We start from the raw sequence: 47,938 nt of genomic DNA, 5'->3' as shown, positions 1-47,938 counted from the left end.
AGGCCAGAGAGCCCAGCAGATCACCGACCAGGCGCAGGACCTTCTCGTCCTGCCCGGTCAGCCCCTTGAGACTGCCACGGATGGCCACCCCGGACAGGCCAGGCACCACGAACGGCGCAGCCACCTCGCGCATCCCGCCCACACCGCTACTCCCTGCCCGGCTCGAAAACCCCTCACCGCACCCAACGCGCACACCCCGTAAAAGGTCACGCATACGATGCGAGAACTCCCGTTCCCTTCCACGGCTCGACGCGCGGTCCTCGATACTCACCCGCGCGCACCACAACGCACCCAAACGCGTTCAACCGACAGCAGTTCCCAACCCCCTCCAAAGATCATGGAAGGAGTGCGGGTGCACCAGCCGACCTCGCGCCGCACCCTGCTCGCCGCGGCGACCGCCGCCGTCGCCACCGCCTGCAGCCCTCGGACGCTCAGCTCGCCCGAGACGTCCGCGACCACGTCGACATCCGCGTCGGCGTCCGCCTCCGCCACGACCACATCGGCGGCTCCGCGCCGCCCCGCCACCCCGACCCGGCGCAGCGATCGGGACCGCGCCTCTGCCCTCCTCGGCCGTATGACGCTCGACCAGAAGATCGGCCAGCTCTTCGTCCTGTCGGTGTACGGGCACTCGGCCACCGCGCCCGACCCCGCCGACGCCTCGGCCAACCGCAAGAAGTACGGCGTCGGCAGCGCCGCCGAGCTGGTGGCCAAGTACCACCTCGGCGGGGTCATGTACACCGAGTGGGCGCACAACATCCGCGACCCCCGGCAGGTCGCCGCCCTCTCCAACGGCCTGCAGAAGGCCGCCTTGGAGGGCCCAGCGGGCGTGCCGCTGCTCATCTCCACCGATCAGGAGCACGGCATGGTGGCCCGGATCGGGGCCCCCGCCACGCTGCTCCCCGGCGCGATGGCGCTCGGCGCGGGCGGCAGCGTGGCGGACGTACGGGCGGCGGCCAGGACCGCCGGGGCGGAGCTGGCCGCGCTCGGCGTACGGCAGGACTACGCGCCGGACGCGGACGTCAACGTCGACCCGGCCAACCCGGTGATCGGCATCCGCTCCTTCGGCGCCGACCCCAAGGCGGTCGCCCGGCTGGTCGCGGCGCAGGTCGAGGGGTATCAGCGCGCCGGGGTCGCGGCCACCGCCAAGCACTTCCCGGGGCACGGCGACACCTCCGTGGACAGCCATGTCGGGCTGCCGACCATCACCCACTCCCGCAAGGAGTGGGAGCGGCTGGACGCCCCGCCGTTCCGCGCCGCGATCGCCGCCGGGATCGACTCCGTCATGACCGCGCATCTGCTGTTCCCCGCGCTCGACCCGGCCGACGACCCGGCCACGCTCTCCCGCCCCATCATCACCGGCGTCCTGCGCGACGAACTCGGCTACGACGGCGTCGTGATCACCGACTCCCTCGGCATGCAGGGCGTGCGCGAGAAGTACGGGGACGCCCGGGTGCCGGTGCTCGCGCTGAAGGCGGGCGTGGACCAGCTGCTGACCCCGCCCGATCTACCCGCCGCCTGGAACAGCGTGCACACGGCGGTACGGAAGGGCGAGATCAGCGAGGACCGGCTCGACGCGTCGGTGCTGCGCGTGTTGGAACTCAAGGCGCGCCGTGGGCTGTTGGACGATCCGTACACCAGCGGCCGCGCGGTGGACCGTACGGTGGGCACTCGCGCGCACGCCACCACCGCGGCCCGGATCGCGGACCGCACCACGACGCTGATCACCAACCGGGGCGGGCTGCTACCGCTGTCCCGGCGCCGCCACCGCGCGCTGCTCGTGGTCGGGGTGGACCCCGCCGCCCCGACCGGCACCGGCGGCCCGCCGACGGCCGTCCTCGCCCGCGCCCTCGGCGCCCTCGGCTTCACGGCGAAGGCCCTGTCCACGGGCACCGGCAGCGCGCCGGATCCGTCCCCGGGGCGGATCGACGAGGCGGTCGCGGCGGCGCGCGAGCGGGACGCGGTGATCGTCCTGACCCGCGACGTCGACGCCGGGTCCGGCCAGCGGCGGCTGGTCTCGGAGCTGTCCGCGACGGGGGTGCCGGTGGTCCACGTCGCACTCAAGGACCCGTACGACATCGCCCAGTTGGGCAACGACCCCGGCGCGTCGCTGGCCACCTACGGCTGGACGGACGTCGAGGTGCGGGCCGCTGCCCGGGTCATCGCCGGTCAGCGGAACCCGCGCGGGCGCCTGCCGGTGGCGGTCCGTCGCGCGGACGCGCCGTCCCGAGCCCTCTACCCCCTCGGCCACGGCCTCTCGTACTGAGGCGGATGGGGCGGGGTGGCATTCCCCCACCCCGCCCCTTCCCGAAACCGGGGGAGACCCCCGGACCCCCGGACCCCCGGGCTGAGCCCAGGCCCGACGCATGGGCCCACGCGGACTTCGACAGCGAGCCGGGCGACAGCCTCCGCCCCGGCAGGGGCCGGGGCGGAGGCCCCCAGCCCGCCTGGCCCGGGCAGACAACAGCCCGGGGAACGCCCAAGCCCCGGCGGCCAAGGGCTCGCGCCGGGGCGGCCCATGCGGGCTCCAGCGGCAAGGCGGGGACGGCCCGCTGCCCGCCCGCCCCGGCACGGGCCGAGGCTGAGGCCCAGGCCCCACCACTGCGCTGAAGCGCCCGCCCGGCCGAGCCTGGGATGCCCCAACCCACCTTTGCCCCGGGCCGGACCACACCCCAGGGGCGCCCCGGCTCGCCCCTGCGCGGGCCCGGTCTGAGGCCCAAGCCCCGTCGCGCGACGCTGACGCGCCCGAACGAGCCTGGGCCCCACCCCGCCTGGCCCCGGGCGGACGACGGCCCGGGGCGCGCCCAGGCCTCGGTGGACATACCGTCTCCGGCATCCGCCAAGGGCTGGCGCCGGGGCAGCCGGGGCGGCCGCTGCGGGCTCCGGCGACGGAGGCGGGGACGGCCCGCTGCCCGCCCCGGTGGCACGGGAGCCGGGGGCGGGCAGCGGGCCGGGGCTGTGCCCAAGCCGGGGCCCTCGCCCCCGGCACGTATCCGGAGGCCCGGCACGGGACCGGAACCCTCGACACACGGCCAGGACCCACGAGGCAGCGCCCTCGGCACCGAAACCCGGACCCTCGACACCGGACCGGGAACCTCGGCACGGGGCCGGGGGCCTCGGCACGCCGAGCGCAGGTGCCCGGGCGGGCCGGGCGCAGGCGTCGGGCCCGCCGGGAGCAGGCGTCCCGGCGGGCCGGGGCGAGAGGCGGGGCGGGGGGCGACCCTCGCGGGGGTTACGGCCTCAGGGTCGGGTCGCGGTCTGCCTCGCGGCGGTCCAGCTTGGCGTCGTGGGGGGCCAGGGGCTTGGACTTGGCCGGGACGTCGGCCCACTTCTGGACCGCGGCCGTCGCCTTCGCCTTCTCGGCGGGCGTCAGCTGGGCGATGTTGGCGCCGTGGTTGCCGCCGGGGGCCGTGTAGACGTAGGAGTCGCGCGCGCCCTTGCCGGGGCGGAACGGCTCGGCGCCCCACGGGTCGTTCTCGCCGTAGACGAACAGCATCCGCTTCGCGTCATGGCGGACCCAGCGGTCCACGTCCCGCATCGCGCCCGCCTTGAAGCGCATCGGGATGTCGCGCGGGACGTAGTTGCGCGGGTTATAGATGCCGGGGTAGCGGAGCAGACCGTCCAGGTGGGGGGTCTTGAAGGTGGGGGCGCCCAGTTCGGTGCCCGCCTGGTAGTAGTACGGGGTGTAGGTCTCCAGGCCCTGGTCGGTGTAGGCGGAGAATCCGGAGATCTCGTCGATGAAGGTGTACAGCTCATCGGTGGAGGCCGTGGCCGCCGGGACGTCCGCGCAGTCCTTCAGCAGGTGGTACTGCCAGAAGGCCCACACCAGGTCGAGGACGACGTTCTCGTACGCCTTGTCGGCGCTGCCGACGACCCTGAAGGTCTGCTTCTCCTCGTCGGCCCACTTCTGGTAGCGCGCCACGATCTCGTCGCGCCGCACGAGCGCCTCGCGCTGGACCGCGTTCAGCTTGGTGCGGCATTCGGCGGTGCCGACGCCCGCGAAGAAGCGGTCGTACGCCGAATCCTCCTTGTTGACCACGTCGTTGGGGGCGACGTAGGCGATGGTGCCCGCCATGTCGTCCGGGTAGAAGCGGCGGTAGTACGTGGCGGTCATGCCGCCCTTGCTGCCGCCGGTGGCGAGCCACTTCTTGCCGTAGACGCGGTGCAGCGCCCGGTACAGCCGGTGCTGGTCGCTGGCGGCCTGCCAGATGTCGAGCTTCGACCAGTCGGCGGGCTGCGGCCGCGACGGCGTGAAGAACCGATACTCCATGGACACCTGGTTGCCGTCCACGATCTGCGTGGGCTCACTGCGGCGCGGCGTGGTGTTGACGTTGTAGCCGGAGGTGAAGAACACCGTCGGCCGGTCGGTCGCCTTGTGCAGCAGGGTGAACCGCTGCTTGAAGGTGCCCTTGGACGGATGCCGGTGGTCGACCGGCTGCTGGTACGTGAAGACCAGGAAGCGGTAGCCGTCGTACGGCTGTTCCTCGACGAAGCTCATCCCGCGTATCGCCAGGACGCGTTCCTTGATGTCCGGCTCGGCCGTGCCGGTCGCGGGGGCGGCCGCTGCGGCCGGTGCGCCACCCGCACCCGCGCCGACCGCCCCCACGATTATCACGAGCGACAACAGCCATCTGAGCGCCTTGCCCATTCGCCCTCCCCTTGTATGCACATGATTCACACAGGTCGCCGGAAACCTATCGGGGCACAGACGGAGTGGCTAGAGGCGTCCGATCACGCCAACCTGCCGCCGAATACGGAGAGTTGTTACCGTCACCCTCTTTCGTAGCGGGCTGTGATGGCGCATCCTGCTGACATGGACCGAGACGAACGGCACGACCGGAGCGAACGGGCCGAGCGGCTGACGCAGTATCTGACCGAATTGCAGGAACGAATCGATCCGCGCTCGCTGGAGCTGCTCATGCGGCTGCTGCGCGAGCTGAGCACCTCACCGGCCGTCCGCGGGGGGACGTACGAACTCGGCATGGGGCCCGAGGAGAAAGAGCTGTTCACCCCCGCACTCCAGGCCGAGTTGCTGGTGCTGTTCGGCCTGCTCACCTCCCAGGACGAGCGGGTGGTCGTCGACCTCGGCGACAGCCCGCACGCCAAGGGCATGAAGGTGCTGGTGCCCCAGGAGCGGGCCCAGGACCCGGACTTCCTGCACCGCCACAAGCAGCGGGTGGCGGCCGAGGCGGAGCAGCGGGAGGCGGACCGGCGCGAGGTGGAGGGCATCGCGAGGGCGAGCGGCATGGAACCGTGACGTCACCGTACGTGATATGCGGCGAACGCCGAGAGTTACCGGCCGTATACCGTTATCGTCACGGCCGGGCGGCGCCACCTTCCCTGGCCACCGGACACCATCCGGCGACCAGGTCTACGCCCCCACCGGGGCCGTCTCTCCCGTAAAGGTGCGCCACAGCTCGGCATACCGGCCACCCGGCCGCGCCACCAGCTCCTCGTGCGTACCGTCCTCGACCACCCGTCCGTGATCCAGGACCACCACCCGGTCCGCGCGGGCCGCGGTGGTCAGCCGGTGCGCGACGACCAGCGTGGTGCGACGGCCCGCCAGCCGGTCCGTGGCCTGGTTGACCAGGGCCTCGGTGGCCAGGTCGAGCGCGGCCGTGGCCTCGTCGAGCAGCAGGATGTCCGGGCCCACCAGCTCGGCGCGCGCGAGCGCGATCAGCTGGCGCTGCCCGGCCGACAGATTGCGCCCGCGCTCGGAGACCGCGTGGAGGTAACCGCCGTCGAGCGAGGCCACCATGGCGTGGGCGCCGACCGCCCGCGCGGCCGCCTCCACCTCGGCGTCGCTCGCGCCGGGACGCCCGTAGGCGATGGCGTCGCGCACGGTCCCGGGGAAGAGATACGGCTCCTGCGGGACGACGCCCAGCCGGTTGCGGTACGCGGTGAGGTCCAGCTCGCGCAGATCCGTGCCGTCGATCCGCACGGCGCCACCGGTGGGGTCGTAGAAGCGGGCGACCAGCTTGACGAGCGTGGACTTGCCCGCGCCCGTCTCCCCCACGAACGCGACGGTCTGCCCGGCCGGGATCGTGATGCCGATGCCCGACAGGGCCTCCTCGCCATCCCCGTAACGGAAGTGCACGTCGTCGAAGGCGACCTCGCCACGCACCGTCCGCACCGCGCGCGGGCTCTCCGGCGCCGGGGTGGTGGTCGGCTCCCGCAGCAGCTCCTGGATGCGGCCGAGTGACACCGTGGCCTGCTGATAGCCGTCGAACACCTGGGAGAGCTGCTGCACGGGCGCGAAGAACAGGTCTATGTAGAGGAGATAGGCGACCAGCGCGCCCGCCGTCAGCGTCCCCTCGCTGACCCGCCCGGAGCCGACGATCAGCACCAGCGCGGCGGCGGTGGACGACAGCAGCTGCACGAACGGGAAGTACACCGAGATCAGCCACTGCCCCCGTACCCGCGCCTGCCGGTACGCGTCGCTGCGCCCGGCGAACCGCTCGCGGCCGACGCGCTCGCGCCGGAAGGCCTGCACGATGCGCAGCCCGGCCACGCTCTCCTGGAGGTCGGCGTTGACGGTGCCCACGCGCTCACGGGCGAGTTCGTACGCCCTGACGCTCTTACGGCGGAACACGAACGTGCCGACGATCAGCGGCGGCAGGGTGGCGAACACCACCAGCGCCAGCTGAACATCGATCACCAGCAGCGCGACCAGGATGCCGAAGAAGGTCAGCAGGCTGACCACGGCGGTGACCAGACCGGTTTGGAGGAACGTCGACAACGCGTCCACATCGGTGGTCATCCGCGTCATGATCTTGCCGGTCAGCTCGCGCTCGTAGTAGTCGAGTCCGAGCCGCTGCAACTGCGCGAAGATCTTGACCCGCAGGGAGTAGAGCATGCGCTCGCCGGTGCGCCCGGTCAGCCTCGTCTCCCCCCACTGCGCCGCCCACTGCGCCAGGACGACGACCAGCGCCAGCCCGGACGCGGCCCACACCGCGCCCAGCGCGAGGCGCTGGACGCCCTGGTCGATGCCGTGCCGGATGAGCACGGGCAGCAGCAGCCCTGACCCCGCGTCGATGGTCACCAGCAGCAGACAGAACAGCAGCGGCGCCCCGAACCCGCGCAGCAACCGCCGCAGGCCGTACGCCTCTTCGGGTTGCGCGGCCCGCGCCTCGTCCACATCGGGCGTGTCGGTGGCGGGCGGCAGGGCCTCGACCTTGGCCAGCAGTTCGGGCGTGGCGGGCATCCCGTCGGTGGGCGCGGTTCGCGTTTCTGTGCGGCCGTCCCCGTCGCGCCGCACCCACAGCTCCGGGGTGACGCCGCCTTCGGCGGTGCCCGGTGCCGCGTGCGCGGGGTCGTCGCCGCCGCGCGACGGCGGTCGGTCGCCGTTCGTATGGGCGGCGCGATCGAGACACGGCTCGGCGAGCCCCGTGGCGGAGGCCTCACCGCCGAAGGACCCTGCGAGCCCGACGGCGTTCGCGTGCTCCGGATCGTCGCCGCCGCGCGGCCGTACGGCGAGGTGCCCGGCCGGGTCGCGGGTGATGCCGCTCAGCTCATCCGGGTCGGTCAGCAGGCGGCGGTACAGCTCGCAGCGCTTGCGCAGTTCGTCGTCCGTGCCGACGTCCACCAGACGGCCGCCGTCCAGGACAGCGATGCGGTCGGCGAGGGCGAGGGTGGAGAGGCGGTGGGCGATGAGAAGGGTTGTACGCCCAGCCATCACACCCCGCAGCGCCTCGTGGATCTCGTGCTCGACGCGCGCGTCGACCGCCGACGTGGCGTCGTCGAGGACGAGCAGCCGGGGATCGGTGAGGATCGCGCGGGCCAGGGCCATGCGCTGGCGCTGGCCACCGGAGAGCGTGAGGCCCTGCTCGCCGACCTCGGTGTCGTAGCCGTCCGGGAGGGCGGAGATGAAGCCGTCGGCCTGGGCGGCCCGGGCGGCGGCCCGGATCTGCTCGTCGTCGGCGTCCGGCAGCCCGTAGGCGAGGTTGGCGCGCACGGTGTCGGAGAAGAGGAAGCTGTCTTCGGGAACGAGCCCGATGGCATCGCGCAGCGACGCGTACGTCAGCTCGCGCACATCGTGGCCGCCGACCCGCACCGCGCCGTCCGTCACGTCGTAGAAGCGGGGCAGCAGCAGCGACAGGGTGGACTTGCCGCTGCCCGAGGCGCCGACCACGGCGACCGTCTCGCCCGGTTCGATGCGCAGCGACACATCGGAGAGCACGGGCCGGTCGGGGTCGTAGCCGAAGGTGACGTGATCGAATTCGACCGTCGCGGGCGCGTCCGTGGGCAGTTCGCGCGCGTCCGGGCGCTCCTGGATGACCGGTTCGGTGTCGATGAGTTCGAAGACCCGCTCGACTCCGGCCCGGGCCTGCTGGCCGACGGTCAGCATCATGGTGAGCATCCGCACCGGGCCGACGAGCTGCGCGAGATACGTCGAGAAGGCGACGAACGTGCCGAGGGTGATCTGCCCGCGCGTGGCCATCCAGCCGCCGAGGGCCAGCATCGCGACCTGGCCGAGGGCGGGGACGGCCTGGAGGGCGGGGGTGTAGCGGGCGTTGAGGCGGACCGTGCGCAGCCGGGCGGCGAAGAGGCGGCGGCCGACCTCGCGGAGCTTGCCGGTCTCCTGGCCCTCCTGGCCGAAGCCCTTGACGACGCGGACGCCGGTGACCGCCCCGTCCACGACCCCGGCGACGGCGGCGGCCTGCCCCTGGGCGTACCAGGTGGCCGGGAAGAGCCGGACGCGGCTGCGCGAGGCGAGCACCCACAGGGCGGGAGCGACGGCGAGGGCGACGACGGTGAGCAGCGGGGAGAGCACCGCCATCACGACGATCGAGACCAGGAAGAGCAGCACGTTGCCGATCATCATCGGCACCATGAAGAGCAGGCTCTGGATCAGCTGGAGGTCGCTGGTGGCGCGGCCGATGATCTGGCCGGTGGACAGCTCGTCCTGGCGGCGGCCGTCGAGGCGGACCAGCGACTCGTACATGTCGGTCCGCAGATCGTGCTGGACGTCGAGCGCGAGCCGTCCGCCGTAGAAGCGGCGGACGTAGGTGAGGGCGTAGACGACGAGGGCGGCCACGATCAGCAGGACGGCCCAGGGCGCGAGCGCCCGGTCGTGCTGGACGATCACCTCGTCGATGATCAGCTTGGTGACGAGCGGGACCAGCGCCATGACGCCCATCCCGGCGAGCGAGGATCCGAGCGCGAGCAGCACGTTGCGGCGGTACCGCAGGCTGAGGCGGGTCAGCCGCCGCGCCCAGCCCTGGTCCGCGTCCGCGCCCACATCCGCATGGCCGCTTTTGCCGCGCTTGTTCTCTTCGTCGCGTTTGTCGCCCTTGCCGTCCGCCACTCGTGACCTCCCGGTTTTCCACTGCTACCGGAAGACCCAACGCACAGGCGTGCGGATTTCATCCTTCCGCAACAAACCGGCCGGGGCGCGGGGGTTCACGCGGGGTCGCTACGCCGCCTCGTCGCGCGCCCCCTCCTCCGGGGCGACGGCCGCGGCACAGCGCGCGGCGATGTCGTCCAGCCGCAGACCGAGGGTCGCGGCGAGGGCGGCGATGGTGAAGAAGGCGGGGGTCGGGGCCCGGCCGGTCTCGATCTTGCGGAGGGTCTCCGCCGAGATCCCGGCCCCGGCGGCGACGTCCGCCATGGAGCGTTCGCCACGGGCCTGCCGGAGCAGGACGCCGAGGAAGCGGCCGCGTTCACGTTCCAGCGGAGTGAGAGGAGTGCGCACCATGACCGTGATACTAATACCGGTATAAGAATTGGGTAGCACGCAGGGAGGCCACACCGTGGTAGAGATCAAGACGGACGCGTCGCTGGACGCCATGCGGGAGGCGGGCCGGGTCGCCGCGGGCATCCTCACGGCGACGCGCGAGGCCGCCGCCATCGGCGTGCGCCTGCGCGAACTGGACGAGGTGGCCCGGGAGGTGCTGCGGGACGCCGGGGCCACTTCCCCGTTCCTCGGCTACCGGCCGCACTTCGCCTCGACCCCCTTCCCCGCGGCCCTCTGCGCCTCGGTCAACGACGCGATCGTGCACGGCATCCCGGACGGCTACCGGCTGCGCGACGGCGATCTGGTGTCCATCGACTGCGGCGCGGTCGTCGACGGCTGGGCCAGCGACTGCGCGATCAGCTTCATCGTCGGCACCGCGCGCCCCGAGGACCAGCGGCTGGTGGAGACCGGCCGAAAGGCCCTGGAGGCGGGCATCGCGGCGGCCGTCGTCGGCGCCCGGATCGGCGACATCGCGCATGCCATCGGCACGGTCGGCCGGGCGGCGGGCTACGGCATCCCCGCGGACTTCGGCGGCCATGGCGTGGGCCGGGAGATGCACGAGGACCCGCCGGTGCCCAACGAGGGTCGGCCGGGGCGCGGTTACCGGCTGCGGCACGGGCTGGTGCTGGCCATCGAGCCGATGCTCATGGCGGGCGGCCAGGACGCGTACCGGGAGGACGACGACGGCTGGACGCTCCGTACGGTCGACGGCAGCCGGGCGACGCACAACGAACACACCGTGGCGATCACGGACGACGGCCCGCGCGTGCTCACCGCGCCCTGAGGGGCACACAGATCCCGTACCCATACGGACGGTTGACTACCGGATCGTTCAGCGAACACTTATGGAGGCCGACTAGGGTCGTACCAGGCGATCGCCGCACAGCAGAAGGGTGATGATCGATATGGACCTCCAGATCGACGACATCCCGCCCTCGGAACGGTTCGCGGCCTGGCGTGCCCTGTGCGAGGGGCCGATGGTCCCGATGGAACTGCGCAGCGCCCACGAGGACGACTTCCGGGCGACCATGTGGGGCATGGACCTGGGCCGGGTCACGGTGGCCGGGTCGTCCTTCCCCTCGCTGTGGACCCAGCGGACCAAGACCCATATCCGGCGGTCGGATCCGGAGCTGTACCACCTCCAGCTGAACCTGCGCGGCGAGGCCGACATGGTGCATGGGGGCGTGACGACGACGCTGGGCGACCGGCAGTTCATGCTCACGTGCACCTCCCTGCCGTACGAGGGGGCCATCGCGCGCGGCAGGACGGACGAGCTGACGATCGGCATCCCGCCGTCCCTGCTGCCGTTCCCGGTGGCCGATCTCAACCAGCTGCTCGGACGGCAGCTGTCGGGGCGGACCGGGATCGGCGCCCTCCTCGCCGACGTCCTCATCCGGCTGGGCGCGGAGCACGCCGCGTACCGCCCGGCCGACGCACAGCGCCTGGGCACCGTCGTGGCCGATCTGCTCACCGCGCTGCTCGCGCACGAGCTGGACGGCAGCGACGCGGAGACCGGGCCCGCCACCCTCCGGATGGCCCCCGAGAGCCACCGGAACGCCCTCGTCCTGCGGATCCAGGACTTCGCGCGACGGAACCTGCACACATCCGATCTCACCCCCGCCTCGATCGCCGCGGCCCACCACATCTCGGTGCGCTACCTCCACCGGCTCTTCGAGCGGCAGGGGCACACCGTCGCCGCCTGGATCCGCGCCCAGCGGCTGGAGCGCTGCTGCCAGGACCTGGCCGACCCCGCGCTGGGCGGCACCCCCATCCACGCCATCGCCGCGCGCTGGGGCTTCAGCCACGCGGCCGATTTCAGCCGTGCGTTCCGCGGCACGTACGGCATGCCGCCCCGGGAATTCCGCCGGACGGCCCTGTCGCAGGGAGGCCTCGAACTACAGGGCACGCCCGGGGGGAAATAAGCAGGGCCTCCCCCCGTCGAAGCCCTGCTCACCTTCCCTGTTCAGGATGGACCGTCGGCGGCCGGATGTCGTTGGCGTGCAGTGCACAGTCCTTGATGTTCCGTGCACTGCACGCGTGCCTTATTTGGTGACCTTCAGCTCCTCGATGCCCGCGCGCTTCTTGTCGTCCGCCGAGCGCAGCGTGACGCGGACGTAGCGGGCCGGGCCCGTCGCACCGTCGCGCCAGTGCCTGCCGTCCAGCGACGTCTGGGTGCGGTGCGCGGCGGGCCGGGTGGAGGTCCACTCCGGGGTCACCTCTCCGATCCGTACGGTCCGGCCCAGGTCGGCGGTGAGCGTCCCCCGGGCGGCGTCGGGCACCCAGGCGGTGGCCGCGTTGCCGTCGAGGGCGGCGCCCGGCTCCATGCCCGGCTCCCGCGAACTCGCCGTCGCCTCCTGGCAGCGGGCGAGGTTGGTGGTCGGAGTGAGGTCCGGGCGGCGGGTCTTGAGGACGGCGGGGGTGCCCTCGCTCACGACCTGCTTCCCGCCCTGCGGCGTCTCGATGTCGAACGGCGCCCCGGCGGTCAGCCGCACCGTCGTCTCGTGCGGGCCGATCGCCACGTCGTACGTACGGCCCTGCCAGCGCAGGCCGCGCAGCGTGACGCCGTCGCGGAGCTGCGGCGGCAGCATCGGGTCGAGGCGCACCGCGTCCTCGCGCATCCGCATCCCGGTCAGGCCGTGGGTGAAGACCTGGAGGAAGCCGCCCTTGCCGGTGAGGAAGTCCTGCGCGGGGGACCCGGCCAGCGGGTCGTTGGCGCCCGCCTTCTCGCCGCGCGCCTCCGAGAACTGGTCGAACGGGCCGCGCACGAACGGCTTGATGGAGCGCATCAGATACGTGTACGAGGAGCAGCCGGGCTCCCCGATGGACGCGGCGTCGATCGCGTGCACCGAGTCGGTCATGGCCGGGCCGTCGGGGTCGGTGCGCGCCGCGTAGTAGTCGAGCGTCTTCGCGGCGGACTCCCCGGACATCGGCCATTCCAGCGGATACATGAGCAGCACGGTGTCCGCCTGCTTGATCAGCGAGCCCTTGTAGCCGTCGTACTGCTGGAAGACCTGCTTCTTCTTGTCGTACGGGATGCGCAGCTTGTCCGCGATCCGGGCCCAGGCGGCGGGCGGCTTCTCGCCGAGGACGCGGGCGGCGCGGGCGGCGTCGCGCAGGGCGGTGGCGGCTCCGGCGTTGGTGAACACCGCGTCGTCCACGCCGTTGCTGTACTCGTCGGGGCCCGCGACGTCTCTGATGGAGTAGCTGCCGTCGTCGTTGCGGGTGGCGCGCCCGGCCCAGAACTCGGCGATCCCCTTGAGCACCGGCCAGCCGCGCTCGCGCAACCAGGCGGCGTCCCCGGTGGCCTGGAAGTACTGCCAGGCGGCGAGCGCGATATCGCTCTGGAGGTGGTTCTGGGTGCGGCAGTGCGGCGGGTCCCAGCTGTGGCACTCGCTCCACAGCCCGCCCTTGCTCGCGCTGGTCCAGGGGTAGAAGAGGCCGGGGTAGCCGAGCTTGCGCGCGTTCGTACGGGCCCCGGCGCGGGTCTTGTAGCGGTACTCGACCACGGACTTGGCCAGTTCGGGATGGCTCGCCAGCAGCCCGGGGTACATCCAGGTCTCGGCGTCCCAGAAGACCAGGCCGCCGTAGTTGTCGCTGGTCAGCCCGGTTGGGGAGATGCTATTGCGGGAACCGGCGCGGGTGGCGGACAGCAGCCCGTACTGCGCGGAGCGCACCCAGCCCTGGAGGTCGCGCTGCCTGCGGCCGCCGATCTCGATGTCGGAGCGCCAGAGCTTCCGCCAGGCGGCGGTGTGCTCGGTGAACAGCGCGGGCCAGCCACGGTCGGCGGCCCGGCGGGAGGCGGCGACGGCGTCGGCGCGCGGGGCGTGGGAGGTCAGCGCGGTGTCGACGCCGACGTACTTGGTGAACTCGTAAGCCCGGCCCTGGCGCACCGGGAAGCGGACGCCCTGCCGGGCGCTCAACGTGCCGTCCCCCTCGGGCCGTTGCTCGTTCGCCTTCTGTACGTTACGGCCGGGCCGCAGGGTGGAGGCGACGGCGCCGTCGGTCTTGGTGCCGTCCGTACGGAACGCCACATCGACCGTACGGTCGCCATGCGTCCCGCCGCCGGTCTGCGTCATGCGGCGCGCGCCGCGTCCGTCGATGCGGTCGGTGACGGTGGCGTCGCCGCTCCAGTGCGGCGTCATGCGCAGCCGCACGGCGCCCACATGGGCGTCGTTGCGGTCGGCGAGCACGTCGTAGGTGAGGTCGGTGGCGCGGCCGTCGGACGCCGTCCAGGTGAGGGACGTACGGACGAAGCCGCAGCGCAGGAAGACGGTCTGCCGGTAGTGCGAGATGCGACCGGCGGACGTGTCGGAGCCGAAGGTCTCCGAGCCCTTGCCCCCGGTGGCCACGTTGAGCGTGGACCAGGTGGGGATGGCGGCAGCGACCTGCCGGTTCTCGGTGGTCTTCTTGTTGTGCCCGTACAGGCCGGAGACGAACGAGCCGTCGTACCGGGGTGTGAAAAGCGGCCAGCCGGTCTTGTCGCCGCCGCCCGTGTAGCCGGTGCCGTTCGGCGGCACGCGCTGCCCGAGATAGCCGTTGCCCACGTACGCGTGGTAGCTGTCCTTCGGATCGATGCGGTCGGAGGTCTGCGCCCAGCCGTCGGACGGCCCACGCGCACATCCCCCGCCGCCGGCACGGGCCGCCGCTGAGGAGTCGGATTCGGGAGCGGCGGACGCCGGGGGCACGGCGGCGATCAGCCCGCAGACGAGCAGCGGAGCGATCAGCCGGGCGGCGCGCGGCAGCCGGGGGTTGGAGTACGTCATTGTTCTCCGTCGTGGTTCGCCGGTGACGGTCGCAGTGACGATAAAGAGGTGAACACAACAGGTCAATGGATGGAGCAACGCCTTCACTAACTGAACACGCGTTCACAGGTCGGACCACGGCGGTCGGAACGCGGGCTGTCAGAACGCCGTCGGGCGCACGAGACCGGTCTCGTAGGCGTAGACCGCGGCCTGAGTGCGGTCGCGCAGGCCCAGCTTGAGGAGGATCCGGCCGACATGGGTCTTCACGGTCTGCTCCGCCACCACCAGCCGGGTGGCGATTTCCCCGTTCGACAGACCCTGCGCGATCAGGGCCAGCACCTCGGTCTCGCGCTCCGTCAGATCGCCGACGCGGTCCTTGAGCGGGGCGCGCGGGGCGGCGGCGGACACCCGGGAGAACTCGGTGATCAGGCGCTTGGTGATGTTCGGGGCGAGCAGCGCGTCCCCGGCCGCCACCACCCGTACCGCATGGGCCAGTTCCTCGGCCGACGCGTCCTTCAGCAGAAACCCGGACGCGCCCGCGCGCAGCGCCTCGTACACATACTCGTCGAGGTCGAAGGTGGTGAGGACGAGGACCTTGACGGTGGCACCGGCCGGTTCGGTGAGCCGACGGGTGGCCTCGATGCCGCCGAGCCCGGGCATGCGGATGTCCATCAGGACGACATCGGGGGCGAGTTCGGCGACCTGGGCGATGGCCTCCTCCCCGTCCACGGCCTGGCCGACGACCTCGATGCCGGATTCGGCGTTCAGCAGCACCGTGAAGCCCTGGCGGACCATGCTCTGGTCGTCGGCGATCAGGACGCGAATGCTCATGGTCATACGGGATCCTCGACGGTCTCGGTGGCCGTGGCGGCTTCGGTGGCCGGGGCGGCTTCGGTGGCGTGGCGCATGGGCAGCACGGCGGCCACCTCGTAACCCCCGTCCGGGGTGGGGCCGGTGGCCAGCTCACCCCGCAGCATCGCGACCCGCTCCCGCATCCCGAGCAGCCCGTGCCCGGCGCCCGGCGAGGGCGGGGTGGGCCGGTCCGGGGCGGTGTTGACGACCCAGACGGTGAGCCCGTCCGGGTGGTACCCGATCTCCACCCGCACCTCCGCGCCCGGTGCGTGCCGCATCACATTGCTCAGCGCCTCCTGCACGATGCGGAACGCCGACAGCTCGATGCCCGGCGGCAGCGACCGCCGCTCCCCGCAGATCTCGGTGGTGATCGCGACCCCGGTCCCCCGCACCGTGTCCACCAGCTCGTCCAACCGGTCCAGGGTGGGCTGCGGGGCGTGCCGGACGCCATCGGCGAGAGCGTCCTCGGAGCGCAACACGCCCAGCACCCGGCGCAGCTCGGTCAGCGCCTCGACCGCGCTGCGGCGGATGCCCGCCAGGTTCTCCTTCAACTCGTCGGACGGGTTCTCCGCCAGATGCGGGGCGACCTGCGCCTGGATGGAGATCACCGACATGTGGTGGGCGACGACGTCGTGCAGCTCCCGGGCTATGCGGTTGCGCTCCTCCAGCAGGGTGCGCCGCGCCCGCTCCTCGGCGGTGATCTCCTCCTGCTCGACCAGCCGCGCCCGGGCCACCCGTCGTCCGCGCAGCGCGGTGCCGACCACCACGGCGGTCGTCAGGACCGAGATGACCAAGCCGGGGTCGGAGTCGGGGACGGGCGCCGGGGCGGTGAAGGCGCGGCAGGCCAGGCACACCAGCAGGCTGATCGCCAGCACCTCGGCCGCGATCCGGGGGCGGGTGCGCAGGGCCAGCAGGAACAGCACCAGCGCCTGCACGGTCAGCCCCTCGCCGGACCAGGGGAACGTGGCCTCGGGGACGGCCCCGGACCTGAACCACGCGATCACCACCGTCACGGCCGTGATCGCCCACCACGCCGGGACCGGCCGGAACAGCGCCGCCGCGAGCGCCACGGACTGGACGGCGGCGAGCAGGGTGCCGACGCCCTGGCCGAACCCGTACAACTCCCCGTACTTGTCGACGCACGCGATGAACAGCACCACCGCGCCCAGCACGACCGGGAGTGCGAACGCGGGCAGCCAGTCCAGCCAGCTCGGTCCGCCCCGGCGCGGCAGCGGATCGGCCGCCGTCGTCCACAGGTCCTCGCGCAGGATGCCCGGAACCGCTCGCAGCCCCCGCGTCACCTTCACCACCCGCCCCCGCCCCCTCATGGACGCGACCTTATCCACGCCGCACCACTCCCGCTCCCCCTCCGTGTCTCCCTCACGGCCGCCCCCGGGCGGCCCTCGCGCACCACCCGGCCTCCCGGGCGCGGTCTGCTCTGCTCGTACGCGCCGAACGCCGCCCGGCACACCAGCAGCGCCGCCGCGAACACCGGCAGCCATATCAGCCGGGCCGCCAGCCAGCCCGGCCCGTCGGGCACGGTGTGCAGACCGGGCAGCGGGCCGGTGAGCCGCAGCATGGTCGAGGTGACGGCCATCATCGCGGTCTGGTGCCACAGGAAGATGGTCATCGCGGAGACGTTCAGCAGCGCCACCACCGCCCATACGGCGGGCCGTGCCAGCACCCGCCGCAGCGGGGCGAGCAGCAGCAGCGCCGCCCCGCACTGGGCCAGGCCGAAGGTGACGGCGGCCAGGGTCGGCGGGTTGAGGTTGGATATCGGGGCGCCGGGCACCCCGACCATGGCCGCCGGATAGCCGCCGAACAGGACCAGACCAGCCGTGGCCACCCCGCCCCCGAGCAGCAGCACCCATCCGGTCATGCGCCCCCGCAGCCCTCCGCGCGCCCATGCCGCGCCCAGGCAGTACGGGACCAGCCAGCCCGCCGCCAGGTTGATCCAGCCGAGCCAGGCGGGCCCGCCGAAGCCGAAGCGGTACAGGTCGACATAGAGGACGACGGCGAGCGGCCACAGCGGATGCAGCCGCGCGACCAGGGGGGTCGCCGCCGTGAGCGCCGCGAAGACCAGCAGGAACCACAGCGGTGACAGCACCAGCTTGAGCAGGGTGTGCAGGGTCGTCAGACCCACCCCCGAGGCCAGCATCGCCCCCGCCGCCAGGGCCCACACCACCAGCACCGCCGCGACCGGCCGGAACAGCCGGGCCATCCGGGCGCCCAGCCACTGCCGGTATGTGACTCCCCTGGCCTGCGCGCACGCCTGACTGCGCGCACCCATCTGCCCTCCCACCAGGAAGAACACCGCGAGGGTCTGCAACACCCAGGAGATCGGGACGAGATGGGGCTGGTACAGCAGCGGACTGGCCGCCCGCACCGTGCCGCTGTCGGCGACGAGAGCGGTCACCAGCCAGTGGCCGAGCACTACGCCGAGGATGGCGAAGGCGCGCAGCGCGTCCACGGCGCGGTCGCGGTCGGGCGGGGTGGCGGCGTCGATGCGCCGGATCAGCTCACGCACGGCCGTCCCCCACGATCCGGGCCAGGCTCCGCAGGCTGGTGGAACCGGGCCTCAGGTAGTCGCTGTGGCCGCCGCCGCCCGCGTCGAATATCCGGGCGCCGAACCCCTTCGAGACGGGATCGGTGCCCAGCCCGACGGTGGTGAACAGCAGCGGAATCCGCACATGCGGGACGCCACCGATCCAGTCGTGCGCGCCCCGGCCCGCCCAGACGGCGGCCCGGGTGTGCAACTGGCCGACGCTGTCGGTGCCGACACCGGGGCTGCCGTAGAGGACGATGGCCGCGACCGCCACCCCGGACGCGGCCCGGGCGCAGACCAGCGAACCGTAGGAGTGGCAGAGCAGCGATATCCGGGCCCGGGGCACGGCCGTGGCCAACTCCCCGACGAAGGAGGAGAGCCCGGGTGCCGCACGGTCGGCCCGCCCCGCCGTCAGCACCTCGGGGCTCACCGTGCCCGGCGTCCCGTACCCGAGCCACGCGACGACGGCACCCCGCTCTCCCAGTTGGTGCCGCAGCGCGACGGCCCCGGCGCGCAGGCGCCCGTACCGGTCGAGGCTGGTGTCCGAGCCCGGCACCAGGACCGCGACCCGCGTGGCGCGCGACAGATCCCCGAAGACCTCGACGGAACGGCCCCCGTCCCGCCCGTCGAAGGACAGGAACTGCCGCGCGCCGCCCGCCATCCCCCGCAGCGCGGCCGCCCGCCGCCGGTCGCCGTGCTCGGCGGCCATTCGCTCCGCGGCCCGTATGTCCGCGCGGTGGGCCGCATAGCGCGCGTCGAGGGCGGCGGGCGTCGCGGCGGTCAGCGGAGGCAGCGCCGACGGTGCGGGCGCCGGGACCGTCGAGGGCCGCGCGGCCCCCGCCACCGGCACGGCCACCGAGGCGGCGACGAGCACACCTAGCAGAGTGCGACGCAGGCGGCCGCGCACACGGAATGCCATCGCTTTCCCCCTTCCGTACCGGATGTCGTATGTAAGGAAGGTAGGGAGCAGGGCGGGTAGTTGGCGTCACTCCAGGGGGTGCACTCGCCAACTAGCTCTCAGGTATTACGGGTACGACGCGGGGGCGCATCGCGCGGGGGCACCACCCACACCTGCGACGATCACCCCATGTCTGAAATCACCTTGATGTCCGACCCGAGGGTCGCGGCCATCCCGGTCAGGGAGTGCGGGGAGCCACTGGCGGACGTACGCCGTGAGCCACGGCTGCTGGTCGACGGGCGGGCGGCGGACCCTGCCGGGGCGTACGCCCATCTGCGGCGCGGCCTGCTGGAGCGGCTACTGACGGCCCAGTCGGCGCTGCCGCCGGGGACACGGCTGCTGTTCATCGAGGGCTACCGGCCACCCGAGCTGCAGCGGCACTACTTCGAGCGCTACTCGGCCCGGCTGCGCGCCGCGCACCCCGCCTGGTCCGGCGGGGAGATCCGGGCAGCGGCGAGCCGCTACGTATCACCGCCCGAACTCGCCCCGCACAGCGCGGGCGCCGCCGTCGACCTCACCCTCGCCGACGCGGACGGGCGCGAGCTGGACATGGGCACGCCCTGGGACGCGACCCCGGAGGAGAGCGCCCGCGCCTGCTACACGCAGGCGGCGAACATCCCCACCGACGCCCGCGCCCACCGGGACGCCCTGGGCGCGGCGCTGACCTCCGCCGGGCTGGTCAACTACCCCACCGAGTGGTGGCACTGGTCCTACGGCGACCGCTACTGGGCCCTCCACACCGGCGCCCCGGCGGCGCTGTACGGCCCACGGGACCTCCCGGAGACGCCCTGATCCCCTGCCCCCCTGGCCACACGGGCGGGACCGGCACATGACGACACCGCCCCGGCGGCCGTCGGGGGAGGAGACGGCGACCGGGGCGGCACGGTGAGTGCGACTACCGCGAGGGATCAGCTGGGGTCAGCACCTCCGTTTCCCCCGATTCCCTTGATCGGGGAGGCCATTGGAGCGGCAGCCGCTAGAGGCCCCGTGGAGGACGGCACCAGTACCCCCGTACCTGCTCAGGCGGTGCGCGAGGCGGCGATCTGGCGGGCCATGATCGTCGTCAGTTCGTACGCCGTGTGGGACGCCGCCACCGCGGTGATCTCCGCGTGGTCGTACGCCGGGGCGACCTCGACCAGGTCGGCGGAGACCAGGTGGCAGCCGGCCAGGCCGCGCAGGATCTCCAGCAGCTCGCGGGAGGTGAGGCCGCCCGCCTCGGGGGTGCCGGTGCCGGGGGCGTGGGCCGGGTCCAGGACGTCGATGTCGATGGAGATGTAGAGCGGACGGTCCCCGATGCGCTGCCGCAGCTGGTCGGCCACCTCGTCCACGCCGCGCCGCATGACGTCGGCGGAGGTGACGATGCCGAAGCCCATCTTCTCGTCGTCGTCCAGGTCCTGCTTGCCGTACAGCGGACCCCGGGTGCCGACGTGCGAGAGGGCGGCGGTGTCGAGGATGCCCTCTTCGACGGCGCGGCGGAACGGCGTGCCGTGGGTGTACTCGGCGCCGAAGTAGGTGTCCCAGGTGTCCAGGTGCGCGTCGAAGTGGAGCAGGGCGACCGGGCCGTGCTTACGGGCGACGGACCGCAGCAGCGGGAGGGCGATGGTGTGGTCGCCGCCGAGGGTCATGAGCCGGGCGCCGCTGTCGAGGATGTCGTCGGCGGCGGCCTGGACGGTCTCCACCGCCTCGTCGATGTTGAACGGGTTCGCGGCGATGTCCCCGGCGTCGGCGACCTGGGCGAGTGCGAAGGGGGACGCGTCCTGCGCCGGGTTGTACGGGCGCAGCAGCCGGGACGCCTCGCGGATGGCGTTGCCGCCGAAGCGGGCGCCGGGGCGGTAGGAGACGCCGGTGTCGAAGGGCACCCCGACCACGGCGACGTCCGCGGTACCGCCGACCTCGTCGACACGCGGCAGCCGGGCGAACGTGGCGGGGCCCGCGTAGCGCGGGATGCGGGATGAGTCGACGGGGCCTACGGGGGCTGCGGTGGGCTCACGGTCTGCTGCGGTCATGCATGCGAGCGTAGGCAGGGCCGCCGCTCCACCACATGTACGTTCCCCAGCACCACGCCCGGGCGTTTTGGACACCGCGTCCATTGCCGCGCGACTGCCGCGCGACCGGCTGCCGAGTGACCGGCGTCTCCCCCCGTCCGCCCCCATCCGTACCTCCCCGTGCGGCCCCGCCCGTGTTAGAGTCGTGGTAGTTGCAGTTTTGGTACCCATGAACGTTATGTGCGCCTGACGGGATGTAGCCTCAGGCGCATTTTTGTTTTAACCGGTCATTTCCGGATGGGAGTCAATGCGGCGACGCGGGTTCCGCGCAGTGTGGAATCCGGATCGACCCCCATTGAAGGAGAAATGACATGGCTACCGGCACCGTGAAGTGGTTCAACTCGGAAAAGGGTTACGGCTTCATCGAGCAGGACGGCGGCGGCGCCGACGTCTTCGCCCACTACTCGAACATCGCCACCCAGGGCTTCCGTGAGCTGCAGGAAGGCCAGAAGGTGTCGTTCGACGTCACGCAGGGCCAGAAGGGCCCGCAGGCCGAGAACATCGTTCCCGCCTGACGCAGCGCATACCGCGAGCCGGGGCCCGCACCTGAAGAGGTGCGGGCCCCGGCTCGTGCCCGCTTTCCGCGGGCCGATCCCCGCCCGTTCCAGGAAGGCGCCGCATGAGCCGTTACGCCCGCTCGCCCCGTAAGCCCCGGTCACACTCCCGCTCCCCCGTTCGTACCAGCCGTCCCTCCGACGGCGGCAACGAATTCGCCCTGCCGCCCGGCACCACCCCGGTGCTGCCCGCCGTCGCCACGTTCGCGGAGCTGGACCTTCCGGACGGTCTCGCCGCAGAGCTGACGCAGCAGGGCGTCACCGTGCCGTTCCCGATCCAGGCGGCCACCCTCCCCAGCGCTCTCGCGGGCCGCGACGTCCTCGGGCGCGCGCAGACCGGCTCCGGCAAGACCCTGGCGTTCGGCCTGGCGCTGCTGGCCCGCACCGCCGGACAGCGCGCGGAGCCCCGGCGTCCGCTCGCCCTGGTCCTGGTGCCGACGCGGGAGCTGGCCCAGCAGGTCTCCGACGCGCTCACGCCCTACGCCCGGCGGCTGCGGCTGCGGCCGACCACCGTGGTGGGCGGCATGTCGATCAACCGGCAGGCCAACGATCTGCGCAACGGCGCCGAGGTGGTCATCGCGACCCCGGGCCGCCTCCACGACCTGATCGACCGCGGCGACTGCCGCCTGGACCAGGTGCGCATCACCGTCCTCGACGAGGCCGACCAGATGGCCGACATGGGGTTCCTCCCCCAGGTGACCAAGCTGCTGCGGCAGGTGCCGACCGATGGCCAGCGCCTGCTGTTCTCCGCGACCCTCGACGGCGCCATCAGCCGCCTGGTGCGCGAGTTCCTGACCGACCCGGCGCTGCACTCGGTCGACGCCTCGGCGGGCGCGGTCACCACGATGGAGCACCATGTGCTGCACATCGCGGACACCGACAAGCGCTCCGTGGCGACCCGGGTCGCCGCGCGGGACGGCCGCGTGATCATGTTCCTGGACACCAAGCACGCCGTCGACCGGCTGACCCGCCACCTGCTGGCCAACGGCGTACGGGCGGCGGCGCTGCACGGCGGCAAGTCCCAGCCGCAGCGCACCAAGACCCTGGAGCGCTTCAAGACCGGCGACGTCACCGCGCTGGTGGCCACGAACGTCGCGGCCCGCGGCATCCATGTCGACGACCTCGACCTGGTCGTCAACGTGGATCCGCCCGCTGACCACAAGGACTATCTGCACCGCGGCGGGCGCACCGCGCGCGCGGGCGGCTCCGGCAGCGTCGTCACGCTCGTCCTGCCCGACCAGCGCCGCGAGATGACCCGGCTGATGTCCGCCGCGGGCATCACCCCGAACACGGCCCGGGTGCACTCGACCGACGAAGAGCTGACCCGGATCACCGGCGCCCAGGAGCCGTCGGGCGTCCCGGTGACGATCAGCGCCCCGCCCGCCCAGCGGCAGGCGTCCGGCCCCCGGCAGACGCGCCGCGGCGGCGGAGGCGGGCGCGGATCCGGCGGCGGCGGTGGGCGCGGCTCAGGCGGCGGCGCCGGACGCGGTTCCGGTGGCGGATCGGGCCGGGGTTCCGGCGGCGGTGCCGGGCGCGGATCCGGTGGCGCTACGGGCCGTGGCTCCGGCGGCGCGTCGGGCCGTGGCTCCGGCGGCGGGGCCGGTCGTAGCCGCCGTCCCTGACGGTAGTCACCGTCCCTGACGGTAGGGGCGGCCCGGCGCGCCCCTACCGGGGGCTCCCGGGGCGCCCCGGCTCGCCATGACCGCGTCACGTCCACACGGCGAGCAATGCGCCCCATTTCCCTGACACAGGGGCGACAATGGGCCACATGCCGATACCCAGTACCGTGCCCAGCCGTGCCGAACTGATCGACCATCTCGTCCGTACGCGCATCGCGGGTGACGTCGCCACCCCGCGCGAGAACAACCTCTCCCACTACCGCAAGCTCGCGAACGGCGACCGCCACTACTGGCTGGGGCTGGAGCTGGGCGACCGCTGGGTGGACGAGCAGGACGTGCTGGCCGTCATGGCGGAGCGGTGCGGAGTGATCGACGCCCCGGAGCACCGCACCGGGCAGGACACGATCGACCCGGAGCTGACCGTCGGCGCGCTGGACCGGATGGCGTCGGTGCTGCGGAAGGCGGCCGAGGCGCGGGAGCGGGTGCTGTTCGCCACCGGCCACCCGGGCGGGCTGCTGGAGGTGCACAGCGCCACCGCGTCGGCGCTGCACGCGGCGGGGTGCGAGATCGTGGAGATTCCGGGCGGGCTGCACGCGGACGAGGGGTACGTCTTCCAGTTCTGTGACGTGGCCATGCTGGAGCGCGGCGCCACGCTGTGGCACACCCACTCCCCCGCCCCCATGGCGGCCATCCTGGACGGGCTGGCCCGGGAGGGGCGGCCGCTGCCGGACCTGGTGGTCGCCGACCACGGCTGGGCGGGGTGCGCGGGGCAGCGCGGCATCGACGCGGTGGGGTACGCGGACTGCAACGACCCGGCGCTGTTCCTCGGCGAGGCGGAGGGGACGCTCCAGGCGGTGGTCCCGCTGGACGACCACGTCACCGATCCGAAGTTCTACGCGCCGATGACGGCCTACCTGCTGGACGCGGCGGGGCTGACGGCCCAGTTCTGACGCGCCGCCCCCGGGACGCGCGTCAGACCGGCCGTACGCCGGTGTCGACGCGCGTCACCTCACCCCTCCCGGGGATCACTTCTTCGGGCGCGGGACCCGCATGACCCCTTCCTGGATCACCGAGACGGCCAGCCGCCCGTCGGCGGTGAAGATACGGCCCTTGGCGAGGCCGCGGCCGCCGGACGAGGACGGGCTCTCCTGGTCGTACAGCAGCCAGTCGTCCACCCGGAACGGCCGGTGGAACCACATGGCGTGGTCGAGGCTGGCGCCGACGATGTCCCCGACCGCCCAGCCGCCTCGGCCGTGGGCGAGGAGCACCGAGTCCAGCAGTGTCATGTCGGACACATAGGTGGCCAGGCAGACGTGCAGGAGCGGATCGTCGGCGACGCCGTCCAGTTTGCCGTCGGTCCGGAACCACACCTGCGACTTCGGCTGACGGGGCTGGCCGACGCTGCCGTACGGCGGAGCGTCCACGTACCGCAGGTCGACGGCGGCCCGGGCCTGCAGCATCCGGTCGACCACCCCCGGCCCGGCGAGCAGGTGCTCGTACCGGGGCAGCAGTTCCTCGGCGGTGGGCAGCGAGAGCGGATCCGGTACCTCCGGCATCGGCTCCTGGTGCTCCAGCCCCTCCTCGTACAGCTGGAAGGAGGCGGACAGATGGAAGATCGGCTGCCCGTGCTGGACGGCGACCACGCGGCGGGTCGTGAAGGAGAAGCCGTCGCGGATCCGGTCGACCGTGTAGACGATCGGCGCCCCGGGGTCGCCGGGCCGCAGGAAGTAGGCGTGCAGCGAGTGCGGCGGACGGTCCTCCGGGACCGTGCGGCCCGCGGCGACCAGGGCCTGTGCGGCCACCTGGCCGCCGAAGACCCGCGGCACGAGAGGTGCGGCATCGCTGGTGCCGCGGAAGATGTCCTCTTCGATCTGTTCGAGGTCGAGCAGGTCGAGCAGGCTCTGTAGTGCGTCATTCATGGTTCAAGCAGTCTTGCAGACCCGTGTTGCGACACCGTTGCCGATGGGCGTGCACATGACGACCGTCACAGCCCCATCGACTTGGCGACGATGGACCGCATGACCTCGCTGGTCCCGCCGTAGATGCGGGTGACGCGGGTGTCCGCGTACAGCCGGGCGATGGGGTACTCCATCATGTAGCCGTAACCGCCGTGCAGCTGCAGGCACTTGTCGATGACGACGGCCGCGCGCTCGGTGGTGAACAGCTTCGCCGAGGCGGCGTCGGCGGCGGTCAGCTCCTCGGCGTCGTGCGCGTCCAGGGCCCGGTCCACGACCGCCTGCATCGCGTCCACCTCGGCCTTGCAGTCGGCCAGCGTGAACTTGGTGTTCTGGAAGGTCGCCACGCTCTTGCCGAAGACCTCGCGGTCCTGGACGTAGGCCTTGGCGAACTCGACCGCCGCGGCGGCCTGCGCGTACGCGCCGACGGCGATGCCCAGGCGCTCCTGCGGCAGGTTGTGCGCGAGGTAGCCGAAGGCCTTGCCCTCCTCGCCCAGCAGGTCCTCCACCGGCACCTTGACGTCGGTGAACGACAGCTCGGCGGTGTCGGACGTCTTCAGCCCCAGCTTCTCCAGCTTGCGGCCGACCGCGTAGCCCTCGCTCCTGGTGTCCACGACCAGGATCGATATGCCCGCGCGGCGGTCCTCGGGGGTGGCGGGGGCGGTCCGGGCGCAGACCAGGACGCGGTCGGCGAGCACGCCGCCGGTGATGAAGGTCTTGGCGCCGTTGAGCACGTAGTGGGTGCCGTCCTCGGACAGCTTGGCGGTGGTCTTCATGCCCGCCAGGTCCGACCCGGTGCCCGGCTCGGTCATGGCGATGGCGGTCATCAGGTCGCCGGAGACGAAGGAGGGCAGCCAGCGCCGCTTCTGCTCCTCGTTGGCGTACTTGAGGATGTACGGGAGACAGAGCGCGGTGTGGACGCTGCTGCCGCCGAAGCTCACCCCGGCGCGGGCGCACTCCTCGGTGATGACCGCGTTGAACTTGAAGCTGGTCTCGCCCGCGCCGCCGTACTCCTCGGGGACCTCGATGCCGAAGATGCCCAGCTCGCCGAGCTTCTTGTAGAAGTCGCGCGGGGCCTGACCGGCCTCCCGCCACTCGTCGTAGTACGGCACGACCTCGGCGGCGATGAAGTCGCGGATGGTCTCCCGGAATGCTTCGTGGTCCTCGTTGAACACGGTGCGACGCATCTCTGCGGCCTCCCTCTGGCTAAGCGCTTGCTCAGCCGAAGTTACCGCCCGGTCACTGGGGCTGTCCAGAGCCGTCCGCATCATGGGCCGCACCGAACGCGCCCAGGGCCATGCGGTGCAGCAGGGCGGCAGTGGCCTCGCGGCCGGGGAGGGCGCCGGGGCGGCCCAGATGCGGGGTGGAGTTGAGCAGCCCGAACACGACGTGGACACACGCCCGGGCGTCGGCCTCGGCGAGCCCCGGATAGACCTGCCGGACGACCTCGACCCACAGTTCCACGTACTGCCGCTGGAGCGAGCGCACCAGCTTGCGGTCGGTGTCCCGGAGCCGGTCCAGCTCGCGGTCGTGGAGGATGATCAGCGGGCGGTCGTCCAGGGCGAAGTCGATGTGGCCCTCGATGAGCGAGTCCAGCACCACCGCCGGCGCGTCCCCGGCCTCCGCCGCCTCCGCGCTGCGCCGCTTGCCGCCCGTCAGCAGCCGGCCGCTGATGCCGACCAGCAGCTCGGCCAGCATCGCGTCCTTCCCGGCGAAGTGACGGTAGAGGCCGGGGCCGCTGATGCCGACCGCCGCGCCTATCTCGTCGACGCCGACGCCGTGGAAGCCGCGCTCGGCGAAGAGCCGGGCGGCCTCCTTGAGGATCTGTTCGCGGCGGGTCGGTGCAGGGGCTTGCGTGCTCATGGAAGCAATTCTAGACAGCGCGGTTAGTGGTCGTTAACCTGATGGGTGAGTTAACGACCACTAACCGCGAGGGGGGCCGTAGCGATGGAGCAGGCACCGGTGCTGCGAAGCGGCGCCGACCCGGGGTCCGACGCCTGGCAGGCCAATGAGGCCGCGCACCGCGAGCTGGCCGCGCGGCTGCGCGAGAAGCTCGCCGCGGCCCGGCTGGGCGGCGGCGAGAAGGCGCGGGCCCGGCACACCGCGCGCGGCAAGCTGCTGCCGCGCGACCGGGTGGACACCCTGCTGGACCCGGGCTCGCCGTTCCTGGAGCTGGCGCCGCTCGCCGCCGACGGGCTGTACGAGGGCCAGGCCCCGGCGGCGGGGGTGATCGCCGGGATCGGGCGGATCGCGGGCCGTGAGGTGGTCGTCATCGCCAATGACGCCACCGTCAAGGGCGGCACGTACTACCCGATGACGGTGAAGAAGCATCTGCGCGCCCAGGAGGTCGCGCTGGAGAACCGGCTCCCGTGCGTCTATCTGGTCGATTCCGGCGGCGCCTTCCTCCCCATGCAGGACGAGGTCTTCCCGGACCGCGACCACTTCGGGCGCATCTTCTACAACCAGGCGCGGATGTCCGGCGCCGGAATCCCACAGGTCGCGGCGGTGCTCGGGTCCTGCACGGCGGGCGGGGCCTATGTCCCGGCCATGAGCGACGAGGCCGTCATCGTGCGCGGCCAGGGCACGATCTTCCTGGGCGGGCCGCCGCTGGTGAAGGCGGCCACCGGTGAGGTCGTCACCGCGGAGGAGCTGGGCGGCGGCGAGGTGCACTCCCGGGTCTCGGGCGTCACCGACCACCTCGCGGAGGACGACGCCCACGCGCTGCGCATCGTCCGCACGATCGTCGCCACCCTGCCGCCCTCCCCCACCCAGCAGGGCGCGCCGCCCTGGCCGCTCACGCCCTCCCAGGAGCCCGCGGTCGACCCCGCGGGGATGTACGGGGCGGTCCCGGTCGACTCCCGCACTCCGTACGACGTGCGCGAGGTGATCGCGCGCGTGGTGGACGGCTCGCGGTTCGCCGAGTTCAAGGCCGAGTTCGGGACGACGCTGGTCACCGGCTTCGCCCGGATCATGGGCCATCCGGTGGGCATCGTCGCCAACAACGGCATCCTGTTCTCCGAATCGGCCCAGAAGGGCGCCCACTTCATCGAGCTGTGCGATCAGCGCGGCATCCCGCTGGTCTTCCTGCAGAACATCTCGGGCTTCATGGTCGGCCGCAGCTATGAGGCGGGCGGCATCGCCAAGCACGGCGCCAAGATGGTCACCGCCGTAGCCTGCACCCGCGTCCCCAAGCTGACGGTCGTCATCGGCGGCTCCTACGGCGCGGGCAACTACTCGATGTGCGGCCGCGCCTATTCACCGCGCTTCCTGTGGATGTGGCCCAACGCCAAGATCTCCGTGATGGGCGGCGAGCAGGCCGCCTCCGTCCTCGCGACCGTCAAGCGCGACCAGTTGGAGGCGCGCGGCGAGAAGTGGAGCGAGGAGGACGAGGAGGCGTTCCGGGCGCCGGTCCGCGAGCAGTACGAGACGCAGGGCAGCGCCTATTACGCCACGGCCCGGCTGTGGGACGACGGGGTGATCGACCCGCTGGAGACCCGTACGGTGCTCGGCCTCGCCCTCACCGCGTGCGCGGGCGCCCCGCTGCCCGACCGCACGGCCAAGGAACCCGCGGCGCCCGGCTACGGCGTCTTCCGGATGTGAGGGGATGCACCCGATGAGTGCGGCGCATGCGATGTTCGACACGGTCCTGGTGGCCAACCGCGGGGAGATCGCGGTGCGCGTCATCCGCACCCTGCGGCGGCTCGGCGTCCGTTCGGTCGCCGTGTACAGCGACGCCGACGCGGACGCCCGGCACGTCCGGGAGGCGGACACGGCCGTGCGGATCGGCCCGGCGGCCGCCGCGGAGAGCTATCTGTCGATCGGGCGGCTGCTGGAGGCGGCGGCCCGCACCGGCGCCCAGGCCGTCCACCCCGGCTACGGCTTCCTCGCGGAGAACGCGGCGTTCGCCCGCGCCTGCGCCGACGCCGGGCTCGTCTTCATCGGCCCCCCGGCCGGGGCCATCGAGCTGATGGGCGACAAGATCCGCGCCAAGGAGACCGTGCGCGCGGCCGGGGTGCCCGTGGTGCCGGGCTCCTCCGGCAGTGGGCTGACGGACGCCCAGCTCATCGACGCCGCCCGGGAGATCGGCACCCCCGTGCTGCTCAAGCCGTCCGCGGGCGGCGGCGGCAAGGGCATGCGGCTGGTACGGGACGAGGCGCTGCTCGCCGACGAGATCGCGGCCGCCCGGCGCGAGGCGCGCGGCGCGTTCGGCGATGACACGCTGCTCGTCGAGCGCTGGATCGACCGGCCGCGCCATATCGAGATCCAGGTCCTGGCGGACGGCCACGGCCAGGTGATCCACCTCGGCGAGCGCGAATGCTCACTGCAGCGCCGCCATCAGAAGATCATCGAGGAGGCGCCCAGCCCGCTGCTGGACGAGACCACCCGGGCGCTGATGGGCGAGGCCGCGGTGCAGGCGGCGCGCTCGTGCGGCTATGTGGGCGCGGGCACGGTGGAGTTCATCGTGCCGGGCGCCGACCCGTCCGCGTACTGCTTCATGGAGATGAACACCCGCCTCCAGGTCGAGCACCCCGTCACCGAGCTGATCACTGGGCTGGACCTGGTGGAGTGGCAGCTGCGGGTCGCCGCGGGCGAACCGCTGCCGTACGGGCAGGACGACATCGCCTTCGGCGGCCATGCGGTGGAGGCCCGTATCTGCGCCGAGACCGCCCGGGTGGCGGGCGACGGCCGGGTGGACTTCCTCCCCTCGGCCGGTCCGGTGCTCGCCCTGGACGAACCGGCGGGCGAGGGGGTGCGCGTCGACTCCGGGCTGAGCACCGGCACGGAGGTCGGCACGGTGTACGACCCGATGCTCGCCAAGGTCATCGCCCACGGCCCGGACCGCCCCACGGCGCTGCGGCGGCTGCGCGCCGCCCTCGGGTCGCTGACCGTCCTCGGTGTGGACACCAACACCGGCTTTCTGCGGCGCCTGGCCGCCCACCCGGACGTCGTCTCGGGCGAGCTGGACACCGGTCTGGTCGACCGCGCGGCGGCCTCGCTCGTCCCGTCCACGATCCCCGACGAGGTCTACGCGGCGGCGGCGCTGCTGCGCCAGGCGGCGCTGGAGCCGTCTGCCCTGCGGGGCGATGGCGGGTCCGGTGCGGGCGTCTGGGTCGATCCGTTCGCCGTGCCCACCGGGTGGCGCCTGGGCGCCGCCCCCGCCTGGACGGTCCACCGGCTGCGGATCCCCGGCCACAACCCGGTGACGGTCCGCGTGCGCGGCCGGGCCCACGAGGCGCGGGTGCGCATCGAGCGCCCGGATGCGGCGGAGGCGGACGACGCGCGGCGCCCCGCGGGCGGCCACGCGTCCGGGACCGGCGGCGGCACCGCGGCGGTCGCGGGCGCCAGCACCGTGACAGCAGCCGGTGCGGGCAACCGACCCGGCGGCCCGGCCGACCCCGTGGGCGCGGCGGCCGCAGGCGGCGGCAGCGGGGCCGCCGAGGCCGACGGCTCGGCCTCGGGTGTCGCGGCGCGGCTCGTGGGGATGGATGACGGCTCGGTGCTGCTGGACCTCGGCGGGGTCACCCATCGCTTCCGGCATGTCGCCGACGGCGTCAGCCACTGGCTGGGGCGGGGCGGGGATGCCTGGCGGGTGGCGGGGCATGACCCCATTGAGGAGGCGTTGCGCGGCGGGGCCACCGCAGCGCACGCCGGGGAGCTGACGGCTCCCATGCCCGGCACCGTCACCGTCGTGAAGGCGGCCGTGGGGGACGAGGTCACCACGGGCCAGGGCCTGCTGGTGGTCGAGGCGATGAAGATGGAGCACCTGATCTCCGCCCCGCACGACGGGACCGTCACCGAGCTGGAGGTGACCCCCGGCAGCACCGTCGCCATGGACCAGCTGCTGGCGGTCGTCACCCCGCGCGTAACCGAGGAGCGTGAGTGATGACCCTCCCCATGACCATCCCGGCCCCGGGGCTGCCCACCCGGGTGCGTATCCACGAGGTGGGGCCGAGGGACGGGCTGCAGAACGAGAAGACGCTCGTGCCGGTCGCCGTGAAGGCCGAGTTCATCCGGCGGCTGGCCGACGCGGGGCTGAGCACCATCGAGGCCACCAGCTTCGTCCGCCCGGAGTGGGTACCGCAGCTGGCCGACGCCGAGCAGCTGATGCCGCTGATCGACGATGTGCGCGCCCGACTGCCGGTGCTGGTGCCCAATCAGCGCGGTCTGGAGCGCGCGCTCGCGCTCGGCGCCCGCGAGATCGCCGTCTTCGGCAGCGCGACCGAGTCGTTCGCCAAGGCCAACCTCAACCGGACGGTGGACGACGCGCTCGCCATGTTCGAGCCGGTGGTCACCACGGCGCGCGAGGCGGGCGTCACCGTGCGCGGCTATCTGTCGATGTGCTTCGGCGACCCCTGGGAGGGCCCGGTCCCGGTCTCGCAGACCGTCTCGGTCAGCCGCCGCCTGATCGACATGGGGTGCGACGAGGTGAGCCTCGGCGACACCATCGGCGTGGCCACCCCCGGCCATGTGCGGGAGCTGCTGGCCACGCTGGGCGAGGCGGGCATCCCCGCCGACCGGCTGGCCGTCCACTTCCACGACACCTACGGCCAGGCCCTCGCCAACACCCTCGCCGCGCTCCAGTACGGCGTGACCACCGTCGACGCCTCCGCGGGCGGCCTGGGCGGCTGCCCGTACGCGAAGAGCGCCACCGGCAATCTCGCCACCGAGGACCTGGTGTGGATGCTCGACGGCCTCGGTATCGAGACCGGGGTCGACATCCGCCGTCTCACCGCCACCAGCGTGTGGATGGCCCGGCACCTGGGCCGACCCAGCCCGTCCCGCACCGTCCGCGCCCTCTCCCAGAACTCCCAGACCTCCCAGAAGGAGATGTGAGTCATGGCGATCGACCATCGTCTCTCCCCCGAGCACGAGGAACTGCGCCGCACCGTCGAGGCGTTCGCGCACGATGTGGTCGCCCCGAAGATCGGGGAGTACTGGGAGCAGCATGAGTTCCCGTACGAGATCATCCGCGAGATGGGCCGGATGGGGCTGTTCGGGCTGCCCTTCCCGGAGGAGTACGGCGGGATGGGCGGCGACTACTTCGCGCTGTGCCTGGCCCTTGAGGAGCTGGCCCGGGTGGACTCGTCCGTCGCGATCACCCTGGAGGCCGGGGTCTCGCTCGGCGCGATGCCGATCTTCCTCTACGGGACGGAGGAGCAGAAGCGCCGGTGGCTGCCGGGGCTGTGCTCCGGCGAGAGCCTGGGCGCCTTCGGCCTGACCGAGCCGGGCGGCGGCTCCGACGCGGGCGCCACCCGCACCACGGCCCGGCTGGACGAGGCCACCGGCGAGTGGGTGATCAACGGCACCAAGTGCTTCATCACCAACTCGGGTACGGACATCACCGCCCTGATCACCGTCACCGCCGTCACCGACCGCACCGAGGACGGCCGCCCCAAGATCTCCTCCTTCATCGTGCCGTCCGGCACCCCCGGTCTCACCGTCGCCGCCCCCTACTCCAAGGTCGGCTGGAACGCCTCGGACACCCGCGAGCTGTCCTTCGCCGACTGCCGTGTCCCGGCCGCCAACCTGCTGGGCGACCTGGGCCGGGGCTACGCCCAGTTCCTCCGCATCCTCGACGAGGGCCGCATCGCCATCTCCGCCCTGGCCACCGGGCTCGCCCAGGGCTGCGTGGACGAGTCGGTGTCGTACGCCAGGACCCGCGAGGCCTTCGGCCGCCCGATCGGCGCCAACCAGTCCATCCAGTTCAAGATCGCCGACATGGAGACCCGCGCCCATATGGCCCGCGTCGCCTGGCGTGACGCGGCCTCCCGCCTGGTGCTCGGCGAGTCGTTCAAGAAAGAGGCGTCGATCGCCAAGCTGTACTCCTCGGAGGTCGCGGTCACCAACGCGCGCGAGGCGACCCAGATCCACGGCGGATATGGCTTCATGAACGAATATCCGGTGGCCCGGATGTGGCGCGATTCCAAGATCCTGGAAATCGGTGAAGGGACGAGCGAGGTGCAGCGGATGCTGATCGCACGGGAGTTGGGGTTCGCGAGCTGAGCGCGTGGTTGACGGGGCAACCTTTGTGGCGTGAAAGGGCGTTGTTACCCGAGCAGCGCACCGTCACCATGTCGGAGCATGGGGAGCCAGGGGGAATCGGGGCCGCGCTCTGCGCGCAATTCCGCTGAATTCGTCGCGCTGCTGCGGGAGCTGAAAGAAAGATCGGGACTGACCTATCGGCAGCTGGAGGAGCGTGCCGCCGAGCGCGGCGACGTGCTGGCACGCAGCACCTTGGCCGATGCGCTACGTACGGATGCTCTGCCGCGCACCGAAACGCTGATGGCTTTTCTCCGCGCCTGCGGAGAGGAAGATCGCTCCGCGGAATGGCTGGAGATCTATCACGGCATCGCGGAACGGAGTGAACAACCGCCGGAAAGCCGCCAACGGCTGCCGCGCGGCAAACTGATGGGCGCGGCGCTGGCCGTCGTGCTCGTGGGCGCGGCGGCCTCGCTCGCGGTGGCCATGACGGCCGACGACGGCGAGCCGCGGACGCGGGGCACCGCCGCGCCGTCCGCCCGGTCCGCTCCGGCCACCCCCGCCCCCGGCACCTACCGCATCCGCTCCGCCGTCTCCTCGCTGTGCCTGGCCGAGGTGGAGAGCAAGAGCGGGGGCAGCATCTTCCAGGCCGACTGCCGTCGCAGCATTCCGGTGTACGCCCTGGAGGAGTCGGGCGACGCGACCGTCCGGCTCCGGTCCCTCCACCCCGTCTTCGGCTACGGATGTCTCGGAGTGGGCCAGGGCAGCACCAAGGGAGGCACGCAGATGATGGACGACTACTGCGACCACCGGGGCACGGCCGAGTGGTTCCGCATCCAGCGGGTCACCAAGCCGGTGAGCGGCTACCGGATCCGGCCGGTCCACACGGACCAGTGCGTGTCGGTGCCCGGCGGATCGACCCGTAAGGGAGACCCGGTGCTCCAACTGCCCTGCGCCGCCGACGACACGGGCCAGGTCTTCCGGTTCGATCCGGTCCGGGCGCCGACGGCGATTCCCTCCATCACCAGCAACTGATCACCCGGCGGCAGGCCAGGGCACCTGCGGGGAGCGGTGGTAGTCGATGCCCATCGCGTCCCAGCGGTGTGCCTGCGCGGCGAGCCGCAGCCGGTAGTCGTCCCAGTTGTGCGTGGACCGCGGCGACCAGCCCAGTTCGGCGATGCCGGGGAGGCGGGGGAAGGCCATGTACTCGATGTGGTCGCTGGTGGAGAGGGTCTCCGACCACAGCGGGGCCTCCACGCCGAGGACCGAGGACGGCGGGGCACCGGCGATGTAGCTGCCCGGGTCCCAGTCGTAGGACTGCTTCGCCTCGACGTATCCGGCCCAGCTGAGCCCCAGCGGGGTGGTCGGGTCGTACTTCATGTCCAGGTAGGCGCGGTTGGCGGGCGAGAGGATGAGGCGGGTGCCGTTCTTGGCGGCGTCGGCGACCTCCTTCTCCTCTCCGCTCGTCCCCCAGTACTGGGCGATCGCCCCCTGTGCGGGCCGGGCGCCGGTCAGCTGGTGCCAGCCGAGCACGGTCTTGCCGTACTTGGCGACGATCGGCTGGACCCGGTCCATGAAGGCCTCGTAGTCGGCGTGGCTGGTGGAGTGCGCCTCGTCGCCGCCGATGTGGAGGTAGCGGCCGGGGGTGAGGGCGGCGAGTTCGCGGATGACGTCGTCCACGAAGTCGTACGTCACCTCCTTGGGCACGCACAGCGAGCTGAAGCCGACCTCGGTGCCGGTGTAGAGGGGCGGGGCGACGCCGTCGCAGTTGAGGTCGGCGTAGGAGGCGAGGGCCGCGTTGGTGTGGCCGGGCAGGTCGACCTCGGGGACGACGGTGAGGTGACGGGAGGCCGCGTACCGCACGATCTCCCGGTAGTCGGCCTTGGTGTAGTAGCCGCCGGGCCCGCCGCCGACCTGGGTGGAGCCGCCATAGGTGGCCAGCCGGGGCCAGGAGTCGATGGCGATCCGCCAGCCCTGGTCGTCGGAGAGGTGGAGGTGCAGCTTGTTGATCTTGTAGAGGGCGAGCTGGTCGACGTACGCCTTGACCTGGTCGACGGTGAAGAAGTGCCGCGAGACGTCGAGCATCGCGCCCCGCCAGGCGTAGCGCGGCACATCGGTGATGGTGCCGCCGGAGATCCGCCAGGGGCCGGGCTGGCGGGTGGCGCGTTCGACGGAGGCGGGCAGCAGCTGCCGCAGCGTCTGGATGCCGTGGAAGAGCCCGGCGGACGTACGGGCGCTGATGGTGACGGCGCGCCGGTTCACCTCCAGCCGGTAGCCCTCCGCGCCGAGCCCCTTCGTACCCTTCGTACCGGGCCCCTCCGCGCCGCGCTCGTCCCCCACCAGCCGCAGCCGGATGCCGTCCGCGCCCCCGCGCGCGGTGACCGGCAGGCGGTAGCCGGTGGAGGGGCGCAGCACGCCCGCCAGATAGTCGCCCGCCGTGCGCGCGGCACGGGACTGGCCCACCCGGATCGGGGTCGCCGAGCGAAGCGTGTACGGGCTCTTGCCGGGCCGTACGGAGGCGGGCGCGGGCACGACCCGGTCCAGCGGGACCGGCGCGGCGGCGGAACCGGAAGCGGAGGCGGCTAAGGAGGAAGGCGCGGCGGTGGCGGCGGCCCCCGCCCCTGCCCCGGCCGCCACGGTCAGCAGGAGGGAGCACAGCAGTCGAGCACGGCGTCGTCTCACAGGGTTCCTCCCAGGATGCCCCGACCTTCAGGCCGGGGAGAAATCGGACTCCTGCGGAGCAGGGCAGGGATGGACGAATCGCCGGTAGGGCGCTTCGGCATCCACCCCGCACCGTGCTGGAGCGGGCCATTCAGGCCAGGAACACTCAACTGTCGTACCTCCCGGTTAGATTGGCGATCGTGACGGTGGAAGCGAAGACCAGCGAGGACACCGGGCTTGCCCGGTGGACCTATCGGCTTCGTGTGTCCGCCGGCGCCCGGGCGGCGCTTGAGGCGGAGTGGGGCCGGTGCCGGTGGGTGTGGAACGAGTGCGTCGCACGCTCGAAGAAGGCCCACAGGGGCGGGGAGAGGTGCGGTCCGGCCGCGCTCGACAAAATGCTGACTGAGGCCCGCCGTATCACTCCCTGGCTGAGGGAGGGCTCGTCGGTTCCTCAGCAGCAGCTCATACGCGACTTCGGCAGGTCCCGTGCGAAGGCGCTGAAGGACGTCAAAGACCGGCTGCCCATGCATCGGCGGGCCGGGATGCCGGGCTGGAAGAGGAAGCGGGACGCTGGCCCGACCCTGAACTACACCCGGCGCGGCTTCCGTCTGATAGACGGGCGCCTGCACCTGGCGGGCGGCATCGTAGTGAGGGTGGTGTGGTCGCGCGCGCTTCCGGCCGACCCGTCCAGCGTGCGCGTCTACAGGGACAGCGTCGGTCATTGGTATGCGTCGTTCGTCGTCCCCGCCCAGGTCGAGCCGCTTCCCGTAACCGGCCGTGTGCTGGGCGTGGATTGGGGCGTGAAGGAGGCCGCCACCACCACCTCCGACGCCCACGACCTCCCCCACGCTGAACACGGCCGGAAGGCTACGGCGAAGCTGGGCCGCTACCAGCGGATGATGGCCCGCCGCCGCGCGCCGAAGGGCCAGCCGCCCTCGAACAGCTACCGCACAGCCAAGCGGCAGGCGGCCAAGCTGCACAAGAAGATCGCCCGGCAGCGGCAGGACACTGCCCGCAAATGGGCGAAGAAGGTGGTGCGTGACCATGACGCGGTGGCGGTGGAGGATTTCCGGCCGAAGTTCCTGGCGAGGACGTCGATGGCGCGTAAGGCGGCCGACGCCGCCATCGGCGCCACGAAGGCGGCCCTGATCGAGATGGGCCGCAAGCACCAACGGGTCATCCGGCTGGTGCACCCTGCGCACACCACCATGGACTGTGCGCGGTGCGGAGCGAGAACCAAGCACGCACTACCCCTCTCGGAACGTACCTACACCTGCGTCGCGTGCGGAGCCATATCCCCCAGGGACAAGAACTCCGCCCGCGTGATGCTCATCCGGGCTGGTCTGAACCCGGCTGGTGCCGAGGGCGCAAGACCTCCCGGACCGCCGGTCCGGAAGGCAGCCTGAGCCAGGAATCCCCCGCCATCAGTCGGGGGAGCGGTCAAAGGGGTTCCCTTCAACGAAGCGTCGCATCGTGGGTACCGCGACATCTTGCGTACCGCCACGCCCAGTTGGGGTCAAGGTGTAGACCAATGTGTCCGCTGTGCGGCTGCCAGAATCCACCTCATGGCGGAAATCACCCAGCGCGACGGCATGTGGACCTTTGACGGAGAGTCGGTACGGATCATCCCAGGGCGGGACAAGAGTGTGCCCCCTGTGCGGCAGGCGCTCGGCGAACTGACCGTGCCCCTGGAGGCGCTGGCGGGCGTCGCGTACGAACCGGGGCGGAAGTCCGGTCGGCTGCGGCTGCGGTTGCGTCCGGGCGCCGATCCGCTGGCGCAGGCCACGGGCGGCAAGCTGCCGGACGCGGCCGATCCGTATCAGCTGTCGGTCGGCGCGGACCGCGCCGGTGTCGCCGAGTACCTGGTCGACGAGGTCCGGCAGGCCCTGCTGCTCGACCAGGTGCCGTCCGGCCCGTCCGACCGCTATCTGCTACCCGGTCCGCCGGTGCCGCTGTCGGCGACGGCGGGTGACGCCACCGTGTCCTTCGACGGCGAGCGGATCCGGCTGGAATGGAACTGGAAGACGGAGGAGTCGAAGAAGTCGGGCGGGCCCCGCACCATCCCGCTGGCGGATCTGGCGGCGGTGGAGTGGCTTCCCGCCGCCGGACTGGAGAACGGCTTCCTCCGCTTCACCGTGGCCAAGGCGACGGCTACGGCCGCGCCCAAGTACGACCCGCACGCCGTCGTCCTGTACGGCTTCCGGAGGGACCCGCTGATGGCGCTGGTCGCGGCCGCCGTCACGGCCCGGCTGCCGCATCCGTTCGCCCCGGCGGAGCCCGCCGACGTACGCACTGATGCACCCCCGACCCTGGACGCGGCCCCCGCCGGACCCACCAACCCCGAAGCGAGTGACGCGGATCACGACACCCTGCTGCGACGACTGCGCGAGCTGGGCGATCTTCACCAGGGCGGGGTGCTCACCGAGGAGGAGTTCATCACCGCCAAACAAGCCGTCCTTCGTCAGTTTTCTCGCCATTAGAACTCGAGCCTGCCCGATATCGGGCAGGAATCTTGCGAAACACCCCGAGGGACCGCAGTATCTACGGATGCTCGATCGCCGTATGTCCCACGATGACCTCATCGACCATCTGGTCCGCAGCACGCCGCTCAGCCGCGGCGAGGCGGCCCGGGTGGTGCTGGACGTACTGGCGTACTTCGACGAGACGACGGAGGAGTTCATCCGGCGACGCCACCGCGAGCTGCAGTCCGGCGGACTGACCAACGCGGACATCTTCGAGCGGATCACGGCCGAGCTGCCGTACCGCGCGGTGGCACCGCCCGAACTCTCGCTGCGCCAGCTGCGCCGCATCGTCTACGGCTGACGTCACCACCACGCCCGGAGCCGCGGCCGCCACCGCCGGAGCGACCAGGGCGAGCATTCGTGATCGATTCAATCGGGAGGGCCTGAACACCATGTGCGGAATCGTCGGATACATCGGGAAACGCGACGTGGCACCGCTGCTGCTGGAGGGGCTGCAGCGGCTGGAGTACCGCGGCTACGACTCGGCGGGCATCGCGGTCCAGGCCAAGCCGGTCAAGGGAGCGCAGAACGGGCAGGGCGCCGCCGGGCTGAAGACCGCCAAGGCCAAGGGCCGGGTCCGCGACCTGGAGGCCAGGCTGCCCAAGCGCTTCGCGGGCACCGCGGGCATCGCGCACACCCGCTGGGCCACCCACGGCGCGCCCAATGACATCAACGCCCACCCGCACCTGGACGCGGACGGCAAGGTCGCGATCGTCCACAACGGCATCATCGACAACGCCGACGACCTGCGCGCCAAGCTCGCCGCCGACGGCGTGGAGCTGATCTCCGACACCGACTCCGAGGTCCTCGCCCACCTCATCGGCCGCTCGCAGGCGGACACCCTGGAGGAGAAGGTCCGCCACGCGCTCGCCCTGGTCGAGGGCACGTACGGCATCGCCGTGCTGCACGCGGACTTCCCGGACCGCATCGTCGTCGCCCGCAACGGCTCCCCCGTCGTGCTGGGCATCGGCGAGAAGGAGATGTTCGTCGCCTCGGACGTCGCCGCGCTGGTCAGCCACACCCGCCAGGTGATCACCCTGGACGACGGCGAGATGGCCACCATCAAGGCCGACGACTACCGCACCTACACCACCGAGGGCAGCCGCACCGCCCCCGCGCCGGAGACGGTGGAGTGGGAGGCCGAGTCGTACGACATGGGCGGCCATGACACATACATGCACAAGGAGATCCACGAGCAGGTCGACGCCGTGGACCGGGTGCTGCGCGGCCGGATCGACGACCGCTTCTCCACCGTCCGGCTGGGCGGGCTGAACCTGGACGCGCGCGAGGCGCGCGGCGTCCGCCGGGTCAAGATCCTCGGCTGCGGTTCGGCGTACCACACGGGCCTGATCGGCGCGCAGCTGATCGAGGAGCTGGCCCGGATCCCCGCGGACGCCGAGCCCGCGAGCGAGTTCCGCTACCGCAACCCGGTCGTGGACCCGGACACCCTCTACATCGCGGTCAGCCAGTCCGGCGAGACGTACGACACCCTGGCCGCCGTCCAGGAGCTGAAGCGCAAGGGCGCGCGGGTGCTGGGCGTCGTCAACGTCGTGGGCAGCGCGATCGCCCGCGCGACGGACGGCGGCGTGTACGTCCACGCGGGGCCGGAGGTGTGCGTCGTCTCCACCAAGTGCTTCACCAACACCGCCGTCGCCTTCGGGCTGCTCGCCCTCCACCTCGGCCGCATCCGCGACCTCTCGGTCGCCGACGGCAAGCGGATCATCGCGGGGCTGCGCAAGCTGCCCGAGCAGATCGCGGAGGTGCTGCGCGGCGAGGACGAGATCAAGAAGCTCGCCGCGGAATACGCGAATGCAAAGAGCATGATGTTCGTCGGGCGGGTGCGCGGCTACCCGGTGGCGCGCGAGGCCTCCCTGAAGCTGAAGGAGGTCTCCTACGTCCACGCCGAGGCGTACCCGGCCTCGGAGCTGAAGCACGGGCCGCTCGCGCTCATCGAGCCCGAGGTGCCCACCGTCGCGGTGCTGCCGGACGACGATCTGCTGGAGAAGAACCGCGCGACGCTGGAGGAGATCAAGGCCCGCAGCGGCCGGATCCTCGCTGTCGCGCACCAGGTGCAGGACAAGGCGGACCACACGATCGTGGTACCCCGCAACGAGGTCGAGCTGGACCCGATCCTGATGGGCGTCCCGCTGCAGCTGCTGGCGTACCACACGGCGCTGGCGCTCGGCCGGGACATCGACAAGCCCCGGAACCTGGCGAAGTCCGTGACCGTGGAGTAGTCGCCGCTCGGCGGTCCCCCGCGTGTGCCACCACGCACGCGGGGGCCGCCCCTTGGGCCGGCGTCGCCCTTACGCCGGCGCTGGCCACCGCGCGGGAACCGTCACTTCCCGCCCGGCGCCACGCCGAACGGTTTATGCCCGGTACACGTGCCCAATCCACCTCTACGCGCGGGTAGTTTCGGCGGGTGTCAAGCCGGTCCTGGGGCCATCTCGGCCGAGGGGAAGGGGAGTTGAGGCTGTCCAGTTCTCAACGTCCGACCGGGCGGGTGCCCATGCGGAGGTTTCAGCGCGCGGCTGCTGGAGAAAAGCTTCGGGCTTCGGAGTCCGGGCTCAGGGGATGACGACGACGGGCCGCTGCGCGCGCCGCGCGAGCCGCCCGGCGACCGAGCCGAAGATCCGCCCCACCAGCCCATGCGTGGAGCCGACCACGATCGCGTCGGCCGCGTACTCCCGGCCGACCTCCTCCAGCTCATGACAGATGTCGCCGCCTCGCTCGACGAGGATCCACGGCACCTCGGTGAGGTGCTCGGCACAGGCCAGCTCAAGGCCCAGCACCTCGGTGCGGTGATCGGGAACGTCGACGAAAACGGGGGGCTCGCAGCCCGCCCATACGGTCGTCGGCAGCCGGTTGGCCACATGGACGATGATCAGACCTGAGCCGGAGCGCCCGGCCATGCCGATGGCGTACGCGAGGGCGCGCTCGCTCGATGTGGAACCGTCGAATCCGACCACGACGCCGTGCTGGAAGGCTGGATCGCAGGAATGACGTGTTTCTTCCGCCGCTTGGGGGTGCGCCAGGTGATCGGCGACCCGCTTGCGGTCCGCGGGTTCGGGGATTTCGTGACCGGCCATCGGTGTCTCGGCGAAGGGTGTCCTCGTGCGGAGGAATACGGCGGGGACTCAGGTTGAAGTTGGCGGGGGACTAGAACTCCGCTGGAGCTTGAGACGAGTGCCGAACGAAAAAAATCCGTCCGGGATTCATCTTTTCAAGCCCTTACCCCCAAGGGTACGGCGCCATTCCTCGCCTGCCCAGAGGTTGCCCCGGCAGCGGAGCGGCCGAAGCGTTCCCCGGAGCATGCCGGAGGGCGGCCCGTAACGCAATGCCCCAAGTGGTCCCGACTCAGGCCCCGCCGACCCCTCCCGTACGCCGTGCGGTCGCCCGGCAGTGACCTGTCGGCAGGCGGGACGTTGTAGTAGCCGCGGAGCGATGGCCTCCGTACAGAACAGGCCGGACGGGCCGCACCGGTCGCCGCTACGACCGCCCCACGGGCCCCGGCGGACGCCGGGGACGACCCGCGCCGGAGCCCCGTTCTACCGCGCTTCCACCGTCCGCCGACCCGTCTTCCCCGCATCCGTCCACCATCTGTCCACCGCCGTCCACTGCCCTCCACCGCTTGTCCACCGTGCGAGAGGAGCCGCCACCGTGCCAGGCACCCGTGAGTACGACGCCCCCGGCGTCCCGCCCGGCATCGCGCCCGGCGACGGCCCCGGCTGTGACCCTGGCCGCGACCCCGTGAACGAGGTCATCCGCTGGTCCGCCTTCGGCTGCGCCGTGGTCCCGGCCGTCCTCCTGCTCTGTGGCTCACCGCTGAGCGGCGCGGCGGGCGCCGCCGTGGGCCTGGCCGCCGTGACCGCCGCCAGCCGCTCCCTTCTGCGCTACTACGAACGCGCGGCCGCCCGGTTCGACGCCGGTGCCGCGAGCCCGCACCGCGGGCGGCACAGCCGCACCGGGATCGGCACGCACCGGGGCGGTCGGCGGAACTGACGCCGGGGCCCGGCCCGGCGCGTCCGGCGCGGCCCCGGCAGGGTCCTGGGGCGCCCCCGGAAGCGCGCCACGTCGTACTCCGTAGACACGACCGCGACGCGGCATGAGCCGGTCGTACGCCGGTCGAAGGACCCATCCGCACGTCTGCGCCCGCTGGTTTTCGGCCAACTTCGCATCCCAGTTCTTCCCTTGGCAAACGCCATGCTCAACCCCCTTCCGGCCAGCGTGGAAAGGGGTACGAGCCACCCGTACCCCCTACGGGAAGTGGGCGTCAGCAGGAGGCCCACTTCACAGCGAGGGCTACGAGTGCAACGCTTCGTGATCGAATGCTTCGCGCCAAGTTGTCATGTCGACATAGTGGCGGGTGGTGAACTGGTCACGGCGACCACACGCGACACAGTAGATTCGATCTTGGCCATGACCGGCGGGGGAACCGTTCAGGACCGAGGGGAAACGTGCAGGACCGAGAGGACGCGACCACCGAGGGGGGCTTAGAGCCATGAGCCAGGACTCCACGACCGTACCGGAGACCTCGCGCAAGCTCTCCGGACGCCGCCGACGAGAAATCGTCGCGGTGCTGCTGTTCAGCGGCGGACCGATCTTCGAAAGCTCCATCCCGCTCTCCGTCTTCGGTATCGACCGGCAGGACGCCGGAGTCCCTCGGTACCGATTGCTGGTGTGCGCGGGCGAAGATGTGCCACTGCGAACGACTGGCGGACTGGAACTGACCGCACCGTACGGCCTGGAGGCGCTGTCCCGGGCCGGAACCGTCGTCGTACCGGCCTGGCGGTCGATCACCCAGCCGCCACCGGCCGCCGCGCTCGACGCGCTGCGCCGCGCGCACGAGGAGGGCGCGCGCATCGTGGGCCTGTGTACCGGGGCCTTCGTACTGGCCGCCGCGGGGCTGCTCGACGGCCGCCCGGCGACCACACACTGGATGTACGCGCCGACGCTCGCCAAGCGCTACCCATCCGTCCACGTGGATCCGCGCGAGCTGTTCGTGGACGACGGCGACGTACTGACCTCGGCGGGCACCGCCGCCGGGATCGACCTGTGCCTGCACATCGTGCGCACCGACCACGGCGCGGACGCCGCGGGGGCCCTGGCCCGCCGGCTCGTCGTGCCGCCGCGCCGCAGTGGAGGGCAGGAGCGCTACCTGGACAGGTCGTTACCAGAGGAGATCGGCGCGGATCCGCTCGCCGAGGTCGTGGCGTGGGCGCTCGAGCATCTGCACGAGCAGTTCGACGTCGAGGCCCTGGCCGCCCGCGCCTATATGAGCCGACGCACCTTCGACCGCCGCTTCCGGTCGCTCACTGGGAGCGCTCCACTGCAGTGGCTGATCACCCAGCGGGTGCTCCAGGCACAGCGGCTCCTGGAGACCTCCGACTACTCGGTCGACGAGGTCGCCGGGCGCTGCGGCTTCCGGTCCCCGGTGGCGCTGCGCGGGCACTTCCGGCGGCAGCTGGGGTCCTCCCCGGCCGCCTACCGGGCCGCCTACCGGGCCCGCAGGCCCCAGGGCGGCGCCCCGGAGCGCGGTCCGGACCGGCTGGACCGGCTGGAGCGGGCCGAACGGCTCGGTGGCGGCGAGCGAACCGAGGTGCTCGACCAGCGCCCCGGTGAGCACGCGATGCCGCTGCGCCGCCCCGGTGCGCCCGTCACCCATTCGGGACACCACCATCACCCTCCGCACTCGCCGCATCCACCGGGCGGTACGGAACCGGGCAAGCCGGAATCCGATGCGTACGCCCCACGCCTGCCTGAGCAGGCCACGGGCCGCGCCCCGGGCCGTCCGACCCTGCCCGGCCAGCGGGAACGCCCCGTAGGGTGAGACGTATGAACGATCGCATGGTGTGGATCGACTGCGAGATGACCGGGCTCTCGCTGTCGGACGACGCGCTCATCGAGGTGGCCGCGCTGGTCACGGACTCCGAGCTGAACATCCTGGGCGACGGAGTGGACATCGTTGTCCGGCCGCCCGCCCAGGCGCTGACCACCATGCCCGAGGTGGTGCGGGAGATGCACACGGCTTCCGGACTGCTCGCGGAGCTGGACGGCGGGACCACCTTGGCCGATGCCGAGGCCCAGGTCCTGGCGTACATCCGCGAGCACGTCCCGGACGTCGGCAAGGCCCCGCTGTGCGGAAACTCGGTCTCCACCGACCGCGGTTTCCTCCTGCGGGACATGCCGACGCTGGAGGCGTACCTGCACTATCGGATCGTCGACGTCTCGTCGGTCAAGGAGCTGGCCCGCCGCTGGTATCCGCGGGCCTACTTCAACAGCCCGAAGAAGAACGGGAACCACCGCGCACTCGCCGACATCCATGAGTCGATCGCCGAGCTGCGCTACTACCGGGAGGCGGTCTTCGTCCCGCAGCCCGGCCCGGACTCGGACACCGCGAAGACCATCGCGGCCCGCCACGTCCTGCCCGCCCGGCAGTCGTAGCGACTCGCTCCCGGCACACACGAAAGCCGGGAGCGAGCACCCCCGCCGACCCTGTATAGTTTTTCTCGGCCGGTGCGGAAAGCAGCGGTCATGGTGGGTATAGCTCAGATGGTAGAGCACCTGGTTGTGGTCCAGGATGTCGCGGGTTCAAGTCCCGTTACTCACCCTGAACGACCGAAGGGCTGACCTGGGAGACCAGGTCAGCCCTTCGTCGTGTCTACGCGGTGCCCGCCATCTGTCGCTGACGCTCGCCGTTGGCGTGCGCCTTGTCCATCAGCGAGCCCTCTTCCTGTTCGTAGTGGGACAGGGCGATACCGAGGCCGAAGAAGGTGGGCGCCCACTCGCCGACGAAGATCCCCCACCGGTCGGCCCGGTCGATGCCCCGGCCGGGCTCGGCGCGGAGCGAGGCGGCCCAGGTCAGCAGGGACAGCCCGATGGAGGCGACGGCGGCGGTGTAGGCGTGCTCGCTGCGCAGGCCCATGTCGTGCAGCTTCTTGATCACGGCGGTGCTCCTCCGGGAGGTTCCCCCCTCGGGACCACCCCCGTGTGCCCAGGCTCGGGCGAGTGACACAGGACGCGGCGAGCCGGTCGTCAGAGGGGTGCGCCTCAGGCGGCGTTCGGCGAGGCCGCCAGGGACTGCCTGACGTGCCGGGTGACCTCGTCGGCGAGGATCTCGCGCAGGCCCGTCTCGACGCCGTCCAGGGCCTGCGCGGCGACCTCGGCGGGGTCGGCCTTCTGGTCGGCGGGGACGCCCGCGGCCATGTCGGTGTCCATGTAGCCGACATGCAGCGCCGAGACGGTGATGCCGCGCGGCGCCAGTTCCTCGCGGGCGGCGTCGGTCAGCGCCCATGCCGCGGCCTTGGTCGCGGCGTACGACCCGAGGGGGGCGGGGTGCAGCCAGGACAGGACGGACAGGACGTTGAGTACGGCGCCGCCGCCGTTCCCCTCGATGACGGGGGCGAAGGCCCGCGTCACGGCGAGCGGACCGTAGAAGTTCGTCTCCATCTCCTGGCGCACGGCGTCCGGGCCGCCCGCGATCAGCGGCGTGGGGGTGGAGATGCCCGCGTTGTTCACCAGCAGCGTCGCGTCGGACGCGGTGCGGGCCGCGGCCCGGATCGACTCCTCGTCCGTCACGTCCAGCCGCAGCGGCGTGACGCCCGGCAGGTCCACCGCCTCGGGGCGCCGGGCCGCCGCGTAGACCTTCGCCCCGCGCTCCACCAGCTGGGCGGCCAGGTGCCGCCCGAGCCCCCGGTTGGCGCCGGTGACGACCGCGACCGCGTCCTTCAGTTCCATGACCGCTCCTTGCGTTCACGTAATTTAGATTACGTTCATAATCTAAAGCACGCCCTAGAATGGATGTCAATCGACATCCAAACGGGAGGTAGCTGATGGGCCGCGTATCGCAGGCGCAGGCGGAGGAGAACCGCAGGCGGGTCGTGGACACCGCCTCCCGGCTGTTCCGGGAGCAGGGCACCCACCTCAGCGTCGCCGACCTCATGAAGGCGGCCGGTCTGACCCACGGCGGCTTCTACAAGCAGTTCGCCTCCAAGGACGCGCTCATCGGCGAAGCCACCGCCCATGCCTTCGAGGGGCTGACCCGGCAGCGCGACGACGGGCTAGAGCAGTACGGCGGGCAGCGCGAGGCCGCCCAGCGCGCGCTGATCGACGCGTACCTCTCCACCGAGCACCGCGACAGCCCGGCGGACGGCTGCCCCGCCGCCGCGCTCGCCGCCGACATGGCGCGCGAGCCTGAGGACCGCGAGGCCCGCCGCGTCTACACCGAGGGCGTGGGCGACTTCGCCGAGTGGCTCGCCACCGAGGACACCGAGGACACCGAGGGCGAGGACGGCCTCACCCGGCTGTGCACGATGCTCGGCGCCCTCGTCCTGGCCCGCGCCACCAAGGGCTCCCCACTCTCCGACCAGATCCTCACCGCCGCGCGCGAGGCCTTGACGGCCGGTCAGCAGGGCACGTAAGCCCCGTACGTCAGGCAATGGGGTCGGTGCCCCAGTGGGTGACCGTCCAGCCGCTTCGTGGGTCGCCGGTCAGGGTGACGGTCTGGGTGTTCTCCAGGGGGTTGCGGGCGGCGAACGCGGCGTCGATGTTGAGCGCGCGGGCGGCGGCCCAGGTGCGGATGGCCGCGCCGTGGCTGATGACGGTGACGTACTCCGCCCCCGAGGCGGCGATCTCCTCGATCACCTCGTCGTAGCGGGCCAGGGCCTCCTCGCCGGTGTCGCCTCCCGGCATCGGCAGGTCGGTCTGACCGGCGGACCAGGCCATGACGGTCTTGAGGTAGAGCTGCACGGACTCGCTGTCGTCGCGCATCTCCAGGTCACCGGCGCGCAGTTCGCGTATGCCCTCGCGGATGACGACCTCCAGGCCGCGCGCGTGGGCGAGAGGGGCGGCCGTCTGCTGGGCGCGGTGGAGCGGGGAGGCGTACAGGGCGTCGATCCGCTCAACCGCGAGGCGCTCCACCAGGGCCTCCGCCTGCTGGCGGCCGAGGGGGGTGAGGTCCGCGCCCGGCAGGTCGGTGTCCAGGGCGTGGATGACGTTGGAGGGGGTCTGGCCGTGGCGGACGAGCAGGAGGCGCATGAGCGGGGGGCGTCCTTCCGGGGAGCGGGCGCGGGGTGCGGCGCCCGGCCTCGGGGGCCGGGCCGCCGTCCTCATCGTCGCTCAGCCGGTCCCGGGGAGGGAATACGCGACGGGGTCGCGCGGCTCACACTCCCCGGGCCAGGAGGGGTGCGGCTCAACGTGCGGCTCAGCCGTCGGCCGGAGCCGGATGTCGTACGGCCTTCTTCACTGCGGCCTCCAGCGCGGCCCGGCTGAGCCCGGCGTCCCGGGCGTGTTCGGTGACGGCGGCCTGCACGGCGACGGCGGCGTCGTACCAGTGCTTCCACTGGGTCGTGTGGTCGGCGTCGGCGAGACCTGCCAGTTTGGCGTGCTCGGCGTCCGCCGACTGCTGGAGGGCGATGATTCTGTCGGGGATGTCCACGCGTTGGATCATAAGTCCGACGCTTCGGGCGTATGTGCGTACCGCTCGCCCCACGCCGCCCGCGCTACACGTTCGGCGGGCGGCGCTTGAGGGGGCGCGTCAGCGGGTTACGACTCCTTCTCGGAGAAGTCCGCCTGGATCCGCTCCAGCATCTGGACGATGGACGCCTCGATACCCGCCTTGGCGATGCCGAGGTCCGCGAGCACACCCGAGCCGTCCTCGTGTTCGAGGAGGGCGAGCAGGATGTGCTCGGTGCCGATGTAGTTGTGGCCCAGGCGCAGGGCCTCGCGGAAGGTGAGTTCGAGGACCTTCTTGGCGTTCGCGTCGAAGGGGACC

At 72.1% G+C, this 47,938-nt stretch carries 40 protein-coding genes and 1 tRNA gene (1 of these 41 cut by a window edge); 22 read left to right on the top strand and 19 right to left on the bottom strand.

All coding sequences use genetic code 11. The features are described from left to right. The first annotated feature begins 352 nt into the window (after positions 1-352). Positions 353-2,263: a glycoside hydrolase family 3 protein gene (locus tag ACWC5C_RS37015; protein ID WP_450882876.1), complete on the top strand. Its 1,911-nt coding sequence runs from the start codon at positions 353-355 to the stop codon at positions 2,261-2,263. A gap of 966 nt (positions 2,264-3,229) precedes the next feature. Here the strand turns inward: ACWC5C_RS37015 and ACWC5C_RS37010 are convergent. Beyond that, the gene (locus tag ACWC5C_RS37010) at positions 3,230-4,645 is read right to left on the bottom strand and encodes a S28 family serine protease (protein ID WP_450882874.1); all 1,416 of its coding nucleotides are present in this window, start codon (positions 4,643-4,645) and stop codon (positions 3,230-3,232) included. Between the two features lie 165 nt (positions 4,646-4,810). Between ACWC5C_RS37010 and ACWC5C_RS37005 the strand changes: the two genes are divergently transcribed. Further along, the gene (locus ACWC5C_RS37005; protein WP_385437732.1) at positions 4,811-5,254 is read left to right on the top strand and encodes a hypothetical protein; all 444 of its coding nucleotides are present in this window, start codon (positions 4,811-4,813) and stop codon (positions 5,252-5,254) included. Between the two features lie 114 nt (positions 5,255-5,368). Here the strand turns inward: ACWC5C_RS37005 and ACWC5C_RS37000 are convergent, their stop codons facing one another. Both ACWC5C_RS37000 and ACWC5C_RS36995 read right to left on the bottom strand, forming a co-directional pair. Then, positions 5,369-9,238: an ABC transporter transmembrane domain-containing protein gene (locus tag ACWC5C_RS37000; protein WP_450882881.1), complete on the bottom strand. Its 3,870-nt coding sequence runs from the start codon at positions 9,236-9,238 to the stop codon at positions 5,369-5,371. Between the two features lie 174 nt (positions 9,239-9,412). After that, positions 9,413-9,694: a helix-turn-helix domain-containing protein gene (locus ACWC5C_RS36995; protein ID WP_450882872.1), complete on the bottom strand. Its 282-nt coding sequence runs from the start codon at positions 9,692-9,694 to the stop codon at positions 9,413-9,415. Positions 9,695-9,749: 55 nt separating this feature from the next. Between ACWC5C_RS36995 and map the strand changes: the two genes are divergently transcribed. Both map and ACWC5C_RS36985 read left to right on the top strand, forming a co-directional pair. Further along, positions 9,750-10,517 (top strand): type I methionyl aminopeptidase, encoded by a 768-nt coding sequence (map, locus tag ACWC5C_RS36990; RefSeq protein WP_450882870.1) that lies wholly within the window; start codon positions 9,750-9,752, stop codon positions 10,515-10,517. Positions 10,518-10,629: 112 nt separating this feature from the next. Beyond that, entirely contained in the window at positions 10,630-11,655 is a 1,026-nt protein-coding gene (locus tag ACWC5C_RS36985; protein ID WP_450882868.1) for a helix-turn-helix domain-containing protein, read from the top strand. Between the two features lie 120 nt (positions 11,656-11,775). On the opposite strand, the gene ACWC5C_RS36980 is transcribed toward ACWC5C_RS36985, so the two are convergent. The 5 genes from ACWC5C_RS36980 to ACWC5C_RS36960 all read right to left on the bottom strand — a co-directional run bounded on the left by ACWC5C_RS36980 (position 11,776) and on the right by ACWC5C_RS36960 (position 18,791). After that, the gene (locus tag ACWC5C_RS36980; protein WP_450882866.1) at positions 11,776-14,496 is read right to left on the bottom strand and encodes a glycosyl hydrolase family 65 protein; all 2,721 of its coding nucleotides are present in this window, start codon (positions 14,494-14,496) and stop codon (positions 11,776-11,778) included. A gap of 138 nt (positions 14,497-14,634) precedes the next feature. Then, a complete protein-coding gene (locus ACWC5C_RS36975) occupies positions 14,635-15,312 on the bottom strand; it encodes a response regulator (RefSeq protein ID WP_450882864.1) in 678 nt (225 codons plus the stop codon). Beyond that, a complete protein-coding gene (locus tag ACWC5C_RS36970) occupies positions 15,309-16,655 on the bottom strand; it encodes a sensor histidine kinase (RefSeq protein ID WP_450882862.1) in 1,347 nt (448 codons plus the stop codon). Before ACWC5C_RS36970 ends, ACWC5C_RS36975 begins: the two co-directional genes overlap by 4 nt. After that, positions 16,652-17,854: an acyltransferase family protein gene (locus tag ACWC5C_RS36965; protein WP_450882860.1), complete on the bottom strand. Its 1,203-nt coding sequence runs from the start codon at positions 17,852-17,854 to the stop codon at positions 16,652-16,654. The genes ACWC5C_RS36970 and ACWC5C_RS36965 overlap by 4 nt, the downstream gene beginning before the upstream one ends. Then, a complete protein-coding gene (locus ACWC5C_RS36960; RefSeq protein WP_450882858.1) occupies positions 17,847-18,791 on the bottom strand; it encodes an alpha/beta hydrolase in 945 nt (314 codons plus the stop codon). The genes ACWC5C_RS36965 and ACWC5C_RS36960 overlap by 8 nt, the downstream gene beginning before the upstream one ends. A 168-nt stretch (positions 18,792-18,959) precedes the next feature. Here ACWC5C_RS36960 and ACWC5C_RS36955 point away from each other — a divergent pair, with 168 nt between their 5' ends. Next, complete coding sequence (locus ACWC5C_RS36955; protein WP_450882856.1) at positions 18,960-19,622, top strand: M15 family metallopeptidase; 663 nt, start codon at positions 18,960-18,962, stop codon at positions 19,620-19,622. A gap of 227 nt (positions 19,623-19,849) precedes the next feature. Here the strand turns inward: ACWC5C_RS36955 and speB are convergent, their stop codons facing one another. Continuing rightward, complete coding sequence (speB, locus tag ACWC5C_RS36950; RefSeq protein WP_450882854.1) at positions 19,850-20,836, bottom strand: agmatinase; 987 nt, start codon at positions 20,834-20,836, stop codon at positions 19,850-19,852. Between the two features lie 350 nt (positions 20,837-21,186). On the opposite strand from speB, the gene ACWC5C_RS36945 reads away from it, so the two are divergent. From ACWC5C_RS36945 to ACWC5C_RS36935, 3 genes are all read left to right on the top strand, one after another. Beyond that, positions 21,187-21,390 (top strand): cold-shock protein, encoded by a 204-nt coding sequence (locus ACWC5C_RS36945; RefSeq protein WP_365236484.1) that lies wholly within the window; start codon positions 21,187-21,189, stop codon positions 21,388-21,390. Between the two features lie 104 nt (positions 21,391-21,494). Continuing rightward, complete coding sequence (locus tag ACWC5C_RS36940) at positions 21,495-23,051, top strand: DEAD/DEAH box helicase (protein ID WP_450882851.1); 1,557 nt, start codon at positions 21,495-21,497, stop codon at positions 23,049-23,051. 137 nt (positions 23,052-23,188) lie between these two features. After that, positions 23,189-23,998, top strand: coding sequence for a phosphatase (locus tag ACWC5C_RS36935; RefSeq protein WP_450882849.1), 810 nt, complete (start codon positions 23,189-23,191; stop codon positions 23,996-23,998). Positions 23,999-24,073: 75 nt separating this feature from the next. On the opposite strand, the gene ACWC5C_RS36930 is transcribed toward ACWC5C_RS36935, so the two are convergent. The 3 genes from ACWC5C_RS36930 to ACWC5C_RS36920 form a co-directional block, all read right to left on the bottom strand. Next, on the bottom strand, positions 24,074-24,967 hold the full coding sequence (locus ACWC5C_RS36930) for an acyl-CoA thioesterase (RefSeq protein ID WP_385437749.1): 894 nt from the start codon (positions 24,965-24,967) through the stop codon (positions 24,074-24,076). A gap of 65 nt (positions 24,968-25,032) precedes the next feature. Then, a complete protein-coding gene (locus ACWC5C_RS36925) occupies positions 25,033-26,190 on the bottom strand; it encodes an acyl-CoA dehydrogenase family protein (RefSeq protein ID WP_450882847.1) in 1,158 nt (385 codons plus the stop codon). 52 nt (positions 26,191-26,242) lie between these two features. After that, positions 26,243-26,866 carry an SACE_7040 family transcriptional regulator gene (locus ACWC5C_RS36920; RefSeq protein ID WP_450882845.1) on the bottom strand — a complete coding sequence of 208 codons (624 nt, stop codon included), beginning with the start codon at positions 26,864-26,866 and terminating at the stop codon, positions 26,243-26,245. An 84-nt stretch (positions 26,867-26,950) separates the two neighbouring features. Here ACWC5C_RS36920 and ACWC5C_RS36915 point away from each other — a divergent pair, with 84 nt between their 5' ends. From ACWC5C_RS36915 to ACWC5C_RS36895, 5 genes are all read left to right on the top strand, one after another. Continuing rightward, a complete protein-coding gene (locus ACWC5C_RS36915; protein WP_450882843.1) occupies positions 26,951-28,603 on the top strand; it encodes a carboxyl transferase domain-containing protein in 1,653 nt (550 codons plus the stop codon). A 31-nt stretch (positions 28,604-28,634) separates the two neighbouring features. Beyond that, on the top strand, positions 28,635-30,887 hold the full coding sequence (locus ACWC5C_RS36910) for an acetyl/propionyl/methylcrotonyl-CoA carboxylase subunit alpha (protein ID WP_450882880.1): 2,253 nt from the start codon (positions 28,635-28,637) through the stop codon (positions 30,885-30,887). Beyond that, positions 30,887-31,837, top strand: coding sequence for a hydroxymethylglutaryl-CoA lyase (locus ACWC5C_RS36905; RefSeq protein ID WP_450882841.1), 951 nt, complete (start codon positions 30,887-30,889; stop codon positions 31,835-31,837). Before ACWC5C_RS36910 ends, ACWC5C_RS36905 begins: the two co-directional genes overlap by 1 nt. A 3-nt stretch (positions 31,838-31,840) precedes the next feature. Beyond that, positions 31,841-33,007 carry an acyl-CoA dehydrogenase family protein gene (locus ACWC5C_RS36900; protein ID WP_385437758.1) on the top strand — a complete coding sequence of 389 codons (1,167 nt, stop codon included), beginning with the start codon at positions 31,841-31,843 and terminating at the stop codon, positions 33,005-33,007. A 78-nt stretch (positions 33,008-33,085) separates the two neighbouring features. Then, positions 33,086-34,018 (top strand): RICIN domain-containing protein, encoded by a 933-nt coding sequence (locus ACWC5C_RS36895; RefSeq protein WP_450882838.1) that lies wholly within the window; start codon positions 33,086-33,088, stop codon positions 34,016-34,018. On the opposite strand, the gene ACWC5C_RS36890 is transcribed toward ACWC5C_RS36895, so the two are convergent. Continuing rightward, positions 34,019-35,665, bottom strand: a complete 1,647-nt coding sequence (locus ACWC5C_RS36890; RefSeq protein WP_450882836.1) for a beta-N-acetylhexosaminidase — start codon at positions 35,663-35,665, stop codon at positions 34,019-34,021. Positions 35,666-35,844: 179 nt separating this feature from the next. Here ACWC5C_RS36890 and ACWC5C_RS36885 point away from each other — a divergent pair, with 179 nt between their 5' ends. The 4 genes from ACWC5C_RS36885 (at position 35,845) to glmS (ending at position 40,403) form a co-directional block, all read left to right on the top strand. Further along, entirely contained in the window at positions 35,845-37,050 is a 1,206-nt protein-coding gene (locus ACWC5C_RS36885) for an RNA-guided endonuclease InsQ/TnpB family protein (RefSeq protein ID WP_450882834.1), read from the top strand. Positions 37,051-37,209: 159 nt separating this feature from the next. Beyond that, positions 37,210-38,124 (top strand): DUF4429 domain-containing protein, encoded by a 915-nt coding sequence (locus ACWC5C_RS36880; protein ID WP_450882832.1) that lies wholly within the window; start codon positions 37,210-37,212, stop codon positions 38,122-38,124. Between the two features lie 67 nt (positions 38,125-38,191). Further along, positions 38,192-38,467 carry a hypothetical protein gene (locus tag ACWC5C_RS36875; protein WP_100807152.1) on the top strand — a complete coding sequence of 92 codons (276 nt, stop codon included), beginning with the start codon at positions 38,192-38,194 and terminating at the stop codon, positions 38,465-38,467. Positions 38,468-38,558: 91 nt separating this feature from the next. Then, a complete protein-coding gene (glmS, locus tag ACWC5C_RS36870; protein WP_385437767.1) occupies positions 38,559-40,403 on the top strand; it encodes a glutamine--fructose-6-phosphate transaminase (isomerizing) in 1,845 nt (614 codons plus the stop codon). A gap of 330 nt (positions 40,404-40,733) precedes the next feature. On the opposite strand, the gene ACWC5C_RS36865 is transcribed toward glmS, so the two are convergent. Then, entirely contained in the window at positions 40,734-41,255 is a 522-nt protein-coding gene (locus ACWC5C_RS36865) for a universal stress protein (protein WP_385437768.1), read from the bottom strand. Between the two features lie 571 nt (positions 41,256-41,826). On the opposite strand from ACWC5C_RS36865, the gene ACWC5C_RS36860 reads away from it, so the two are divergent. The 4 genes from ACWC5C_RS36860 to ACWC5C_RS36845 all read left to right on the top strand — a co-directional run bounded on the left by ACWC5C_RS36860 (position 41,827) and on the right by ACWC5C_RS36845 (position 44,776). Continuing rightward, the gene (locus tag ACWC5C_RS36860) at positions 41,827-42,168 is read left to right on the top strand and encodes a hypothetical protein (RefSeq protein ID WP_385437769.1); all 342 of its coding nucleotides are present in this window, start codon (positions 41,827-41,829) and stop codon (positions 42,166-42,168) included. Positions 42,169-42,667: 499 nt separating this feature from the next. Further along, entirely contained in the window at positions 42,668-43,996 is a 1,329-nt protein-coding gene (locus ACWC5C_RS36855) for a helix-turn-helix domain-containing protein (protein WP_450882828.1), read from the top strand. 5 nt (positions 43,997-44,001) lie between these two features. Next, positions 44,002-44,610 carry an oligoribonuclease gene (gene orn / locus ACWC5C_RS36850; RefSeq protein WP_450882826.1) on the top strand — a complete coding sequence of 203 codons (609 nt, stop codon included), beginning with the start codon at positions 44,002-44,004 and terminating at the stop codon, positions 44,608-44,610. A 93-nt stretch (positions 44,611-44,703) separates the two neighbouring features. Then, positions 44,704-44,776, top strand: a tRNA-His gene (locus tag ACWC5C_RS36845). Positions 44,777-44,827: 51 nt separating this feature from the next. Here the strand turns inward: ACWC5C_RS36845 and ACWC5C_RS36840 are convergent. Continuing rightward, on the bottom strand, positions 44,828-45,112 hold the full coding sequence (locus ACWC5C_RS36840; protein WP_385437773.1) for a hypothetical protein: 285 nt from the start codon (positions 45,110-45,112) through the stop codon (positions 44,828-44,830). Between the two features lie 104 nt (positions 45,113-45,216). Then, the gene (locus tag ACWC5C_RS36835; RefSeq protein WP_450882824.1) at positions 45,217-45,903 is read right to left on the bottom strand and encodes an SDR family oxidoreductase; all 687 of its coding nucleotides are present in this window, start codon (positions 45,901-45,903) and stop codon (positions 45,217-45,219) included. Positions 45,904-45,998: 95 nt separating this feature from the next. Here ACWC5C_RS36835 and ACWC5C_RS36830 point away from each other — a divergent pair, with 95 nt between their 5' ends. Next, on the top strand, positions 45,999-46,586 hold the full coding sequence (locus ACWC5C_RS36830) for a TetR/AcrR family transcriptional regulator (protein WP_450882822.1): 588 nt from the start codon (positions 45,999-46,001) through the stop codon (positions 46,584-46,586). A gap of 10 nt (positions 46,587-46,596) precedes the next feature. Here ACWC5C_RS36830 and ACWC5C_RS36825 read toward each other — a convergent pair whose 3' ends face one another. From ACWC5C_RS36825 to ACWC5C_RS36815, 3 genes are all read right to left on the bottom strand, one after another. Next, entirely contained in the window at positions 46,597-47,202 is a 606-nt protein-coding gene (locus ACWC5C_RS36825; protein WP_450882820.1) for a histidine phosphatase family protein, read from the bottom strand. Between the two features lie 166 nt (positions 47,203-47,368). Continuing rightward, positions 47,369-47,602, bottom strand: a complete 234-nt coding sequence (locus ACWC5C_RS36820) for a hypothetical protein (RefSeq protein WP_450882818.1) — start codon at positions 47,600-47,602, stop codon at positions 47,369-47,371. 107 nt (positions 47,603-47,709) lie between these two features. Beyond that, on the bottom strand, positions 47,710-47,938 hold the 3' portion of the coding sequence (locus ACWC5C_RS36815) for a Clp protease N-terminal domain-containing protein (protein ID WP_450882816.1). The gene runs 533 nt beyond the window's last position; only the last 229 of its 762 coding nucleotides appear in the window; its start codon lies off the right edge, out of view; its stop codon occupies positions 47,710-47,712.

It is taken from the genome of Streptomyces sp. NPDC001700, assembly GCF_053596435.1.
This window is presented reverse-complemented; position numbering and strand designations above follow the sequence as displayed.

Excerpts from the sequence above, each read along its gene's own strand:
- ACWC5C_RS37010 (WP_450882874.1), bottom strand. The coding sequence starts at position 4,645 with ATGGGCAAGGCGCTCAGATGGCTGTTGTCGCTCGTGATAATCGTGGGG.
- ACWC5C_RS37005 (WP_385437732.1), top strand. The coding sequence starts at position 4,811 with ATGGACCGAGACGAACGGCACGACCGGAGCGAACGGGCCGAGCGGCTG.
- ACWC5C_RS36995 (WP_450882872.1), bottom strand. The coding sequence starts at position 9,694 with ATGGTGCGCACTCCTCTCACTCCGCTGGAACGTGAACGCGGCCGCTTC.
- ACWC5C_RS36985 (WP_450882868.1), top strand. The coding sequence starts at position 10,630 with ATGATCGATATGGACCTCCAGATCGACGACATCCCGCCCTCGGAACGG.
- ACWC5C_RS36980 (WP_450882866.1), bottom strand. The coding sequence starts at position 14,496 with ATGACGTACTCCAACCCCCGGCTGCCGCGCGCCGCCCGGCTGATCGCT.
- ACWC5C_RS36975 (WP_450882864.1), bottom strand. The coding sequence starts at position 15,312 with ATGACCATGAGCATTCGCGTCCTGATCGCCGACGACCAGAGCATGGTC.
- ACWC5C_RS36970 (WP_450882862.1), bottom strand. The coding sequence starts at position 16,655 with ATGAGGGGGCGGGGGCGGGTGGTGAAGGTGACGCGGGGGCTGCGAGCG.
- ACWC5C_RS36960 (WP_450882858.1), bottom strand. The coding sequence starts at position 18,791 with ATGGCATTCCGTGTGCGCGGCCGCCTGCGTCGCACTCTGCTAGGTGTG.
- ACWC5C_RS36955 (WP_450882856.1), top strand. The coding sequence starts at position 18,960 with ATGTCTGAAATCACCTTGATGTCCGACCCGAGGGTCGCGGCCATCCCG.
- speB (WP_450882854.1), bottom strand. The coding sequence starts at position 20,836 with ATGACCGCAGCAGACCGTGAGCCCACCGCAGCCCCCGTAGGCCCCGTC.
- ACWC5C_RS36945 (WP_365236484.1), top strand. The coding sequence starts at position 21,187 with ATGGCTACCGGCACCGTGAAGTGGTTCAACTCGGAAAAGGGTTACGGC.
- ACWC5C_RS36940 (WP_450882851.1), top strand. The coding sequence starts at position 21,495 with ATGAGCCGTTACGCCCGCTCGCCCCGTAAGCCCCGGTCACACTCCCGC.
- ACWC5C_RS36935 (WP_450882849.1), top strand. The coding sequence starts at position 23,189 with ATGGGCCACATGCCGATACCCAGTACCGTGCCCAGCCGTGCCGAACTG.
- ACWC5C_RS36930 (WP_385437749.1), bottom strand. The coding sequence starts at position 24,967 with ATGAATGACGCACTACAGAGCCTGCTCGACCTGCTCGACCTCGAACAG.
- ACWC5C_RS36925 (WP_450882847.1), bottom strand. The coding sequence starts at position 26,190 with ATGCGTCGCACCGTGTTCAACGAGGACCACGAAGCATTCCGGGAGACC.
- ACWC5C_RS36920 (WP_450882845.1), bottom strand. The coding sequence starts at position 26,866 with ATGAGCACGCAAGCCCCTGCACCGACCCGCCGCGAACAGATCCTCAAG.
- ACWC5C_RS36915 (WP_450882843.1), top strand. The coding sequence starts at position 26,951 with ATGGAGCAGGCACCGGTGCTGCGAAGCGGCGCCGACCCGGGGTCCGAC.
- ACWC5C_RS36910 (WP_450882880.1), top strand. The coding sequence starts at position 28,635 with ATGTTCGACACGGTCCTGGTGGCCAACCGCGGGGAGATCGCGGTGCGC.
- ACWC5C_RS36905 (WP_450882841.1), top strand. The coding sequence starts at position 30,887 with ATGACCCTCCCCATGACCATCCCGGCCCCGGGGCTGCCCACCCGGGTG.
- ACWC5C_RS36900 (WP_385437758.1), top strand. The coding sequence starts at position 31,841 with ATGGCGATCGACCATCGTCTCTCCCCCGAGCACGAGGAACTGCGCCGC.
- ACWC5C_RS36895 (WP_450882838.1), top strand. The coding sequence starts at position 33,086 with ATGGGGAGCCAGGGGGAATCGGGGCCGCGCTCTGCGCGCAATTCCGCT.
- ACWC5C_RS36880 (WP_450882832.1), top strand. The coding sequence starts at position 37,210 with ATGGCGGAAATCACCCAGCGCGACGGCATGTGGACCTTTGACGGAGAG.
- ACWC5C_RS36875 (WP_100807152.1), top strand. The coding sequence starts at position 38,192 with ATGCTCGATCGCCGTATGTCCCACGATGACCTCATCGACCATCTGGTC.
- glmS (WP_385437767.1), top strand. The coding sequence starts at position 38,559 with ATGTGCGGAATCGTCGGATACATCGGGAAACGCGACGTGGCACCGCTG.
- ACWC5C_RS36865 (WP_385437768.1), bottom strand. The coding sequence starts at position 41,255 with ATGGCCGGTCACGAAATCCCCGAACCCGCGGACCGCAAGCGGGTCGCC.
- ACWC5C_RS36855 (WP_450882828.1), top strand. The coding sequence starts at position 42,668 with ATGAGCCAGGACTCCACGACCGTACCGGAGACCTCGCGCAAGCTCTCC.
- orn (WP_450882826.1), top strand. The coding sequence starts at position 44,002 with ATGAACGATCGCATGGTGTGGATCGACTGCGAGATGACCGGGCTCTCG.
- ACWC5C_RS36835 (WP_450882824.1), bottom strand. The coding sequence starts at position 45,903 with ATGGAACTGAAGGACGCGGTCGCGGTCGTCACCGGCGCCAACCGGGGG.
- ACWC5C_RS36830 (WP_450882822.1), top strand. The coding sequence starts at position 45,999 with ATGGGCCGCGTATCGCAGGCGCAGGCGGAGGAGAACCGCAGGCGGGTC.
- ACWC5C_RS36825 (WP_450882820.1), bottom strand. The coding sequence starts at position 47,202 with ATGCGCCTCCTGCTCGTCCGCCACGGCCAGACCCCCTCCAACGTCATC.